Raw genomic sequence first — 57,671 nt, forward strand, 5'->3', positions numbered from 1 at the left:
AAAAGACAGCAAAACTCCCGTAGAAACATAAATTAAGCACAAAGTCAGAATCACGACTGACAATATCGTTGCTATTCGTCGCATAATCCTATCGAACTGGGTGCTTTGCATAGCTCACCCCTCCTGTTCTTAAGTAGGTATTTATTCTTTTCTAATTTTAACTACGAAATATTAATATATGTTGCACTTATCAAAGAAAAATAAATTTTTTTAATATTTCCGATAAGCTAACCAGCTCAATACCTTTCATGAATGCTGAGTGCTGAGTAAGGAGTGTGAAGGGATAAACCAATGCCCAATTCCCAATTCCCAATTCCCAATTCCCAATACCTAATGACTCAAATATTGCACCCAAGCTTTTAGGGGTTCTGGTGAGCCATACCAAATTCCAGGACTTCTCGGAGAATGTCTCACACCTTCAATTACCAGATTTTCTGCGCCTTCCAGGTGAGCAGCTTCAATTGGTGTGATGCCGTCTCCCCAAGTGTTGCCTTTACCACAGGTTAATTGGTAACTACTGTAAGCTAACCAGCTACCACGCCGCTTTTGGCCAAAGATAGTTTTACCAGCCACACAAACGTAACGAACGTTTTTATAAAAAGCTCCTGGGTAGTTATTGGTGACAAAATCTAGATTTGAGCGTGTCCAGCGTTCTTGGCTAATATGGGGTGTACCCAAGGTGATGAGAGTTGCAACCAAAGGATGCGCTTTCCAAAGCGAGGGTTTAGCGTTACTGCCTACCATATAAGGCTTTTCTCCCATGTAGATGCGGGATATCCAACCTCCGGCTGAGTGACCAATTAAGTTAACTTGGGTAGCATTATATTGCTGCAATGTATGCTTGATTGTCAGGTCGAGTTTTTGTAGAATCGGTATTACAGGTCTTCCGCCAATAGTTGTTAGCCAGTCGCGCCGTCGCAGTGGTACTGTAACCGTGGGAAAATCTAACTGTTGTAAGGATTGTTCTAGTTGGCGGTAAGCGATCGCGCTTTCTAGATATCCCGGTACAATAACTGTCGGTAACGGCATTTTAAATTTTTGAGGCAATGATTGAAGGTTTGAAACTTTTTTACAAAGAAGTAGTCAAAAATCAAAAGCTATAATTGCGATCGCACAGCTGAACTCCTTTTATAAAAACCCAAATAGCTTTGGTGGGGTTTAGGACTAGAATGTCAATAAAATTGTACAATTTACAACAGTTTTCGGGGCTGCTGATGTGGTAGTATTCTCACATAGGCACTAGTCTCGGACAAGCAAATGTGCCATCTGTTACAGAAGCCTAGTTGACTGGAAAAGCGTAAAAAAACAAGGCGACTTCAGCAGATGTTTTGATGTACTCAGACTTGTATCTTGACTTAAACTTTAATAAATATCCCAGATATTAATTTTAATTGTGTGCGTCATAAAAATAACAAATCAAAAGTAGTAATTTTTCAAATATCTCTTTAGCAAGCTCAAATTTGAAGATATGAACCAGCCTTATTAAACAATTACAAACCTGAATAAATGGCAATTTTGGCGTTTTCATTGCCATGAGAGGAAATTATTATTTCCTTAGAGGGATGCATATATTGCAATATTTTGCAATATAGTCGGGAAGAGAAAATCGTTAGTCAACTGCAACTGAGCCGAGTGAACGATAACAACTATGTCTTACGTCTCCTTGTTTAAAAATATACCAGAACTGTTAAGCCAGCCAATTGGGATAGCAGCTATAGCTTCTCTTGGTATTCACGGTGCGATCGCTATGATTGTGCCATTGATGCCTATGGATTCTACCAAACCCAAAGATACAGCATCATCAAAAAGCGTCGGGCTTTTGGAATTGAGCCAAGCGGATCAAAGTCGTTTGCCAGAAAGCACCCCCAAAATTGGTTTACAACAACTTCCTCCAATAGCGCCACTTTCTGCGTCCAACTTTAGCACCCAAGCTGGATTGCCCCCATTGGCAGCACCGCCATCCGGCAGCCAGCTAGTACTGCCTCCCCTACCCCCATCATCGAATAACTATCGAGTCTCCTCATTGCCTACAAGACAGTCTTTGCGGATGATTCCTAGTGATAATTTGCGATTTGATGCTTCTAAATTTGACAACTCTAAATTCAATAGCAGCCCCAAATTTACTCCATCAGTTCCTCGTGTAAATGTCAGTGATACCAAATACGAGGCATCTAAGCCGTTAGATGTAAATAGGTTGCCGATATTGCAGTCGCAGCAAATACCTAATGATATTCTGCAAAATGCTCAATCTCAGAATCTCTCTAACACTAACCCTATTACACCAGTACAAGGAAATATTGCTCCGCAAATAACGCAGCCGGTTAATAACGCGTCTAAGCCTATGGCTCAAAACCAGCTGATAAATTCTTTAAAACAAGCTCCAAGGGCTGGGGATAGCTTAACCCTAATTAGGGGAACCACATCACAAGCGCCTGATTTATCTCGAAAAGGGACTGAGTTGGCGATCGCACAGCTAGATTCCTACGCAAACCTGAGAAAAGAAGTTCAGCAACAATACCCCAACGCAGAACAAAAACCAGTCATTCGCCAAACATTACCCACAGATAAGCCAAATCTTCAAGGCTCTGTTTTGGGTGTATTAGTGGTAGATCCTGATGGTAAGGTTCTAGATATCAAGTTTCAAGACAAGCTAGTTTCCCCGGAATTGCAATTAAAAGCTAGGGAATACTTCAACAAGCAATCCCCCAAGGGAGATAAACGGATCAGTTCCTATCCCTTTAACCTAGATTTCCAAAACAGCACTAGCAACAGCACTGGGACTACTCCATTATCTACACCGGGAATCAATAACAATCAGCTTACCCCTTTACCAGCAGCTACTTCTAAACCATTTCCCGATCTGCGAATCAGAAATAACCAGATATCGCCTTCATCAACAGGTATTCTTAAACCATTAGCTGCACCGGGAGTAAATGGCAATCAGCCTGTGTTAACACCCGCAGCTACCCCCAAACCATTATCTGGATTGCAAATCAGAAATAACCTCACACCTTCATCGGCAGCTAATACTTCGAAACCCTTAGTGCTACCGAGAGTCAATAAGATTCAGGCTACACCCTCTACTGAATCCGATAAAAAACTAGTAGAACGGTTGCGTGAAGTCAAGGAAAACAGAGACAAGTATAATCCAGAAAAATAATCACTTGCTGGTGATTTGGGATTAAAAACTAGGTAAAAGGGCGGTTATAAACCGCATCTATACAAATAAAACCCACCTCCGTGGGTTTCAAATTTTCTTTAGTCTGCTTCTTGTAGCTAAGTTTGTGTAGCTGTGAGTTTTATTCACTTTGGCTCTAAGTTGACAGGTATGAGTATTGCTATGCCCCTAAGAGTAATCTAGATTCCATAAAATTGAGAGCTAGCTTACCAGCCTTGTTCTGCATTCTGAAAAACGTAAGCAGCTACCTCTAGGATCTCTTCAGCACTTAACTTTCCTTTAAAGGCAGGCATGGCATTTTTACCATTTTGGACTTGGTGGATAATCGCCTCGATTGAGTCGCTATCATAATTTTCTAGGTATTTTGACAATGCTTCTTTTTTCAAGGTTTTCTGGCTAATAAGGATATTACCGCCACCTATATGGCAAGAAGCGCAGTTAGCCTCGAAAATTTTAGCACCGTTGGATGTTTCGGCAGCTAGTGCTGGACTAATGAATGTCAATTTGAATAGAGCGATCGCTATCATTAAGATTAATAAAAGTATTCTCAAGAGAATTTCCTCGCAACAAGCCTCCAGCAAGAGTATAAACGTGATTAATCCCTGATTAAGTCAAATTTGATCAAAATTGGCGGTAACGAATTCATCCCTCAATCGCTACAGATTGTTTAGCGTTTTAGGGGACGATAAGATTCGTTACCGCCATTTATCCATTGTGTGCGTCACTCTAGGAGCGTGGCATGTTGCTATGAGGTAATTTCACACAAGAGAAATCATCTTGTGGCAATGAGGACGTTTCTAGCCTTGGACAGTTATTTTACCAACCATGCCAGCACCACGGTGAGGTTCACAATAGAAGGTGTAGTCACCAGCAGGTGCGTCTGCGGGGAAGGTAGTTTTTTCTGTTTTACCAGCACTCATCAGCAAATTCTTATGAGACAGAGATTTTGCTAAAGCGGCATCTTTAGCAGGGTTTTTGGCTGCATCAAACACAACGTTGTGGGGAGGAACTTTATTGTTTATCCATTCAATTGTGTCACCTGGTTTAATTGTCAACTTTTTGGGTTCAAATGCTAGCAGTCCTTTATCAGTACCTAATTTCACCTGGTAGGTTTCAGCCGAAGCGCTGGGAGTAAAAACAGCAAAGCTGCTAACAACTAAAAGGATTGTCAACACAGCTAAACTAAAGCGTCGCAAGCTTGCTGAAATCAATTTCATGGCTCTCTCCTAAACAAACAATTTTTTTTCCTTTCTCATTTTAAATAAAATCAACACCAAATATGACAGATTGTCATAGATACAATTTTTTTTTAATAAATAGGGAGAAATTTATTGCAAAAAGGGAATGGGGAATGGGGAATAGGGAATGGGGACAAGAGGTAAGAAATTGAAACAAGTCTTTCCCCTTGTCCCCAATTCTCCTTGTCCCCAAGTCCTCTTCCCGATACCCGATGCCCTATTCCCAATGACTCAGTTCCAGGATTTAGTAATAGATTTTTCCGCCTCCCCACTTAGTGCCAACGATTTTAGGTTGTATGAGAATATGACCAGCGATCGCTTCCAAGTCCTCATCTGTCAGATTTCGCATTGCTGTGAAAATATCTGCACTCTTGATACTGGGGTGGATTTCGGAAATCTCTTCTTCCCCGTCGTAAGTAGTGGGATTTTTCAGGTAATCCACCAAGCCTTCAATGTTATTACGGTTGGGTGTTGCCAGCGCCAGATCGTCTGGAGTAAGTCCAACGTTCTGATTTGTTTTGGTAACTCCCCCAGCATGACATTGGGCACAAGCGTAATTAAATAAGCGTTTGCCTTCTTTTACTTGTTTCAGGCTAAGTACGGTGGTCTCACCCTGAGCATTTAATGGCACTGTTCGGGTAGCTTTGTCTAGTTCCACTGCTGTCGCGCTACCGACAAGCAACTGAAACGAGAGTAAAACAGTGGCCACAACAACGCCAATTAGTCTTCTAAACATGTTTCCCCTTAAAAATTTTGACGCTCAACACAGCTAAGAAAGCGGTTCTCAATCTCCAAGCTGCTAATTGCTAATGACTCATTGTTTTTTGTCATTAGCTATCAATGATTAGCTAAAGCCCAAGATCCACCCGTTAGGTGTCCTCGTCATCACCCACCAAGTCGCTAGTACCTTTTGGGTGTGTTTCAAACGATATTTGGGAAATAATTGCCTTTGCATCTTCTAACGCCAAACGGGTCTTTTGGTGTTTGTAGGCGATTCCCAGTTGGTTGCACAGAGAAAACACTTTTTCTACAGGTATACTGTAGTCGGCTGCTATCTCTGCGATCGATAGGTCTGCAAAACCCATAATGCTTGTTAACTGATAGATAGAGATTGAGTCGCTGTAATACCAATATCACGTTAGGAGTGCAATTTGTTGCCCAAAATACTGTTTGGGGAATAGGGAATTGGGAATTGGGAATTGGGAATGGGGCATTGGGCATGGCTATTAACCTTTTCCCCCAGTGAAGGTAACGCTTTGAATAAAGTAACGATTAAAAAAGGCGTAAATACCTAAAGCTGGGAGGGTAAAAACCATAGAAGCTGCCATAATGTAGTTCCAATAGCTAATGTATTGGCCTTTGAAGGTATTCAGCCCCAAAGGGAGGGTAAACATTTCTGGGTCAAATAGGATAACTATCGGCAGTAAAAAATTATTCCAACTTCCCATGAATACAAAAACTGCCTGTGCTGCTAGTGCTGGTTTTGCTAGAGGTAAGACAATATGTCGGAAAATTCCAAAGGTATTTAAGCCATCGAGTTGAGCCGCTTCTTCTAGTTCTTTAGGAAAATTAACAAAAAATTGCCGCATCATAAAGATAAAAGTGGCATTCACCATGCTAGGCACAATCATGCCTTGGTAAGAATTCAACCAGCCGATCGCTTTCAAAATCAAAAATGTCGGAATTAGGGTGATTTGCGCTGGTACTGCCAGCACAGCCAAGATGAGAAAGAACCAAAAGCGCTTACCCACAAAACGCAGTCTTGCCAAGGCATAACCAGCCATTGAATTTAACAATAAGTTTAAAAGGGTAACGCTGACGGCAATTACCACACTGTTGAACAACCAGCGCCAAAATAGCGGTTCTTGGAGAAAGATTTGCTTGTAGTTGTCAAGAGTAAAATTCTTGGGGAGAAAGTTGGGTTCACCACCCACAATCTCTGTTAGCGGCTTAAATGATGCTGAAAGCGCCCAGAGAAAGGGTATTAGGGTAACGATCGCATAGAGGGTCAGCAAGACGTATAGCAAGACTTTTAAGCCAGAGATTTTAGTCAAATCCGTTCGCCTCCAAAAAGTCGCCGTTGAATCAAAGTGATGGCAACGATCGCAGCTGCTAACAAAAATGCGATCGCAGCTGCATATCCCATTTGTAAATTCCGAAATACAGCTTGGTAAATTAGCAGCACCACAGTTAAGGTAGCGTTATTTGGGCCGCCAGTACCCCCAGAAAAGATGTAAGACTGGTCAAAAAGTTGAAAAGTCCCAATCACCCCCACTGCTACCACAAAGAAGGTTACAGGCTTAAGCAAGGGAAGGGTAACGTGGATAAATTGCTGCCATCCATTTGCGCCATCGAGTTCCGCCGCCTCATAAAGTGTTTGGGGTATATCTTGCAAGGCGGCCAGATAAATCACCATGAAAAACGGCGCAGTTGACCAAATGTTCATGATCATAATGCCTTTGAGCGCAACAGCTGGATCGCCCAACCAGTTATAAGTAGGTAGCCCTACAAAAGCGAGAAAATCGTTTAGTAACCCATCAGTGTTATAAATCCACATAAAGATCAGCGTCAGCACTGCTGAAGAGGTGACTGTGGGCAAAAAGTAGAGGATGCGCCACCAGTTTTTACCGCGAATCCCAGAATTCAGAGTTACCGCCAGAATTAAAGCTAAGACTGTTTGAGTGGGCACAACAATAGCTACGTATTGTGATGTGTTTCTTAAAGCAATCCAAACCCTTTCATCTTCAGCTAATCGTGTGAAGTTCCGAAAACCGATGAACTCGTACTCAATACCGCCGAGAAGTTGGACTTTTTGCAAGGAAAGAAAAACGGCGTAGAGAATGGGTAAGACTACAAAAGTCCCCAAAACTAGAATGGTGGGCATCATGAACATATACCCAGCCAAGTCTTCTGTGATATTCCGCCTGGGGTTACTCCGCCGCCTGTTGATTGCAAACACTACAGAACCTCCGTTTAATCTCGCACTAACCCGGCTGTAGCGATGGGTTGTGCATGATTATTGATCCTACTCCTGTAAAAAAATATTTAACCTCATTAAATTAAGTTTCTATTTTTGGAAAGCCTAGACGCAAAACGGCGATTTACGAGATATCGGTTGTATTAGTTAGCTGCTTATGTAATTTAGGGAACTATATATCTAGCTTCCTTGGAGATGCTAATTAACCCGACTCAAGCAAGAGGACACAAAATGTCATATACAGCCTACTTACGTTCGATTAAAAGTGAACTCCAGAGAACTGATAAAACTCAAAAAAGCCTACGGGTAAAAACTATCATAGAACAGTTTGGCTACCAGCGTAGAAGTCAATCATTCATAGATAATTTTAATACTGCTCTTGATGAATTGGGACTTTGTGCAAATCCTTGCTTGGATTTGTATATTCCGCTAGACACAAAAATTGCTATTTCTATTAAAGGTGTAGAAGCAATCAATAAAGTAGCTGAATCTAAATCAATTTCAGTCAAACTACAAGAGGCAATCTCAGTCAAACATGATTTTTTCTACTACTTATTTGATTTTGGGTCTGAACAAGAATATGAACGATTTCAAGCATGTTTAGATTCTCACCAGCCAGTAGGTATTTTTTTGATTCCCCAAGTAGAAGATTTCTTCTCTGATATTGTTGTCAAAATCTTTAATTATGAATTAATTAGAAAATATCAATACGGAGGATATAGTAGTACTCCAAAATCTGCTACTAGAAAAATTCCTACAAGTCTTGCCTCAGATCAAGATTGTGATGATGAACAAGAAAATTCTATTTCTGATGCTAGCATTTTTCAGTTTTATCGCTCAACTATGACCAGTATTATACTTGGTAATACTGGTTTAGAGTTGCTTGATTCGGAAAAGTTCGATCAGCAGTTTGAACAGATATCTCTATCTGCCAATAAATATAATTCTGAACAGTTTTTTATATTATTTCATTGTCCATCAGTATTAGAAATCCAAGCTCATCAGCAAGAAGATGCTTTAGGATACTTGGTAGATAGAGTTGCCAGTAAAATTCCTTTTACTTTTACTCTCAGATGTAAATACCCAAATGAAGCCTCTCTTGAGCATAAAGAAGAAGTATATGCTCATTTTCGTCTCCTGCTGGAACTTCCATATTATCAAATAGAGGAAGATGATGCATCTTTGCGAGATTATTTTGTAGATTTGCAAAAAGCTCAAATCCAGGCTGAATCACAGTTATTATTGAAGATAAAACCAGAACATTTTTACAGTCTGAAGTGGCAACAGGAAAGTAAAGAATATATTTATCTCAAGTATTTTGCTATTAAAACCTTAGAAAGTCTAGGATATGAATTGTCTAATATTGGCTGTGAAGTTGAGTTGACTTCTAGGGATGAGGAAACACCAGATGAAGATACATCAGATGACGAAGAGTACCAAAGTGAAATCATAGAAGTCTATGTAAAAAATCAGGTGGTAGTTGAGATAGAAACTCTCAAATACCAAGAATTTCAGGATAATAATCTCTTCTTAGATCCCCTTAAAAGAGTTTTGAGAAAATCAAAAGTATGGCCAAATAAGCTAGAAAGTCTTTGGTTGGTAATTCCCGGTTTTGAGATTGCCCGCAACTATTACCAACTAAAAAAGGCTAAGGAAATATTAGAATATAAGTTATCTGGATATTATGGCGATCGCTTCCAGGTTGTAATCATGGCTCCTGATTATGAAAAACACCAATTAGTCCCAGTATCATTTGATTCTATTGAATATCCATCTTTTGAGTATGGGGTTAAAAAACCTAGTTTATTACAGGCATATCCAGTTACTAACCGCGTTAAAGAATTTAAGCTTGATTTTAGCCAAGTAAAAGGTTTAAACGAAGAAAAAGAAAAACTAAATAAACTTCTCAAGTTGCAATCTAAGGGACACAAGGGTTCAATTGGTGGAATTCTTTTCTATGGATTACCTGGATGCGGTAAAACTCTACTGGCAAATGCTTTTGCTAATGAGTCTGGCAGATATTTTTTCAAATTCTCTCCTGCTGATATTGTCAGTGTTTGGATAGGTCAAAGTCAAAAAAATATTCGAGATATCTTTGCTCAAGCTAAGAAAAAAGCTCCTTCAGTTTTATTTATTGATGAGTTAGACAGTATTGGGTTTAATCGTAACGAAGACAACGCCCACACAGACCAAAAAGCAACTATTAATCAATTACTCATCGAACTGAATAATCTTCAAAATAGTGACGTGATTGTAATAGCTGCTACTAATTATTTGAGTGGTATAGATAGTGCGTTGAAACGTTCTGGTAGATTGGATTGGAAGATTCCTATCTTTCCACCGTCTCAAACAGAAAGAATAGAGTTATTCATACACTACCTGTCAAAAATTGATATGAATCAGTTAGTTAACTTTGAAATTCTGGCAGAGAAAAGTATGAAGTTTACGTCATCAGATATCGAGTTAGTTTGTCGGGAAGTTAAAAATGCTATTCTTTTAGAAGAAATAAGTTCAGCTTTAACAACTTCAGATGTGATTACTTACATCAATAATTTACAAGATGGTGGTTTAAGTCTTAACCAAGAACAAGTCAAGGAGTTTATGGAAGAGTGTAAAAGAATGAGTGTGAAAAATCCTAAACTAGAAACTCTGAAATTAGAATGGGCTTTGTATTAGCAATAGCTCAATAAAAATGGCGTAGGCGTAGCCCGTCGTAGACATCGCTATTTTTTTAGTGCTGAAATAAATATACTCAATTATGCGATCGCTTCCCACTCTCCATTTAAACTCAGTTTCGTAATAGGCGATCGCATCTCATACGTGTCTACTTTTGCCTTGGCAAATGGAATAGAGCCTCCGGCACGCTACGCGTAGCTTACTTCTCCGTAGGAGTACGCGGCTACACAGGCTTTTGTCCGCCTGCGCGGACTAAGGTCAAATTAAGGTTTTGAAACCCAGGATCGGTAGCTTTTGTTTGTGTAGACGCGGTTTCTAACCGCCCATTACGCTTAGGGGATGGTATTTTTATTCATCAGTCTCAGGTATTACTTCTTTTGCTGTTGCTTCATTCTCAGAAATTTCAATGGCTTGTAGAACCTGTTTAACTATTTTTGGGTGCAATATTTTTCCTGAATGAAAAGGAATCACTACTCTCACTTCTTCTCGAAAATAAATTCTGTGACTTCCTTTGCTTCTAATTTGAATAAAGCCTACATCTAATAAAAGTTTTTCAGCTTCTGTTGCAGTCAAACGTGGCAGCTTAGGCAACTTTTACCTCCAAGGTTATTGTGAATGTTTCCTTGTTCTGAAGCGCCTGTTTTTCTGAATTTGACAAGGTTTCTATATAAAGCTCAACTGCTTCTTTAATATTTGCCTGTACTTCTTCTAGGGAATCACCTTGAGATTGACAACCAGGAAGTTCAGGACAATAAGCATAATATCCATATTCATCTTTTTCGATAACAATGCTAACTTTATACGACATATCAAAGTTACCTTTACTCGTTCAATAACTATTATCACCTCTCATCCCCTTCTTGTTAGGAAACATCAGGACGAGAAAATCAGCGTTTACCGATGAATTCGTTACAAAAACAGTAACCACAACTGCAACCCTTAAACCTCAACCGTAAAATCAACATAAAGTTTCAGCAATATTACTGGCGACAATTAAATAATTTACTAATAATCGGAATTGATGCCGACGGGATAGGGCTGTAAATAATCACTGATTGAGGTTGTGAGGCTAAAGAATGAAGAGAAGTGCAAAGTCTCAACGAGTTTGCTGGTGTTTTCTACCAAAATTGACCCGCTACAGTTTAACTTTATTGCTAAGTGCGATAATGCTTGCTGATGCTGTGGGGGCAACACCGAGAAACCAAGGGTTGCAGATAGCACAGCAGCCAGAAACCACTCAACAAAATGCCACTCGCGCTGCTGCGGAACGGGTTTATCAAGAGGGGATGCAGCTTTATCAACAAGGGACAGCAGAATCACTGCGAGAGGCGATCGGGAAATGGCAAGAAGCGCTGAAGCTTTGGCAACAAGTTGATGATAAACGCTCGGAAGCCATCACTCTCAACAATATTGGCGATGTCTACGACTCATTAGGAGAAAAGCAAGAAGCGCTAAAATACTACAACCAAGCTTTACCCATAAGCCGTGCAGTGGGGGACACGGGAGGAGAAGCCGCCATCCTCAACAATATTGGCAAAGTCTACAACTCATTAGGAGAAAATCAAGAAGCGCTAAAATACCACAATCAAGCTTTACCCATAAGTCGTGCAGTCGGGGACAGAGGGAGAGAAGCCAGAATCCTCAACGATATTGGTGTTGTCTACGACTCATTAGGAGAAAAGCAAGAAGCGCTAAAATACTACAACCAAGCTTTGCCCATAAGCCGTGCAGTCGGGGACAGAGGAGGAGAAGCCACCACCCTCAACAATATTGGTGGTGTCTACTCTGATTTAGGAGAAAAGCAAGAAGCGCTAAAATACTACAACCAAGCTTTACCCCTAAGCGGTGCAGCTGGGGACAGGAGAGGAGAAGCCAGTACCCTCAGCAATATTGGTAGTGTCTACAACTCATTAGGAGAAAAGCAAGAAGCGCTCAAATACTATAGCCAAGCTTTACCCATAAGTCGTGCAGTCGGGGACAGGGTAAATGAAGCCAGTACCCTCAGCAGGATTGGTAGTGTCTACAACTCATTAGGAGAAAAGCAAGAAGCGCTAAAATACTATAGCCAAGCTTTACCCATAAGTCGTGCAGTCGGGGACAGGGTAAATGAAGCTGACACCCTCCTTGGTATTGGTAGTGTCTACAACTCATTAGGAGAAAAGCAAGAAGCGCTCAAATACTACAACCAAGCTTTACCCATAAGTCGTTCAGTGGGAGACAGAGGAAGGGAAGCTATCACCCTCAACAATATTGGTAGTGTCTACTCTGATTTAGGAGAAAAGCAAGAAGCGCTAAAATACTACAACCAAGCTTTACTCATAAGTCGTGCAGTGGGGAACAGGGGAGGGGAAGCCGCCACCCTCAACAATATTGGCCTAGTCTACGATTCATTAGGAGAAAAGCAAGAAGCGCTCAAATATTACAACCAAGCTTTACCCATATACCGTGCAGTGGGGGACAGGGGAGGGGAAGCCAACACTCTTTTTAATATGGCTTTCCTAGAACGCAGTCAGGGTAATTTACAACAAGCCCAAACACAGATTCAAGCAGCTATTGAAATCATTGAAGATTTACGCACCAAAATAGCTGACAAAGAACTACGCGCTTCTTACTTTGCCTCAGTCCAAGACTACTACAAGTTCTACACCGACCTGCTGATGGAACTGCACAAAAAAGACCCATCAAAAGGATACGATGCTTTGGCACTGGAAGTTAGCGATCGCTCCCGCGCACGTGGTCTAATTGAACTACTAACCGAAGCAAATATAGATATCAAAAAAGGCATTGACCCAACACTTTTAGCAGAAGAACGCCGTCTACAATGGCAAATCAATGCTAAGGAAAAATTATTATCAGAACTATCATCTAAAAAAGAAACCCCAGAACAACTTTTAACCAACACCAAACAACAAATCGAAGACATACTCCAACAACAGCGAGAACTTCAGATACAAATCCGCGCCAAAAACCCAGAGTATGCCGATTTAATATATCCCCAACCTCTGACTCTCAAAGAAATTCAGCAACAACTAGATAAAGACACACTGCTATTGCAATATTCTTTAGGTGAAGAACGTAGCTATCTTTGGGCTGTCACACCCGACTCACTCTCTAGCTATGAACTCCCAGGACGTGAAAAGATAGACAAAGCAGCCAAGAATTTATACAACAATTACTTAAAAAATCCGGGGATGCAGGGAGTTTCCCCAGAAGAAACGGCTAAAGCTGCTAATGAACTGAGTCAACTTATCCTCGTACCTGTTGCTGATAAGTTGGGGAAAAAACGCCTAGTAATTGTTGGTGATGATGCTTTACAATACATTCCCTTTGCGGCATTAACTACATCAACCAAATCGGCGGATGGGTCAGATTATCAACCATTGGTAGTCAACCATGAAATTATCAGTCTACCTTCCGCTTCCACCATTGCCATTCTCAGGAAACAAATCAAAGGGCGCACAAAAGCACCGAAAACCCTCGCCATCCTTGCAGACCCAGTGTTTAGCGCTAACGATGAGCGAGTAACTGGTAAATCTTCCAAGGTTGCTAATAATAACATTGACCAGGAACTAGAAAACTCTGCCCTGAAGCGGTCTATGAGAAATATCAACCGCAGCGAAATTCAAAGACTCGAAGGCACAGAAGAAGAAGCGCGAGAGATTCTCAAACTTGTCTCACCCTCAGAGAACATCCAAGCCTTTGGTTTTGATGCTAACTACAACTGGGCTACCAATAAGCAACTGAGTCAATACAAGATGCTGCATTTTGCTACCCACGGTTTTCTAGACAGCACTGACCCAGAGTTATCAGGAATTGTCCTTTCTCTGATAGATAAACAAGGTAAGTCCCAAAGAGGCTTTTTGCGCCTTACCGATATCTTTAACCTCAACTTGCCGGCGGAGTTGGTGGTGCTGAGTGCCTGCGAAACTGGGCTGGGTAAAGAAGTTAAAGGAGAAGGGCTAGTGGGGTTGACAAGAGGATTAATGTATGCAGGTGCAGCGCGGGTGGTCGTGTCTTTATGGAGTGTTGATGATGAAGCAACATCTTTATTGATGAGCCAATTTTACAGCCAAATGTTGCAACAAGGGAAAACTCCGGCTGCTGCCCTCAGAGCCGCACAACTCAAAATGTGGGAACAAGAAAAGTGGCGTAACCCCTATTCTTGGTCGGCTTTTACCCTGCTGGGTGAGTGGCGGTGAAATAATTCGTAATTCGTAATTCGTAATTCGTAATTCGTAATTAAGCATCGTATACTCCGCGTACCTTTGCGCTTCCCTTTGCGCCCCTTTGCGTTTAAATTTCCATCTCAAAATTTATCAGGAGTGATTTCTCATGAAAAATATATTTACATCCAGACAATTTATTTTTCTGGCAACAATTGGGGTAGGAACTTTGGGGATTTGGGCTTCAGTTTCAGCCGAACCACAAACCCCACCCAAGTTTACCAAAGTTGAAAATCCCGGAGAATTTAAACTAGAAGGAAAAGGGGAGCCTTCGGTGCTAAATCAGAAAGAAAAACTCCCCGGAGAACGAGCAATTATTGGTTCAAAGGATGACCGTATTCCCATGACTAGCAGAGACTACCCTTGGTCAGCCATTGGTAAAATCGAGGGGATAGGTGCTGATGGTGGCAGTTACAGTTGCACGGGAACCTTGATTGCTGAAGATGTGGTTTTGACAAATGCTCACTGTGTCGTTAACCCGGAAACCAGAAAAGTTAGTCAAGCGATCGCCTTTGAGCCAAACTTAGTTAATGGTGTCGTCAAAAGTAAAAATGATGTAGCTTACGCCACTAATGTTCATTACGGCACAGACTTTAAAAATGGCAATTTAGCTGATTATGCAAATGATTGGGCGATTTTGAAACTTAACAAGCCTATCGGTAAAAAATATGGTTATTTAGGCTGGAAATCTCTACCATCTTCTCGTTTGGTTGGCGATACGAAAAAGTTCGCTTTGGTAGGTTATTCTGGTGATTTTCCCAACCCTAAGAAAAAAGGTTATGAAAATCTAACTGCCGGTGAAAGTATGACTGCTGGCGTTCACCTGAAATGCAGCATCCTCCGCCGTCAGGATAATTTGTTGTACCACAACTGTGATACTAATCACGGTGCTTCTGGAGGTGCAATTATCAGTAATATAAACGGCAAATATTATATTTTCGCCCTCCACTCCGGCTCAAACGAAGTGAATGGATTGCTGTTGAACCGTGCGGTGGAAATGTCTCACTTGGATGAGTGGTTGCAAGGGAATTAAGGAAATAAGCTGTTCCACATTTAACTTGCATAATTAGAGCGGGGAAGACTTCGCCGTGAGCGCTCAGTCGAATGCTACCCACCTTGCAACAGTTATATAAACTGTAAATATGCTAACCAGATGTGGTTTAGCTTACCAAGCCTAATAAATAGTCAATTTTTTTAATTTATTTTTAGAAATGATCTTAGAACTGCTGTATGTCCGATTAAAATATGACTATAGTCATGACTATGGTTATTATGAAATCAATTTCCAAAAGTAAACTCAAATCTCAACTTCTTGAGTTCTTACGACTTGTAGAGTCAGAGGGAGAAGAAATTGTAGTTACCGATCGCGGTAAGCCAGTCGTGAAAATTTCCAAATACGCGCAAACACCTTCAACAGAGGAGTTATTTGGAGAAATGCGCGGTAAAGTGAAGTACTTTGAGGATTTAACTACACCAACAACTGAGGAATGGCCACAATTGTGAAGATAGTCCTTGACACTTGTGCCTTAATCTGGTGGAGTTTAGATCCAGCCAAACTTTCTGAACAAGCTAAAGAAGCGTGCAACCAGATGGAAAGGGATAAAAATGGTCTTGTTCCGTCTATAGCTATATGGGAAATTGCTTTAAAAATCAAAAATAAAAAACTAGATTTAGGAGTCAATCTTAACGAGTACGTAGTAACGCTGAAAAAGTCTAGTACTGTTCAGATTGTACCCATTGATGAAAATATTTGGATGGAAAGTGCCAATTTAGAATGGGGTCATCGAGATCCAGTAGATCGAGTTGTCGTCGCACTAGCCAGAAGTAATCAAGCTGCAATAATTACATCTGATCAAGAGATAGCAAACTTCTACCCAGAAGTGATTTGGTGAAGGTAAGAAAGATTGTTTAATCCATCGCTTTAATTTGCTGATTAGCTTCATTCTGTGCCTTCATCATCGCTTGCTTTAATGGTTGTTGCCCCAACAAGGCGCTGATAAACTGGTTCTCAAAGTTATTCACGATCGCACCTGGATATTTACCCACCTGCCACGGTGTAGCATAATCTACTCCCGCCACTAATGGCGATCGCAGTGCATCTTGGTCGTAGCCCAAATTCTTTGCCACTGATTTACGTGTTGGCAAAGCAAACCCTGTTCCTGTCCACTTTTGCATTCCTTCTTTGCCCGTGAGATAAGAAATCAACTCCCAGGCTTCGGCTTTGTGCTGTGCAAGATTATTCATCACGTAAGCAACTGTAAAGACCATCGTGCCTTTTTTGTCATTAATGGTAGGCACTGGTGCAGTAGCAAACTCTACTTGAGGAAAGGTTTCAGTTAAATAAGGAATTGCCCAATTACCCTCAATTACCATTGCCACTTTACTCTGACCAAACATTTCACTACCTGAGTTTGTCCCGACATCAGATTTTTGGGCAGAGGAGCGGTCTTTTTGATACTGGTCTACTACTAACTCTAAACCCTTTAAACCTGCTTCACTCGCAAAGGTAGCATAACCATTTTGATCGATGAGTTGCCCACCAAAGGCTTTAATTTTGTAAGCCTGACGCGCCAATTCGGGAATTTCCCCAAAGCCGTATTTGTTAAGTTTGCCTGTCAATTGTTTCGAGTAGTTACGTAATTCATCCCAAGTAGTCGGTGGATTGCTCAACCCTGCGGCGGCGAATGCTTTTTTGTTATAAAACAGGGCAAGGGTAGAATAGTCTTTGGGAAGACCATAAATATGATTCTGATATTTGAAACTATCGAGTAGAGTATCTTCAAAATCCGTTAGTTCAAATTCGGGGGTAATGTAACTTTCTAATGGTTCTAGGACATTCTGACTCATCAAGAAAGGAGCTTCTAGCGCATCAAGATAAAAGACATCGGGTGCAGCTTCCCCAACTAAACGAGTTTTGATTACATCCATGTATTGGTCGGAAATTACCTCATATTTGACCTTAATAGTTGGATGTTGTATCTCAAACTCTCGCAATACCTGTCTCAAGAGTTTTTGCTCAACAGGAGAACCTCCCCAGCCACTAAGTTTGATACTAACTGCGGTAGATGCTAAGGGTTTGCTTGGTAATTGTAGACTTTGACAAGCAATAATGGCGATCGCGATCGCCATTACCAATCCCAAAAAACTAAACAATCTTTGTTTGATCACTTGTACCTTCTGTTACTAAGGAGTGATATTTACTTATCCAAAATTTTTGTTGAAAATTGCAAGCTAGAATAACGAAAACTTATTAAAAATGCTAATAAAAGCATACTGAGTTCTTCGACAACCGGATTTATATCAGGATGCTTTACTCATAAACATACATTATGGATTCCGTTCAGGTTGAAACAACTACGCCACTGACTCTGGAAATTCCCCAGATTTCTTTACCACCAACAGCACTTTCTCCAACCTCTCGAATTCCCAAGGATGCCATTCGCACAAGTTTAAAAGCCTCCACTGCGGATTCTGTCTTAGCGGCGGTTTACTCTCTTGGAACTGGCGGGATTTTACTCAGCAATTTCTTGGTGGAATTGGGTGCTAGTCCAGTAGTCTTTGGGATGCTTTGCTCTATCCCCATGTTGGTCAATCTGATTCAACCGTTGGGTGCTTACTTGTCTGAACGTAGCACCAGCCGCTTTCAATATTCTCTTTGGACACACGGAATTGGTCGGCTGCTATGGCTGGCTCTAGTAATCGGTATTGTAGGCGTAAGCTTGGGAGTGATTAATACTCACGAATTGGTAATATTAACACTTTTGATTGTCCTATTCAGCAATCTTTTGGGAGGACTAGGAACCGCATCGTGGCTAAGTTGGGTTGCAATGATAGTTCCCCGACGATTGCGAGGCAGGTATTTTGGGACACGCAATAGTGCCGCTAATCTCACCAATTTAGTTTGCGTACCAATGGCTGGTTTAGCTGTATCACATTGGTATGGTGGAACTATACAAGGCTATGGGGTGGTTCTGCTGATAAGCATTGTGCTTGGAATTGCGGGATTGGGGTGTCAGTATTTCCAAGTGGATATGAATCCCCGATCGCAAAATAGTTATTATGGCAATTCAATTCAAACAAGTGAGATTCAGCCAGAGGTTGCAAAAGATGAATCTTCTGAAGTCGCTCAATCAATTCATCCACTACAAAACCAATTAACTAATAGTGTTTGGAAAAACTCTAACTTTTTAAGATTTTTGCTGTATTTCAGCTTCTGGAATCTTGCTGTGAACCTCAGCGCTCCTTTTTTTAACCTCTATATGCTGGACACGCTGGATTTGGATGTCAGTTACGTGACTATCTACAACAGCCTTCAGGCGGGGGCGACTTTGCTAATGCTGATTTTATGGGGAAAATTAGCAGATAAAATAGGCAATCGTCCCATCCTCATCTGTATTGGAATTTTGGTTGCAGCTACACCACTACTATGGCTGGGGATTGGTGCTAATCGCTTTGATATTTGGTTGTGGCTACCTCTGTTACACATCTTGGCTGGAGGTACATGGGCGGCAATTGATTTGTGTAGTAACAATATACAATTGGCGATCGCACCAATTAAAAATCAGTCTATCTATTTTGCGATCGCAGCTGCCGTTGCTGGCGGAAGTGGTGCTTTAGGCGCAACTATAGGCAGCTTCATCGTCCAATTTGCTCAGTTTGGAGGCTTGGTAGGGTTGTTTGCCCTCTCTAGTCTATTTCGACTAGCAGCACTTCTTCCACTCGTTTTTGTCAAAGAGCCGGAGAGAGGATGAGGGAGGGGAAAAGAGGCAGGGGGGCAGGGGGCAGGGGGACAAGGGGACAAGGGGACAAGAGGTGAGAACTTGAAACAAGTCTTTCCCCTTGTCCCCAATTCTCCTTGTCCCCTTGTCCTCTTCCCAATTCCCCATTCCCCATTCCCCATGTTCTATTCTGCGGCGGTAGAAGTTAAGGACATTGTTTCCCACAACACCATGTGAGGTGGTGTTAGTACAGGCTGGTGTAGAGCAATCAGCTGGGCTAGGGTGGTCTTTAATTGAGTGCGGGGTACGATATCGTCAACAAAACCATGCTGGAGCAAATCTTCAGCAGTCTGAAAATTTTCGGGGAGTTTTTCTCGTAGGGTTTGCTCAATCACTCGCCGACCGGCAAAACCAATGGTTGCTTTGGGTTCTGCCAAAATGATATCGCCCAACATTGCAAAACTTGCGGTAACGCCGCCCGTTGTGGGATTGGTCAAAACGGGAATATATAATAGTCGCGCGTCTTTATGACGCTGTAGGGCTGCGGAGATTTTCGCCATCTGCATCAGGGAAAGCATTCCTTCTTGCATTCTCGCGCCGCCGGAGGTGCAGATAATCACTACAGGATACCGCCGTTGAGTGGCTTGCTCAATCATCCGGGTGAGTTTTTCTCCCACAACCGAACCCATACTACCACCCATGAAGCGGAAATCCATAACCCCAAGGGCAATGGGCAAACCATTGATTTGACCTAAACCAGTGTTAACTGCGTCTATTAAGCCAATTTTATCTTGTGTTTCCCGCAGGCGATCGCTGTAGAGTTTGCGATCGCGAAATTCTAGCGGATCGGTTGGACGCAAATGCTCGTCTAGAGGTTTCCAGGTATTGTTATCTATCAATTGGCGAATGCGCTCATCGCTATCTACACGATTATGATGACCACATTCGATACAAACCATTTGATTGGCTTTCAGGTCTTTTGTGTATGCCAATACGCCACACTTAGAGCATTTGTGCCACAATCCATCAGCAATTTCACGTTCTTGGCGTTCCAGGCTGGTAGATCCTGATTTCCGTCGATTTGCAAACCAATCAAATAGAGACTTTAAACCACGTGATTCTTCGTTGTTAGCCATTTTTTATTTTATTTTAAGTGGGTATGAGGTCGAAAACATGTCAAACCGTATTGGGTTGTCCTTAGTCATGAGTCATTTTTTTTTACTAATGACTAATTACTACATCGTCAAACTACGCTTTTAAGCAATTCAGACCTTAATTTTCATCTTTGGTTGCCAGCTTAACGAAAATACTTATACCAATACAAGTCTCCTGCTCTTTATTTTCAGCAGACTTAATTATATTGACGTACTGACAAAGCCATGAGAATACCAACCTCCAAATAAGATGCTCTCCCTCTCCCACCCAAATCAATGATTCGTATTGCTAGGTTATGAACGATCAGCATCTGCTGCAATAGTTGTGCTTGCTAACGGTTAATCGTCATCAAGAGGGTAATACAAGTCACAAGCAGAATCTTATCAAAACATGAAGGGGCGATGGGGTAATGTTGGTTACAGTCACGAATTATAAATTTTTCTTATGAAAGGGCATTCGATATAGGTTACTCCTCTTATCCCCCTTCTCTCCATACTCGCGACTGCAATTCAAGATGCTGGAAAAAATAACCGCAGATAGGTAGACAAAATTGCTTCGCCGCTAAACAGGGTAATCAGAGATCCTAAAGCGAGAAAAGGGCCAAAAGGCATCTTTTGTCCTAACCTGTGTGTCGATGTCTCTTCATTAGGGGCTTCTCTACCAGACGCTGCGCGTAGCTTGCTTCGACCTAGGAGTATCCGTTTATGCATAATAACACTACTGCCAATTAAGGCTCCCAGCGCACAGGCAATAAAACTAGCTAAGAGCAAATATTTCCAGCCTAACCAGGCTCCCATCATGGCTGCTAACTTGGCATCACCTGCACCCATTGCAGTTTTCCCAAAGGCAATTGAACCCAATAGGGCGATCGCATCAAATAGCCATAAGCCCAAGACTGCACCTACTATGGCCATCATAAGGTGATTTACCAACGCCACAGAACTTCCTTCTGGTAGATAACCAATCACCATTTGGAATAAAATTCCTACCACTAAACCCGACTGAGTAAGTGGATTAGGTAAGGTCATTGTATCTAGGTCAATCAGCGATAGTGCCAATAACCAACTACAAAAAGCCCAATAGCCTATTGTGAAAGTCGAAACTTGAAATACTGAAAAAACCAGCAAAAAAATTATGCCCGTCACCCCTTCTACCACGGGATAACGGACAGAAATTTTGCTTTTGCAATATCGACACCGCCCTCTTAATGAAATCCAGCCAAATACTGGTACATTGTCGTAAGCTTTTAGCTGGTTTAAGCATTTAGGACAACGAGAAGGCGGCCAAAGAATTGACAACCCAGCAGGTAGCCGATAAACAATAACGTTGAGAAAACTGCCAATAGATGCACCCAAAGCAAAGACCATTACACTCGCTAAAATAGCGAACAAAATGTCCATACAGTCATTAGTCCTTTGTCATTAGTTCTGTGTCATTTGTCGTTTATCTTTTGTCTTTTGTCATTAGTCATTTGTCCTTTGTCCTTTGTCGAGAACTAATGACTAATGACTAATGACCACTGACCAATACTTCGACTACGCTCAGTACAAGTGACTAATGACTAATAACTAATAACTAATGACTAATGACTAATAGATATGTGATTCAATTTGACTTAAGGGTACAAAACACTCTTGAGGTAAAAGAACTGGTTGGTTAGTAAAAATAACCTTACCTCGATGATTAACACGATTAATTGCTACACCGGAAGGTTGCCCAGCGATTTCGGGATGAACTTCACAGTGAGTATAGTATATCTGCCCAGCAGCTCTGATTACAGCAGGATCAATCAAAGGCGATTGGTTCTTTGGGGCGGTGAAATTTACTGGATTCTGTCGTAATGCGTACACTATCGACTGTTATTTGATTGCTAGATTTCCCTTTAGTCTACCCGAAACTTATAGCAAAGGTTGCCAAATTGGCCAGGTTGCACTTTAAAATTATTTTTGTTCGAGAGCCTTAATGAGTGAGTCTCCCATAGCGCGGCAACCAAGGAGGTTTTTTCCTGGAGAAATTATATCCCCAGTGCGATCGCCTTGTTCTAAAACTTGCAATACAGCTTGTTCGATATGATCTGCCGCTTTTGGTTGATCTAAGGCGTAGCGTAGCATCATCGCCGCACTCAAAACCTGTGCTAGAGGATTGGCCTTATCCTGTCCAGCAATATCTGGGGCTGAACCATGAACGGGTTCAAACACACCAGGCCCAGAAGCACCCAAACTCGCTGAGGGTAACATCCCAATACTACCGGTAAGCATGGCAGCAGCATCAGAGAGAATATCGCCAAACAAATTGCCTGTAACTATGGTGTCGAACTGCTTGGGAGCGCGTACTAACTGCATAGCAGCATTATCTACATATAAATGAGAGAGTTCGATATCTGGATACTCCTCAGAAAGTTGGGTGATGCGATCGCGCCACAACTGAGATACTTCTAGTACGTTCGCCTTATCTACCGAACAAAGTTTTCCGCCGCGTTTTCTAGCCGCATCAAAGGCTACTCGCCCAATGCGCTCAATTTCTGATTCGGTGTAAACCATTGTATTGACACCGCGTTTTTCACCAGTTTCTGTGGCAAAAATCCCTTTAGGTTTACCGAAGTAAATCCCACCAGTGAGTTCGCGCACCACCATAATATCCACGCCTTCCACAACTTCGCGTTTCAAAGTCGAGGCATCGATTAGCTGGGGCAAAATTTTCGCTGGGCGCAAATTGGCAAATAATCCCAAACCTGCGCGTAGCCCTAACAAACCTGCTTCTGGGCGTAAATTTGATGGCAGAGAATCCCACTTGTAACCACCAATTGCTGCAAGTAATACAGCATCACTATTACGGCAAGTTTCTAGAGTGGCAGATGGTAGAGGTTCGCCTGTAGCATCAATTGCTGCACCACCGATAAGTGCTTCTTGGAATTCAAACTTCAGATCAAATTGCTTCCCTACGACTTTCAGCACATCTACCGCCACTGCCATAATTTCAGGGCCAATGCCATCGCCGGGGAGTAGAGTAATGCGGTAGTTCTGGGTCATAGCTGATTATTACTAGGTAAATGCTTACAGATTAAATATCATACCGAGCAAGTGTACCAATGGAGTTGTTAATTTATTTGTGAGTCGGGGAAGTAATCTGGCAAATATTTCGATACTCAGCAAGTATGAGAACTTCTCGCAAAAACTCGGCTATATAAGCTATATATTCATCTAAAAATTAAAAAAAACTATCTATAGGAATTTTTTGTTGAAATTAGTTGTATGTTTTTATGTTAATAAACGCAAACACAATAATGCTTTATGAATTTTAATCAAATAGGTCAAGTTGCCCTTCAACTGTTAACTCTGTTTGGACTTAAAGTTTTAGGCGCAATTCTTATATGGCTGATTGCTCAACGCTTGATTGATTTTGCATTGAAGCTAGTACGACGTGCTTTCCGAAGCCAACAAATTGACCCGACACTAATTAACTATCTTCTGAATATCATTGGTGTAACGCTGAAAATTGTTCTAATTGTGGCAATTCTCGGCTTCTTTGGGGTTGAAACAACTTCCTTTGCCGCATTGTTAGCAGCAGCTGGCATTGCAATTGGTGCAGCATGGGGAGGACTACTAGCAAACTTTGCAGCAGGCGCATTTTTAATTGTTTTTCGACCCTTCAAAGTTGGTGATTTCATTACAGCTGGAGGTGTCACAGGCACAGTTACAGAACTTGGGCTGTTCACAACTAGTATTAATACACCTGATAATGTATTGACAATTGTTGCCAATAATAAAATCTTTTCTGACAATATCCAGAATTATTCTGCCAATCCTTACCGTCGGGTTGATCTAGTAGCTCAAATCCATCATGATGTGAAACATAACGAAGCGATCGCACTTTTAAAAGCGAAAATTAGTCAAATTCCTAATGTCCTCGAAAATCCAGCGCCGGATGTAGAAATTCAGGATTTCAACTTTGCAGGGCCTGTACTAGCAGTACGTCCTTATTGCAACAATGATCATTACTGGCAGGTTTATTTCGACACTAATAAAGCTATCCGTGAAACCTTTAACGAAGCTGGATATCCAGTTCCCGAATACCGTTATACAGTTAACGGTTCATCTGCTCATGCAATTAATAACGTCATCCCACCACTATCAGAAATAACTTGATAGTAGAGCAAAAAGTCAAGCTTTCATTTGCAAAGTTTTCTAAATAGCAGAATAAGAATTAATAAGTAGGTAGGGCATAAGCCTTACCTACTTTTGCTAAATTATGACCTATTCCAAACCCTGATAAAGGCAATCACTCCATGTCCGCAAGCATTCATCATTATCCCGTTAACCGTACCACCGATCGCAGACCCAATAAAAGGCATCATTGTTGCTACGTTGACTAAAGTTTTCTCGCCTGCTTTGGAAATTAACTTAATTCCCAAAGCTTTGTTTATCTCAGCAAAAGTTTTCCCAGGGATGGACATTAAAGTTTTTTGAATAGCTTGTGATCCTACTTGAGTTCCTAATTGATTAGCCAGTTCAGATACACTCACTCCAGCCGCAGCAGCTAAAATTGGTAGTCGTGCAGATTCGCTTCTTGTATCAATGCCATAAAGAGCAAAAAGAGCTGATGCTAGTTTGACATTGGAATACAATGTAATCGTAATATCAGTGGGTATTCCGGCTAGTCCTATGAATCCACTGAAAATGCCATTGCCTACCGACCAAGCGGTTGACTCTACTATCATCAGGTTTGCAATATTATCTCTATTACCTACCCAATAAAAATTGTTGGCAAAAGATAGTCCCCATTGCCTACCATCTTCAATAGCATAAGCAATAGCTTGCCCGATAGCAGGCATATTGATAATCGATTCAAAATCCATGCAGCTTTTACCTGATTAACTGAAAAGACCTAGAGATTTCTAGCTTTAGTATTCCCAGTAGCAAAACTTAATAATTAGTATTGTTTAAAACTTTAGTGAAAATAGCGGTAAATAATGTCCATGACTCAAAACAGCTTTATATAAAGCCAGTTTCAATTTCCGAAACAAGGCTGACATAAGTTGTAGAAAGAGGTTACGTTAAGTGTTAATCACAAGCCGCACCCCAGCAGCGATGGTAAAAGAATTAGCAATTTGCACCCGTGGACTAACTAAGCAATTTGACAGGCACGTTGCTGTTAATGATGTGGATTTAGAAATCCAGACGGGGGAGGTATATGGACTGATTGGGCCCAATGGCGCGGGTAAAACAACTCTCATCCGAATGTTGGCAACTGCTGAAGAACCAACTACGGGTGAGATTTATATTAATGGCGATCGCCTACTCCGTGACAAGAGTAATCCCAAACTGAAGCGTCGTCTAGGCTACTTACCCGATGACTACCCACTATATGAAGATTTGACAGTCTGGGATTACCTAGATTATTTTGCGCGTCTCTACCGTTTACGAGAACCACGCCGCACTCAACGTCTACATGAAGTTTTAGAACTTATCCAACTTGGAAATAAACGCCACAGCCAGATTTCTACCCTGTCGCGGGGGATGAAACAGCGCTTAAGTTTAGCGCGAACCATTATCCACGAACCGATTTTACTACTACTAGATGAGCCTGTTTCTGGGCTTGACCCCATCGCCAGGATGCACTTCCGCGAAATCATCAAGGCTTTGCAAGAAGCTGGGATGACTGTAATTATTTCTTCCCATGTTCTCAGTGATTTAGCGGAACTGTGTACATCTGTGGGAATTATGGAACTTGGCTTCTTGGTAGAAAGTACTTCCCTACAGCAACTTTATCAACGTCTTTCCCACCAGCAAATTGTGATATCAACTCTGGGAAACCTAGAGGCACTTTTAAGGGAATTGAAACATCATCATTTAGTAGAAGAGTGGGAGGTGATATCAGGAAAAAATAGCGTGCGGGTGAATTTTTCGGGTAAAGAAGAGGATAGTGCCGAGTTGTTGCGATCGCTCATTAAAGCAGGCATTCCTCTGACTGATTTTCACTGTACCCAAGAAGACTTAGAAACTATTTTCTTAAAATTAGGTCACAAACAAGCATCTTAAATTTGCCAACAAATATAACTCCCCATTTTTGGAGAATTTTTTCTTATGATGCCCAATTTTATAGACAAAATCGGCGATTGGAATCCGCAACTATTGCGGGAACTCAAAGGAAGGCTGAAATTTTTTAATGTTGCGATCGCAGTTGCAACATCGTTACTGCTGCAACTGGTAGTGTTTTTATATCAATTACGTGAGTTTCCTGACGATCAATACTCACTAACAAACACATATTGTCGTTTAAGACAAATATATCAACGGCAACAAAATCAGATTTACCAGCAATCAGATCAATATCAAATTACTGAATTAAAAGATTTAATCGCAAAGAATATTTGTCCCCAAAATCAAATTGATTGGCAGTTGTGGTGGCGAGATCATTGGGAATATATATTCCTGACTTTGAGTGTAATTTTTATATTTACACTATTAGTTGCAGGAACTTATTTATTAATCAACGATTTAGCCAAAGAAGAAAGTCGCGGTACATTGAATTTCATCCGTCTTAGCCCTCAATCTGAAACTAGTATATTAACTGGTAAATTACTAGGAGTTCCGAGTTTAGTTTATCTCGTCATCTTAGTTGCAGTTCCTTTACATCTGTTGGCTGGACGTTCTGCCAAAATTGCCTTTAGTTACATTTTGAGTTACTACGCAATTCTTGCTGCTAGCTGTATTTTCTTCTACAGTGCCGCATTGCTATTTGGTTTAATTAGTCGCTTGTTTAGCGGTTTTCAGCCTTGGTTAGGTAGCGGTGCAATATTGCTTTTCTTGTTCACAGTCATGGGGTTTGCATCATCGTCTTCTAGCAACATTTTAAATAACTCAACTGCTTGGATCAGGCTTTTCGCTCCTTGGGATACAATAAATTATCTGTTTCCTAACTTGTTACGTGTATACAATAGTTCTCAACTGAAAAACCTAGAGTTTTTCTATTTACCATTAGGTACTAATGTTGTTAGTATTGTTGGTTTTCATTTATTAAATTTGGGATTGTGCAGTTACGGAATATTACAAGCTCTGAAACGTTCTTTCCGTAACCCTCAAGCCTCAATTATTAACAAGGGACAAAGTTATGTATTAGTAGCTTTTTGCCAAATAATGATGTGGGGCTTTACCTTACAATCTTGGAACACTAATTCCGACTTTGATGAACAGGTTGGGCAAAATTTAGTTTTTTTGGCAACATACAACTTGGGCTTACTTTTGAGTTTGATTGCCATTCTTTCCCCTCATCGTCAAGATGTACAAGATTGGGCAAGATATCGACATCAAGAAGCTTCTAGCCGCAAGAGTGTTTGGCGGGATCTAATTTGGGCAGAAAAAAGCCCTGCACTTGTAGCGATCGCTATTAATCTGGCAATTGTTACTATCCCTTTGCTAGTCTGGATTTCAATTACATCTGTTTTTGATACGGACTATAGCCATAATGGGGCAGGTAACGATTTTAACAGCTTAAAAGTACTTTCATCTGTAGCTTTGTCTATCAGCATAATCATGATTTACGCTACCATTGCCCAATTAATACTTTTGCTGAAAACTCCCAAACGTTCTTTCTGGGCAATAGGTACTATAGGTACGGTAACGTTCTTACCACCGATGATTCTAGAATTTCTTGGCATCTCCTCGTGGAAACATCCTACTGTATGGCTGTTTTCAACCTTTCCTTGGTCAGCGATCCAATATTCTGGGGTGACAACAATTTTTATGGCATTCCTGGCTCAGTTGAGTGTTTTAGCATTGTTAAATTTCCAGTTGACAAAGCAGGTAAGATTAGCGGGTGAATCTGCTACGAAAGCATTGTTAGCCGGACGCTAGGTAAAACTTTATACATGATAACCCCGATTTCTGTGAGAAGTCGGGGTTCTTGTATTAAGGTTAAACTTTTAATTAGCACAAGTATCGTAATAACCTGACAATCATGCTAAATCTGCCAACTCAAGACCTACGCCATACAGCCATCCAGTTTTTAGAACAAAGTCCCCTACAGCGTCTACAAATTCTTAAGCAACTGGGAATTGGTCGTTATGAGTTTTTAACTAAAATCCGCCTAAATGAAGCAAATATCATCTGTATGATGCGGTTTTTTAAATATCCAAGTCAGCTAAAATTTCCAAATCTAATAGGAGCAGATTTATCTGGCTTAATTTTAGATGATGTAAACTTCATCCGAGGAAATTTGTCTGGAGCAAATCTACAAGGTAGTAGTTTAGTCAATGCAGACCTGTTATTTGCAAATTTAATGAAAGCCGATTTGAGAAATGCAGATTTGCGAGGTGCAACTTTGGATGAGACTATTTGGTTAGAGACTCTAGTAGATAAGTGTCACCTGGGTCTAGGTACTGGTTTAACTCTGCTACAACGTCAAGATTTACAACTGCGCGGGGCTAGATTTAACTCTTGAAAAGACGTTAATTGAAACACAAAAAATTATAAGATTATTGGATCGAGATTGGTCTGGATAAGTCGATGAATATTAAGTTGCCCCAAAAATTGATGCTGCTAGGTTCAGGAGAACTAGGGAAGGAATTTGCGATCGCGGCTCAACGTCTTGGTAATTATGTGATTGCCGTTGACCGCTATGCCAATGCTCCCGCCATGCAAGTTGCTGATGCATCTGAAGTGATTTCTATGCTCAGTGCTGATGATTTAGAAGCTGTAGTGACAAAATATCAGCCAAATATTATTATACCAGAAATTGAAGCTATTAGAACAGAAAAACTGATCGAATTTGAGCAGCGAGGGATTACAGTTATACCAACTGCGGCTGCCACTAACTATACAATGAACCGCGATAGAATTAGGGAACTGGCGCATCAACAATTGGGCATCAGAACGGCTAAATATGGTTATGCAACAACCCTAGAAGAATTGATTACAGTTTCTGATGAAATTGGGTTTAGTAATGTTGTTAAACCTGTGATGTCATCCTCTGGTAAAGGCCAGTCGGTAGTGCAGGATAAGAGTGAAGTTGAGAAAGCTTGGAATTATGCGATCGCAAATTCTAGAGGAGACAGTCAAAAGGTAATCGTAGAAGAATTTATTAATTTTGAAATTGAGATAACATTATTAACAATTAAACAGTGGAATGCATCGACTATTTTCTGTCCTCCTATTGGTCATCGTCAAGAACGAGGAGATTATCAAGAATCGTGGCAACCCGCACTAATTTCTGAAGATAAGATATTAAAATCTCAAGAAATAGCACGAAAAGTTACTGATGCTTTAGGAGGAGCCGGAATTTTTGGCGTTGAATTTTTCATTACTAAAGATGAAGTGATTTTTTCCGAACTTTCTCCCAGACCGCACGATACGGGAATGGTGACATTAATCTCACAAAATCTCAATGAATTTGAACTACATCTAAGAGCAATTTTAGGCTTGCCAATTCCTCATATAGAACAGCTAGGAGCCTCAGCTAGTGCGGTAATTTTAGCTTCAGAAAAATCTGATTCTATTGGTTTTACAGGCGTAGCCGATGCTTTGTCAGAAAAAGATGTCGATATTAGATTATTTGGTAAACCGAATGCTCATCCATATCGACGAATGGGAGTAGCTTTAGCCAAGGGTCTGAATATCGAAGAGGCTAGAGAAAAAGCTACTAAAGCTGCAAGTAAAATCACAATTATTTAATCAAAAGCTGATGAGTGCCTAAATCAAAGGTAAGGTGATGCTCTGCTTCCGAAGCTAGTTCCGATGCAATAAAAAATGACGAATGACAAATGACTAAGGACTATAATTATGCGAATTGCTCGTAACATTACAGAACTTGTTGGTCGTACACCCCTAGTGCAGTTGAACCGCATTCCTCAAACAGAAGGATGTGTTGCGGAAATTTTGGTGAAACTGGAAAGTCTCAACCCATCGGCATCAGTCAAAGACCGGATTGGGGTGAGTATGATTAACGCCGCCGAAGAGGAGGGACTGATTACTCCTGAGAAGACAATATTAGTAGAACCCACCTCTGGAAATACAGGAATTGCCCTAGCAATGACAGCAGCAGCTAAGGGTTATCGATTAATTTTGACAATGCCAGAGACCATGAGTGGTGAGCGTCGGGCAATGTTGCGGGCTTATGGAGCAGAACTGGAACTAACGCCAGGTATGGAAGGCATGAGTGGGGCAATTAGACGAGCGCAGCAAATAGTTAATAGTACGCCAAATACCTATATGTTGCAGCAGTTCCGCAATCCAGCTAATGCAAAAGTACATCGGGAAACTACAGCTCTTGAAATTTGGGAAGATACTGATGGACAAGTAGATATAGTTGTGGCAGGTGTGGGCACTGGTGGTACGATCACTGGGGTAGCAGAAGTGATTAAAGCACGCAAACCTAGTTCGAAAGCGATCGCAGTTGAACCAGCCAATAGCCCAGTTTTATCTGGGGGACAGCCAGGGCCACACAAAATCCAAGGAATTGGCGCTGGGTTTATTCCCCAAGTTCTCAAGATAAAATTGATAGATGAAGTGATTACCATCACCGATGACGAAGCGATCGCTTATAGTCGGCGTTTGGCGAAAGAAGAAGGGCTACTATCTGGCATTTCCAGTGGAGCCGCTTTATGTGCAGCAATTCGCGTCGCTCAACGTGAAGAAAACAAAGGGCGTTTAATTGTGATGATTCAGCCCAGCTTTGGTGAGAGGTATTTGAGTACACCGTTGTTCCAAGACCTGGAGGCAAGGTTAGCCGCTAGCATCAGCTAACGATACATTGAATTAATGGTCAATTCTAAGCACGTTTCTAACCATTACGAAACTCTCAAAGTTAGTCCAAGTGCAAGCCTTGCGGAGATTAAGCAAGCTTATCGCCGCTTGGTTAAGTTATTTCATCCTGACACTAATCAGGACACAGCCGATCGCGATCAGATTATTCTCATCAATGCAGCTTATGAAATCTTAGGTGACAACCATAATCGCCGCAATTACGACCAACAACTGCAAAATGATTCTCAAAAATTAAATAGCGATCGCCAACAGCGTACAGCATCGGCGCAAAAGCATTACCAGACAAAACGAAAAACCGGACGGCAAGCTGACGAGCAAGTTGAAGAATGGCTGCGTCGAGTTTATCAACCAGTTAATCATCTACTTGATGGTATTCTCTATTCTCTAGAGGAGCAAATAGAGCAATTAGCTGCCGATCCTTTTGATGATGAGTTGTTAGATGAATTTCAGGAATACTTACAAACCTGTCGAAATGACCTCAAACAGGCACAAATTACTTTTCGATCTCTGCCCAATCCTCCTAGTTTAGCAGGAACTGCGGCTAACCTCTATTACAGCCTCAATCAATTAGCAGATGGACTTGAAGAGTTGGCTTATTTTCCTTTGAGCTACGATGAGCGTTATTTACACACAGGCCAAGAACTATTCCGCATAGCTACGAGATTACACTGTGAAGCGCAAGCGTCTGTTATGTAGTTATTTGTCATTGGTCATTTGTCATTGGTAATTGGTCAAATAACAAATGACTAATAACAACTGACAAACAAATTAGTTTATGCTGGAAACAGAAAAAGATTAAGAAATTTTAAATTCTGCTCATAGTGTACTCATGCAATGTATTGTGAATCGCCGCGACCAGTTTTCGGCAAGTCATCGCTATTGGTTGCCAGAACTGAGTGAAGCCGAGAATATTGAAAAATTTGGTGCTTGCTCTAAATTTCCTGGACACGGACATAACTATGTCTTATTTATCTCCCTTGCCGGGGAATTGGATGAGTATGGCATGGTGCTGAACTTGTCTGATGTCAAACACGTAATCAAACGAGAAGTTACCAGTCAACTGGATTTCTCTTATATCAACGATGCGTGGACAGAATTTCAACAAACTCTGCCCACCACTGAGAATATTGCCCGGATTATCTGGCAGAGGTTAGCACCGCATTTGCCTTTAGTGCGTGTGCAGTTATTTGAACATCCTGAACTTTGGGCAGATTATATAGGAAACGCAATGGAAGCATACCTCACTATCAGCACTCACTTTAGCGCCGCCCATCGGCTAGCTCATCCTCATCTCAGTAACGAAGAAAACACTGAGATTTATGGTAAGTGTGCCCGTCCCCACGGTCATGGACACAACTATCATCTAGAAGTCACCGTCAAAGGGGAAATTGACCCACGCACCGGCATGATTGTCGATTTAGGGGGTTTGAATCAAGTCATAGAAGATTATGTGGTTGAACCATTCGATCACACTTTTTTAAATAAAGACATCCCCTACTTTGCCGAAATTGTGCCCACTGCTGAGAATATCGCACTTTACATTAGTAATTTATTGCGATCGCCCATTCAAGAATTGGGAGCTAAACTTCACAAAGTGAAACTGATTGAAAGTCCTAATAACTCCTGCGAAATCTACTGCACGGAGTCAGAATCAGATTCAGTCAGCGCAGATGTGAATCAGCCAGTATTAGCACGGGTTTAGCTAATTGTAAATTTAGGCATAGGACATTTCTAATAATTCGTAATTCGTAATTATTAAAAATTGCCCTTTCAAAGTGATTCTTAAAATTTATTTGATTCTCTTCGTTTCTCTGCGGTTTAAAAGTTATTTATTTAACCGCAGAGGCACAGAGAACACAGAGTAAAGAGGATAATCGAAAAAAATCCAAGCCTAGAAAAGTTTATTGACTAAGCAGGTGAAACCAGGTAGCAAAGGACTTGTCAGTTCATCTTGACTAAATAGAGTAGCTACTAACTTTAATGCAGCCTGTTCACGTCGATAAACTTCAACTTTCCTCTGTATAGAATCGCAAATCCAATATTCTTGAACCCCTTGTACTGAGTACAGTTTTAGCTTTGTTTCCCTGTCACGTTTCTCGTTTTTTTCACCGGGAGATAAAACTTCTATTACTAACTCTGGTGCGCCCGTGAGGTGTCCAGCTTCATCTAGTAAGTATTTTAACCGTTCATGACTTGCCCATACCACATCAGGGATCACATTGTCAGAATCTGAGAAAATGATTCCAGGTGCGATCGCAGCTTTACCTAGACCAGTTTCATCTGACCAATTGTTAAGAACTGTAACAATATTGCCACAACTTGATTGATGATCCCAACTAGGTGATTTAGTCACAAATAGTTCTCCATCAATAATCTCATAACGATTTCTGCGATCGCCAGCGAATAACTCTAGGTCATCTGTCGTCCAACGCACTGGAGTTGTTTGCATAGAAACCCCCTAGCATTTTCTTAAATCATATTTTAAAAATACCGACGGCGGGCGGAATGTCGCAAATAGCGATAAATGCCCCAAGCTAAAACTCCAAAAAAGAGATTTAGCAAAAAGCGACTAAATATAAACCACAAAATATAACTGTCAAAAAGCTTGGACGGACTCAAAGGAATAATTTTATTGGCTAAGAGAAACAGCCCAAAAATAGCATTTCCACCCAGCACGAGGGCAAAAAGCACTAAACCCCTCTGCCAGTAATGGCGTTGGGGTGTACGTTCTGAAATCAGGGTAATTACAGGTTTACCTTGAACTTTTCGCAGTAATTGTTCTAGTCGCCAAAACATCCACAATAAAAACGGAAATAAACCATAATTAAGGAAACATAGCGCTCGTGAGTAACTGCAAGCACTAGATAGAATATTAACTAGGGCATGACAGATTACAGAATTCAGCCAAGCCCAAAGAATGAACTTCCTGTCTTGATGTAACCGATTCTTAGACGAAATATACATTGCCAAGGCATATCCCCAAGGTGCAGAGAACATGGCGTGGACTGGCGTGCTAATAGTACGCCCAAGAATTGATCCTGTATTGTGAAAAAGATAAATCCAGTTCTCTTCGGCGGTAAATCCAAGGGCAACGGCTATGGTGAAGAGGAAAACAGTTGAGGGAAGTAATCGATACGTGCGTTGCAAATAGTAGGTTGGCACAACAACCCCTGCTAACTTGCAGCCTTCTTCAATTGAACCTACTTCCACAAGCTGCCGCAAGATTGCACCAGGAAGCGATCGCTTAATCCGTTCCCAGTCTACAACCCAATTGGCTACAGTTTCAAAATTCCATTCAAGTCTAAGGGCTAAAAGACCAGATATTGCCCCGATGCCAAAGAACATCAGTAACTTTAACAGAGGTGGGGCAAATGGTACTCGATAGTAGTAGTAGCCTAGCAGCAGCAAGGGTGGTATTGCTGACCACAGCAGTAGAGAAAAATCAACCACTCACCTGAGCAATTACTGTGCGGTGACGGTGGGTATTGTTGGTAATAGTGGGAGTTTGGAAACCTGCCTCAACAAAAGCTTGCTCAATATCCAAAGCAAAATATTCATCTAAATACGGTTCAGTACTTTTGAGCAACGTCAAAATATAGGCTGGCATTTTCTGGTAAACTTCAGACTTGGGATTCATATCCATGATTGCCAAGTAGCCACCTGGACGCAGCACGCGCCGCATTTCAGCTAAAATCTGTCGGGTTGCTGACTGGGGTAATTCGTGACACATCAAGAAAATTGAGACTAAATCAAATGAGGCATCTGGTAGCCCAGTAGATTCTGCTTGGGCATGAAGCCAGTTAATTTTAGCTTGGCGTTGTTGGGCGCGGTAATTGGCAATAGCTAAGAAGTAGGGAGATAAATCCAAGCCTGTAATTTTGGCATGGGGATAAATTTCTTGCATGGTAAATGTACTCAAACCCACACCACAGGCCAAATCTAGAATTTCTTGGGGTTGATTGGGGATTTGCGCTTTGAGGATATCGTGGTAACTTTGGCGCAGTCTAGCATCTCCTTCTGCTCCAGCATCCTGCCAAATTCCAGCATGGACAGTACGAGCAGCAACTTCTAACTCGCAAGCAGCTTTCCAACTGAGGTTTCCACCTTCGTAGGCATGGAATGACCGCAAATAGTATTCTGGGTAGGAAAGCTCAGGATTTTGTACTTGAGCTAGATCAGCCTTCCAATCATGCGCTTGTAGTGTTTCGACTTCTTGTGTCCAAGGCACACCAATTCTCTCGGCACGTTTAATCATCATTTGACGGGCTTGATGTTTGGCTAGGTTGGCTAAAGGCTTGATTGCCAGTACGCCATTTACCAAGCGGGAAGCGAAGCCAGGAGTCGTTTTTACAGTAGCAGTCATAAATTAATTTGCGTTCACAGCTTTTTTACTTATGACATAATTGCTGGACGGCAGTCTAGAAATGAATTGAATTATATAATGATGTCATGGAATTTTGATATGGAAAATTTTGGTGTGATTTGTTTTTCCAGAGAATCACACTGTTCTCTAATTTATACACTTCATTGAAGATTGACAAAATCTATCTCAACAGAGAGGGAAAAAAGTTGAGCGCCATATAAAAAAAGACTACAACTAACTTATTGAGTCTCAAGTATGGCAAGAGCAAGAAGAGCAAGTGGCTTTTTAAGGGATTTTCAAGAATTTGCTTTCAAAGGCAATGTAATTGACTTAGCGATCGCAGTCATCATCGGTACTGCCTTCAGCCGGGTTATCACCTCCTTTGTTGAGGATGTGATTATGCCATTGATTAACCCTTTGATTGGCGTGACTGGCAAAGAATGGAGAACTATCACCATAGGCCCAGGAATTGCGATCGGTCAATTTCTTGGCGCAATCATTGACTTTTTAATCATTGCCTTGATGTTATTTGTAGCAATTCGCACCTTACAAACATTCAAAAGGCAAGAGGATGTTTCCGTAGAATCCCCGCCATCAGACGCTAATGTTATAGCTCAGGAAAGGCTGACTGCGGCGTTGGATAGACTGAGCCAGACATTGGAATCTCGGAATCATGAAGTGTTGTAAGTGGGAGCAGGGGGAAGGGGAGCAGGGAGCAGGGAGACAGGGGGACAAGGGGGAATTATTGAACAAGTCTCTCCTGTCTCCCCCCCTCTTCGTTGTCTCTTCTTCATGCACCTGCTCCCCGCTCCCTGCTCCCCTGCCCCTCTAGCTCTTCTGTCCAATCCCCTATTTTGCAGAAGGCTTGAGAGCTAACAACATCTCTAATTCACTGGTGGATTTATCAGGGCTATTAGCGGTAAAACCAAGACCACGAATGGAATTAAGGATGGTGATGGTATTGGCATCAGATGAAATTAAACTATTAACCACGGGTACATTTTTAGTTTTATCCATATCCAGGTAGAAATAGCCGCCGTTGGGCTTTTGCAAAGAACCAGTAACGGCTTTGAAAGCGTCGCTCTTATCGAGAGATTGATTCTTGCGATCGCTGATTGCGTCAGCAATTGGGCCACCAAGAGCCACAAATACAGTATCTTGATCTAGCCATCCATGCGCCAATAAAGCTCCCTGCTTGGGGATTTGCCATTCAGTTACGTCTTTACCACCGATATTTCTATTGGCGATGTTGATTTGTTGTACTTTGGCCAAATTATCCAATTTTGTCAAGGTGGCTTCGGCTGTTTTGCGATCGCTAGTGTCAAATACTAAAGCACCCCCAAAACCAACACTCGCTAACACTCCTTGATTGGATGGAATAGCACCAAAGGCAAATTCCCCATTCATCCAACCAAAAATATCCTTATCCAGGTCAAGATTGGCAATTTTCACTTGCCCTCGCGCTTGCTCCAGGGCTTGCTTCATTTCGGGATAATCTTTTGACTGTTCTACTAAGGTTTCCCAGCCACGGCTGATGCCATTTCCGCTAATCAGAGCAAAGGTATCAGTAGGAAATTGCCCGACTATATTTCCCGGACTTGATTGATACTGGAATTTATTCAGCTGTGGATCTAAATTAGCGATCGCTTTTACCCGCACTCCCGCATCATCAACACCAACACCCGCTACCACAGATTTTATCTGCTTCAGTTGCGCCAAGGCTTGTGGAGGTAACTGTTTTGCCTGCTGACTTCCGGCAGTTAACTGCTGTACCATGCCTGCATAGTCTGGTACATAAATTTGGGCGAGGCTATTTTTAACATCCACTCCTTTACTAAGAATGCTGCTTGCACCTTCTTTACTGGCAAAAGAAGACTGTCCCTTAAAGGTGTCAATTGCTTTTTCTACAGCTTGCTTTTCGGGGGCTAATATCAAGTGACTATTATTTAAAACTACGCTATATGTCGGTTTGCCATTTTCTATAGTTTCAAGAATTTTTTGACCTTGGTAGTCAGATTCCTGGGATTTCACACCTTTTTGTGACTTCAATTTATTAGCAAAATTCAAGGCACTGATTTTATCCTTGATTCCCACTACTATCAGGATATTTGATTCCTGCTGTAAATTTGTTGGTGCATTAGGTGTCCCGGAGGGCACTTTTAACTGTGCAGGTTTTACAGAATTTGGTGGTAGTACAGCAATCATCACACCACCAACCCAAGGCTTTATGTCTTTTTCATAAGAAACGTTACCGTCACTGAACATTTGCTTATTGAAATCTTCCAGACCTTTTGCCACTAACTTTTGTGCTTCTGGAGTGCCAAATTGCTGTAACTTTGCCCAAGCTTGAGGGTCAGTAGTAATATAAGTTGCCATCAATGCTGTTGAAGGTACTAATTTAGCGCTGCCGAGAGCGTCTGAGCTACTTCCTGATGGGCCTTTCAAATACATATAAGCCGCGATACTTCCTGCTACAACAAGAGCAGCACCAACGGCAGGAATGAAAAACTTTGATTTACTTTCGGGCATTTTATTATCCTCTTTTGCTCAGATTGTCACCGAGATTTATACAAGTGTCACTGTAGAGTTTTCGGATTTATTAATAATTTCCGCTCATCGATCGGTATTTACTGATAAAATTAGTAGTCCTATAAGCTAGCAGTCTCAAATAATTACCCTAAAAAAGACTCCAAGGGAATGAGGAGCGAATCCGCAAATGATATGCTGTTCATCTCAAATAAAATAGCCTGCTCAACAGCAGCAAGTTATCCTAAGTTATAAGAACAATTAGGAGTATTTGTACTTAATGAGAATCTATCGAGGTGCAAGAGACACTTGACTCGATGACAAAAAAGTGCAAAACATCAGTAAAAGGAAATGCGGGAGGGATATGGAAAAAAGTCCCAGGATCGACAATCGATCTTCGGAAATTTGGGTGAGATTAATTTCAATCCTCCAATCCCCAATGGGAATCTTAACCCCCATACTGCCCTATTGATTTGGGAAATACAGATACCGCTATTTTGCTTAATTACATCTAGCCAAGCCAGACTTTTCAGGATTACAAGGTCAGTAAGGATCAATGTCGAAGTCTTATTTTGATACAGATAATAACGGACACAAACCTTTTGAGTTACCGGGAGCAAGACCACACTACAATCCCGATCGCCCCGGACAGGTGGAGCATATTTTTCTCGATCTCAGCTTAGATATTCCTAAGAAAAGCTATCAGGGCATTTGTAGCATTCGCCTCTTGCCAATCCGTAATGGCATTGACCGTTTGACTTTGGATGCTGTCAACCTGAATATCGAGTCTGTGCAGGTGGACGATGTGCCACAAAATTTTGACTACGACGGGGAACAGCTTTCTATCAAACTTTCTGAGACGACTCAGATTGGTAAACGCTTGCTGATTGCGATCGCCTACTCGGTGGAAAAACCGCAACGCGGCATTTATTTTATCCAACCAGATAAGCACTATCCAAACAAGCCCACTCAGGTTTGGACCCAGGGAGAAGACGAAGACTCTCGCTTTTGGTTCCCCTGCTTTGATTATCCCGGACAATTGTCTACTTCCGAAATTCGCGTTCGTGTCCCCAACCCCCTCGTAGCGATTTCCAATGGCGAACTGATTGACACCACAGAAGATGGTGATTGTAAAATCTACCATTGGTTACAGCAACAAGTTCATCCTACTTACTTGATGACTTTGGCAGTAGGTGACTTTGCCGAAATTCAGGATGAGTGGAAGGGTAAACCAGTCACCTACTACGTAGAAAAGGGGCGGGAAGAAGATGCTAAACGCAGCATGGGCAAAACTCCCCGGATGATCGAATTTTTGAGCCAAAAGTATGGTTATCCATATCCTTTCCCGAAATATGCCCAGGTTTGTGTAGATGACTTCATCTTTGGCGGGATGGAAAACACCTCCACAACCTTGTTAACAGATAGATGTTTGCTGGATGAACGCGCCGCTTTAGATAACCGCAACACCGAAAGTTTAGTCGTCCACGAACTCGCCCACCAGTGGTTTGGTGATTTGGTGGTGATTAAGCATTGGTCTCATGCTTGGATTAAGGAAGGAATGGCTTCCTATTCTGAGGTGATGTGGACAGAGCAGGAATATAGTCTAGAAGAAGCAGCTTACTATCGGTTTTTAGAAGCTCGTCGTTACATTAGTGAAGATAGCAGCCGCTACCGTCGCCCAATGGTAACACATGTTTACCGCGAAGCTATTGAACTTTACGATCGCCACATCTACGAAAAAGGGTCTTGTGTTTATCACATGATTCGGGCCCAATTGGGAGATGAATTATTTTGGCAGGCTATTCAAACATTTGTTCAAGATAATGCCCACAAAACTGTAGAAACGATAGATTTACTCAGGGCAATTGAAAAGGCTACTGGACATAATCTTTTATTTCTCTTTGACCAATACGTTTATCGTGGTGGCCATCCCGATTTTAAAGTAGCTTACTCTTGGGATGGGGATGCTAAGTTGGCAAAAATTACGGTAACTCAAACCCAAGCTGCTGAAGATAAAAATGGCAGTAAGGATTTGTTTGATTTAAAAATACCTATTGGTTTTGGCTATACCCAACAAGAAGTAACAAGTGAGGAGTTAGGAGTTAAAAATAATTCCAAACTCACAACTCCAAACTCACAACTCAAAGTTTTTGTAGTACGGATAAATGAACGAGAACAAAGTTTCTATTTTCCCTTAGAAAATAAGCCCCAATATATCAGCTTTGATGTTGAGAATAATTACCTAAAAACAGTAGCTTTAGAGTATCCAATAGCAGAGTTAAAAGCACAATTAGAATCTGACCCCAACCCAATTTCGCGCATCTATGCAGCAGAAGCTTTAGCGAAAAAAGGCGGGTTAGAAGCGATAAAAGTCCTATCTGCGGCGCTCAAAAATGACCCATTGTGGGGTGTGCGGGTGGAAGTGGCAAAACAACTAGCCAAAATTAATTTAGACCAAGCTTTTGATGGCTTAGTTTTGGGATTAAAAGATAAAAATGCTTACGTGCGACGCTCTGTAGTGGAAGCACTTGCTCAAATCAAAACTGCTGAAAGCTATAAAGTTGTAAGAGGGTTGTTGCAAAAGGGCGATCCTAGCTACTACGTGGAAGCAGCAGCATCTCGTGTGATTGGGGCAATTGCATCTGCAAACTTAGAAGAAAAACCCAAGGAAGATAAGGTACTAAAGCAACTCAAGGGCATTTTAGAAGAAAAGGCGGGTTGGAATGAAGTTGTGCGGAGTGGGGCGATCGCTGGTTTAGCTGAATTCAAAACCTCGGAAGCAGCTTTAAATCTACTACTCGAATACACCAAAATTGGTGTACCACAGCCTCTACGTTTAGCCACAATTCGCGCTTTAGGCAAGATTTCTGTCGGTCAAAGTCCGGTTAATTTGGAACGGATTCTAGAAAAACTAGCAGAACTAGCCAAAGAAACTTTCTTTTTAACGCAAGTGGCGGTAGCAGCAGCATTGGGACAAATGGAAACACCCAAAGCAGTCGGAATTTTGCGATCGCTAGCTGAACAAACAGCTGATGGGCGTGTCCGTCGCAATGCTGAAGAAGAAATTTCCAGGGTGCAAAAGAACATCGGTTCAGAAAAAACCCTCCGTCAATTGCGTGAAGATTTTGACCAACTCAAACAACAAAACCAGGAATTGAGAAGCCGTTTAGAAAACTTGGAGGCCAAATCTAAATAGCAGCAAATGATAGTTAAAAGTTGGTAATTGGTAATTGTGGTAAAACCACTACCAATTACCAAAGTTGTATTTAACGCTCTAATTTTTATTATTCAAAAAGCTTCTTAATATACACTCTCTTACAAAAGTTGATTTTCCTTAAATAGTTATTTTTTACACATAGAGTATTACAATTTTCACTTAATAGAGTAAGTATAAATAAATATAGTATCAAGATTCATGATTTCCCGCAGAAGTCGTGAATCCTTCTCCTGAGCGTTTTCTGCTTAATTTAAGTTTATCTACTTACTACTGTGATATGTAGCTGAAAGTAAACATAGTTACGGATTTTTCATATCCTGCCCAAATTTACAGATACAGGTAGATATTTATATTTATATAAAATAAGGTTAAGAAAAGATAAAATCACCGAAAACATGGATAAGTAGTTGTAGTTTTATAAAGTATAATTAAGAAAAAGATAAACAAATCTAGGAAGTAATTTAGGCTAAAACTGCCTCGAACAGTACCCCAGAAAGGCAGGGTTCGAGTTGTTTCAGATAAAAAACTACCGCTATCTTTTGCCTACAACTAACTTGTGGGTTTAGTAGAGAAACAATCATTGTAAATTTTTCAGTTGAAGAGGCAAATAAAGGCGTGGGTCAGTATCAACCTACTCAGCTAAAGCTCTATAATCCAGATGCGATCGCTCGCTATTATAGTTACCGTCCTTGGCTAGCCTGGGGGCGACTGCTGAGAATTATCTCCTCTTTTGCAGTATTTATAATCAGTCTCAAGTGGGACGAATGGCAAGACAAAGTTGAGCAGAACAAGGGTAAACGAGCTATCCAGTTGCGAGAACTGCTCACCCGTCTCGGCCCGACTTTTATTAAAGTTGGTCAAGCCCTCTCCACCAGACCTGACTTAATACGTAAAGATTTTCTAGAAGAACTGATCAAGTTACAAGATCAGTTACCACCTTTCGATAATGCGATCGCTTACAAAATTATCGAAACCGAGCTAGATCGTCCAATTGATGAATGTTTTAGCGAACTCTCACCTCACCCAGTCGCAGCAGCTAGCTTGGGTCAAGTATACCGTGGTCGTCTAATCAGCGGCGAAGAAGTCGCAGTGAAGGTGCAACGCCCCAACTTACGCCCAACTCTTACCCGCGACCTCTATTTATTGCGCTGGGGTGCGAGTTGGGTAGCTCCTTGGTTGCCCCTGAATCTCGGTCACGACCTCACTTTAATCGTGGACGAGTTTGGCACGAAGCTATTTGAAGAAATCGACTATATAAATGAAGGGCGCAACGCCGAAAAATTTGCTACCAACTTCCGCAACGACCCACAAGTTAAAGTTCCAGGAATTTACTGGCGTTATACCAACACCCACGTTTTAACCCTGGAATGGATTAACGGCTTCAAGTTGACGGATACCAAAAGTATCCGCGAAGCAGGTTTAGACCCAGAAGCTATTATCCAAATTGGCGTTACTTCAGGATTGCAACAGCTCCTAGAACATGGCTTCTTTCATGCTGACCCCCATCCCGGTAATTTATTTGCTGTAACCGATGGCCGGATGGCTTATATCGACTTCGGTATGATGGATCAGTTGGAAGAAAACACCAAAGAAACCCTGGTGGATGCGCTAGTCCATTTGGTGAATAAAGACTATACCGACTTAGCCGAAGACTTTGTAAAATTAGGATTTCTGACTCCAGACACGAATATTTGCCCGATAGTGCCAGCATTAGAAGCGGTGCTAGGAAACGCCATTGGCAAAAATGTCAAGGATTTTAACTTCAAAACGATTACCGATGAATTCTCGGAACTGATGTACGAATATCCTTTCCGAGTTCCGGCGAAGTTTGCTTTGATTATTCGTTCCTTGGTGACTCAAGAAGGTATTGCCCTGAGCCTCAACCCAGATTTCAAAATTGTGGAAGTGGGTTATCCCTACATAGCACGGCGGTTACTGACAGGGGAATCGCCTGAGTTACGGCGGCGATTATTGAATGTGTTATTCAAAGATGGTAAATTTCAGTGGCAGCGTTTAGAGAATTTAATTGCGATCGCTCGTAGCGATAACAACTTTGATGTATTGCCCACAGCCCAGATGGGTTTCCAATTTTTAATATCGGAAGAAGGCAAGTTTCTGCGGCGACAGCTGGTGCTAGCTCTCACCGAAGATGACCGCCTCCACACCGAAGATGTCCAACGCCTGTGGAATCTGGTTAAAGATGACTTAAAACCGGATCGTTTATTAAATGCTGCGATCGGCATCTTAACTAATTTATCTAGAGAAGGCGCGGCGGCTATTCTGCCAAAAGCTACATTTCTAGTGCCTTTTACTGAAAACGAGTCAGCAATTAAAAACTAAAAACTTATAAATCAGGAGTTTTAATAATGTACTATTTTCCTCTACAACCACCCTATTTCCTCTTACTGGTTGGCTTTTTGACAGCGTTAACATCTGGTTTGGCATTATCTGGCACTTTGAAAGTAATTGTGCAGAATTGGCCCAGTGAACGAGCAGAAAAGACTCAACCACGTTCCTCTCTAAAACAATTACTTGTGCCATTTATCGGTATCACTGGTGGGACTTGTCTATTTCTGTCTTCAGGCTTAGAGATATTTGGCTTTCCCTCCATGTTGGCTTTAGGAGTCGGTCTACCAATTAGTTTGTTTACTTGTTTATTAGTTTGGTTGCAGTTGGGAAGTATGATGACCTTTATAGAACGTGAAGGGATGCAATCTTTAGATTTAGATTCTTTTTCTTAGATTGATTACAATATGTTTAAGTGATTGTTTGAACTGTCTTTAGATTTAGGATACGTCAATAATATAGGAATAAACTTAAATGCTCACCAACTACGGTGAGCATTTATAATTTTCTAATAAGATTTTTTTAAGACTTTGTAGAGATGCAATTAAATTATGTCTTAATATCTTTTAGGAATTACATAAAATTTCAGCAATTAGATGAAAATAGGTAATATTACAGTAGTCAGTACCTACATTACATATGTGAACATAGTGTTTGATTTAAATCAAAGCAATTTGCATAATTTTTATGTATCTAAACATATTTTTAATATAAGTCTTAGCTAAATTTTATTTATTTCACCAATAAAATCTTATGAACCAAGAGAAATCAGACATTTGTTTTTGTACTTTAGCTTTAGGTAAAAGATATCGCTCTCATGCTTTCCTATTAGCTCAAGATATCGAAAAACATTCACCAGGAATATATTTAATTGTCCTAACAGATAAGCCAGAAGAATTTAAAATATATCCTAACATTTTAGCATTTCACCATGAACAACAGAGCATTGGTTGTTACCATGATAAAAGGTTTGTAATTGCCAAAGCAATATCACTGTTTAATACTTGTATATTTGTCGATGCAGATATCAGAATATTAGATAAGTTACAACCAGATATAAAATGGCTTCCTGGCATAACAGCAAGAAGTTGTACCAGTATTGTCAAACACAATCAAGAATATATTAATTCAGCAAATGATAATTTCAAGGCAAATAGAGTTAGAGATTTGACCATTCTGAGCAAACTAGCACAAAAACTAGACCTGGATTTAGAAGATACTAATATTCAGTTTGTCATGGAAATGTTATTTGTAGTTACAAGGCAAGATGGGCGGGAAATCGAATTTATTAAGCAATGGGAAACTATTGCACTTTACTGTGAGTTAAATGGTTTTTATAGTGCTGAGGGTTATGCAATAGGATTAGCTGCTGCTAAGGCTGGATTACCAGTTCGATGGGATGCTATGGACGGTATTGTTTATTTCAAGGATTGGGTAGAACGGCAGAAAATCAAAAAGGGACAAGCAAATCCAGATGAAACGCTGATATATTTTCAACAGCACGAAGCGATTGAATACCACAAAAATTCACTTTTCCAAAAGCTATTGCATAAGCTAAATAAATTTATTGGTTATTACTATCGGTACTTACGTTTAAGACTTGCGGCATTGAGTGATTTTAATTTTTATCACCGATGAAAAAAACAACAAGCTGATTTAATTGGCATATCTTTGCTGAGTTATTAATAACCACTAATTCTATCCTTGAAGTTACGATACTTTAATTTAAAATTGTTTACTCTTTGCTGAATAAAACTACTAGTAGATTTTTGCAAAAGCGTTATCTGGCTTGGGCGGGTAAAACTTTGAGGCCGTTTTTCAGGCGACTTTAAATAGCGATAATATAAGAAAATATCACGGTAAGGAATATCTACATCTTCACCCCCACAAAGCCGCACAAAAGATGAAGAAGATACACTCATATAGTGTAAGTATGTCAATCTCCGCCCTTGGTCATAGAGGATATTATCTACCACATCAAATTTAGAACTCCAGTGATTACCAGTTGCCTGCTCGCAGTCATAAAAAGCAAAGTTATAATAGGAAATTCCACTTCTCAACACCATGTAGTTAAACAAAGATTGGTCAGGTGCTAAAAAAGCCATAACATCTGCCTCACCCGATATTAATTTGCCCATTAAATCGGCTCTTATCGCTGGAGAAAAAATATTTTTCTTGGTCGCAAACCAACCAGCACAAAATACTTTATTTTGCAAGTTTTCTGAATTAAAAATTTGCTGCATAAGCTCTGGTGAACCATCAAAAATAAATTTTAAGTCAGACTTATATTGAAAATCATTGACTACCCAATCAGATGTATCCAATTTTTCATATACATAATCTACTGGTCCCATTAACAAGGTATCTGCATCAAAATAAATAAATCTATCAAAGGGGCCATCCACAGCACAAAATTTGCGGTGCATTGGTAACTCATAGAGTTCTGAAAAACCCCACTCTCGCCAAGTTCTTTGCGCTCTAGGATAATTTTTCCATATCTGAGTCGCAAAGTTATCCCAATAAGCTATGGAATCAGAATCTTCAAATAAGCTGATATTATCTCTAGATGCAATCTCTGCCTTCACCTTATCTAAGCGCTGATTATATGGAAGTATACAAATAGGAATTTTCCTACCAGCATTAGCTTCTATACTATTGAGCAATGCTACTAGTTGGTCAAAGACAACATCATTGGCTAGGATGTAGATACCATCAATCATTGGGATACTCCTAATATTAAGTGCGGGCAGCGACAAAAGGAAATAAACGGCGAGTCAGTTTAGAGATGAAAGCAAATTTACCCTCATGGAGATAGCGATAGTGTTCCCACAATTGCCAATAGGGACTACCAGTTTTCATCCGTGTACCAGCCCAGTGGAGATATTTTAGTCGTTGTCCTCGGTCATAGAGGGCATAATCTTGCTGTTGGAAACTTTGTGAACCCGCCCAACTACCAGGCCCACCACCAGGAATTTTGACGAGATTTCCTCGTTTGGCAATCAGTTTGAGAACAAGATAATTTAAAATTGGTTGGTCTGTAACTCCTTCAGAAAAATCGAAATATTCACGATGCGCGGCACACTCGCGCAAAGCTTCATCCATTTGTTCTTCAGTAATAACTCCTTTTCTCGAAGCCCAAAAGCCACTATTAAAAACATCTTGAAGTTGAGCATCAGAAAAAATTTGCTGCTCTTTCACAAATGGGGAAAAGATATTTCGCAGTTTGTCATTGGCATGATGATAATCACAACAGAAGAAATCGACTTCTGAAAGTTTGTCTAAATTGTCGGCGATTTTTTCAAAAACGACAATATCTGTATCAATATAAATAAATTTATCTAAAGGGCCAAACCACGCCACCAGTTTACGCATTTTGTTTGGTAAGGCGAGGAAATCTCGATCAAAAATTTCTCCGATGCGTTTGGTAAATTTATCAATAAGTTCCAAATCGGGGAAAATTTGCACTTTGTGTAAGGTAGAAAGCTGTTCTGCTACCTTGTGATAATTTTCGTTAAATGGTATGAGATAAATGGTTACTTCTGGATCATAGTAACGAATACTATTTAGTAAAGCGATCGCATTATCGATAACCCGGTCATTGGCAACTATATAAATGCCCCTAGTCATAAATTATCCTTGGTTAATTAACTTAAGTTTTCGCAAAGCTCTTGTAAGTAAATTTGGTACTGGAGCGTCATTATAACTTTTGGGAGGATTGTTAAAAACTGGACGCTTTTCGGGTTCGTGTAAGTAACGATAATAGAGAAATAAATCTCGATAGGGAAACTCAATATTTTCCCCAGCACAGACTGCTTTATTGATATTAGGAGGAATACCAATATAATGAAGGTAGGTTAGCCGATTTCCTTTGTCATAAAGAAGGTGTTCTCGTTCCTCGAAGTGCTTAGATGTGGCAGAACATCCTGTCTTTTCATTATCTGGAAGTTGACGAGCAAAGTTATAAATAGAAAGATTAGACCTCATTACCATGTAGTTTATCAGTGGTTGTTCTCCAGCACCGCCATACAAAATTTCCGCCTCACCATTTTGTAAATGCGATATTAGTAAATCTCTTTGTTCTAAGTTAAATATTCCTCGTTTTGCACCATAGAAACCGGAGCAAAAAATTTCAGAATCAATCCGCTTTTGATCGAAAAGTTCTAGTAATTTTGGCGAATTAACGTTATATATCTTACTAACGTCTTTAAATTGGAAATCGTAGACAACAAAATCATAAGTATCTAGCTTTTCAAACACCGATGCTAGAGAATTCATCACCAAGGTATCTGCATCTAAATAGATAAATTTATCAAATGGCCCATCAAAGGCGCAAAAACGGCGGTGAGCGCCATACAACCGTGATTTACTCCGATTCAATCGCTCTGGTGCTGCTGAGAGCATAAATTGATCCCAACGATTGATTGATTCTTGATTATCGTAAAGAAATACATTAGGGCGTTTAGCTATTTCATCAGCAATTTGTTGTGTCTGATCGTCGAAAGGATAGATACAAACAGGAGTTTCGGGGCCCAAAATAACATCAATACTGTTGAGCAAAGCCACCAGTTGATCGAAAACATAATCATTGCCAAGGGTACAAATACCATTCATAATTTATGAGTGTTGATCAACAAAGTTTGATAACCAGTTAAGTAAGTTTAATTTATGTAAAATGATTTGACGTGCTTCTGCGATCGCATCTTTGGCAGCATACCAAGCATCAGGTGTAGCTGTCACTTCTTTGATGTAAGCAATACCTTTTTCATCTAAACTGGGCAACCGCAAAAAGCTACCAGGTGGTAATAATTTATCAGCAGCCGGGCCACCATAGTAAATTGGTAGACACCAGGCAAGTAAACTATCCCAAAGTTTCTCACTTACATACCAATTATTATCAGCATAATTTTCAATTGCCAAATTGTAATAATATGGTGCCATCCCATACCATTTGTTACCTAGTTCTCCCGATTTTTTAGCCGATTCTGGTAAGTTACGTCCATATAAATCAAATTTCACACCACTAGATTGTAGGGACTGCAAAAAGTCTAAACGCTGGCGATGTTTGGCTGTACGGCTAATTCCCGAAGTAATCCAACTACATGGGGCAACCTTTTGAGGTGGTGGCATTTCATTTAAATCTTGAAATGAATTTGAGTGATACCAAATAGCAGGCATATAGTCAGGAGTCGGGGCAAAATCATCGGGGCCAGAAATGTAGCCGCAATACTTCTGGGCTTGTTGATAATTATGATTAGTTATTTCGACAATTTCGTCTAAAGGTGGTTCTCTTAGCAAATAAATAATCCGCTCTTTGTTGACACCACGTAATAGAGAATCAACATTTACTACTGATTTTTGCTGCCGTTTGCGAAAGCTATCTAACCAAGATTTTTGTGGCGCTGCTTGGGGAAAATCAAATTGATACATCAGTAGAAAATCTGGTTTGGTTGCTAGTGCCTGCATTTGCATATTGCCCCAAACTCCAAATTGATGCGGGGTTTGTTGCCACAGCCAATCGGCTCTAGTTTCTAAACCTCGATAGCTGCTAATCATCCCTACAGTTTTTATAGTCATTTTAGTTATTAGTCATTTGTCATTTGTCATTAGTTATTTTTCCTTATACGATAAGTTGAGGAAGTAAAGATTCATCAACATAACTAAGGATTTTTGCGGCTCGATTTTCCCAAGAAAACTGCTGGACAAATTCGATACTATCTGGATAACCTTCTATTTTTCTAGGATAAGTTTCTAAAACCTGCTTCAGACTTTCGGCAAATTTGCTCGGGTTATCTGGTTCACACCAAGCAGCGATCGCTTTTGTATCTTGAAACTCAACTAATGAAGGAATTTCCGTCGAGACAATGGGAGTTCCAGAGGCGAAGTAGTCAAACAGCTTTAAAGGAGATGTGAAAGTTGCGGCTTTTCCGGAACAATGAGGGTGAGCTAAAACATCTGCTGCTTGCAGCAAAGATGCTAGCTCATTATGCAAGACATAGCCCAAAAACTGAATATTATTAACCTGTTTTTCTTTTACCAATTGCTGATAATATTCTACTTCTGCTGGCTTGCCACCTGCACAGGCAAATTGCACATTAGGCATTTCATTAGCCACATCAATTAGTACATCAATACCTTTAAATTGCTGTAACGCTCCCGCATAAACTACTAATTTTTGGTTTTCATCTTGCAATAGTTTTTGTCGCCATTCTGCGGCTTTTTCTGGTTGTCTCTGCATAAACAAGCGATTGAAACCATTGTGCAGCTTAATTACTTTTTCTGGCGGCATTCCATTTTTAATCATGCTTTCACGGATTGTTTCTACAACGGTGACAGCTATTTGTAACAGTGGATTTCTAACAATTTCTTGCTCAAATGGTTTCTCTTCATGGTGGTGGTGTTCATAAATTGCCGGAATGCCATTTTTGATGGCAGCTTTGACAAAATTCCAGTTGCGACTATGGACAAGTTTAGTAGTTGGAAGTATATGAAATGGTAAATAGTACTTGCTTGCAATAGTGTTGGAGTCAGTAAATTTGCTCGAAAAATGGTCAATCGGCCAAGGCATCGGTAATGGAGCGACTTTTAATTTGTCATGAAGATTGTAATATTCAATAAGTTCTGTTGGTGTTTTTCTCGGTTGAAAAGGACGGAATAAATTAATTAAATTATTAGTTTTCGCTCCTTTTTCAGGGTATACCAAAACTGTTGAGTATCCCAAGTTAGCGGCAGCATTAGCTGCATTTGTAGACTGTACTAGGTGAGCCTCCGGCTGGGGTAATTCTTCACCAATGAAAAAAATGTAGTGTTTTTTTAAAGTATTATTTTCCATGCTTTTAGACATTAATACTATCCTCAAATTTTTCTAAATTATTCAGAAGACATATAGCAGATTCATAAGTTTCACTAACTAATTCGTTTGGCTCTTGAGGAGTATCTATCAAATTATCTGCTAGAGAGCGGAGAGAGCTAAGTATGAGATTAAGAGAAGTCCTAAATTCAACGGAGAGATGATTAAAGCTTTGATAATAGTCGCTTATGATATTTTGATTTTGGTCAGAAATTGAGAGAATCTGCCCCCTTATTTGTAAGTTCATCACATCCTCAAAAATATCAATGGTGTTGAGAATTCTCCAGGCTGATTTGTAAGAGTCTTCAATTAATTTGTGCCGTTCTTGAGAATCGTCTCCCAGTTCATCAAGCAATAAGCGCAGTAATCCAATCATTGAGTTCAACTGTGTCCGAATTTCGTGAGAGATACGGAGCAAGCTTTGATTGTGTTTAGTAGCGGCTTCGGGACGATCAACAAATTTCTTTGAGTTTAGGCGCATTGCCTTAATAATTTTTGTCTGAATCAAATTTTTATTAGGGCGATCGCTAAATTGCATAGAGTACAAGCGTGAATAATAAGCACCTTTTTGCAAAAGTTCTTCATGGGTTCCTATTTCTACCACCTGTCCTTGATCTAACACAGCTATTTGATCGGCTTTTTGGACTGTAGAAAGGCGGTGAGCAATTACTAGGGTGGTGCGATCGCGACTAAGATCGTCAAGTGCAGCTTGCACTAATCGTTCGGAAACCGTATCTAAAGCGCTGGTGGCCTCATCTAAAATCAGAATTTCGGGATTTTGGAGGAGGGCGCGGGCGATCGCTAATCTTTGCCTTTGTCCACCAGACAACATTACGCCGCGATCGCCAATTAGGGTGTCAAATCCTTGAGGCAATTTGCTAATAAACTCGTAAGCATTTGCCCGCTTTGCTGCTGTCAAAATCTCATCGTCAGTAGCCTCTGCTCGCCCATAAGCGATGTTATTTCGCACCGAGTCATTAAAAAGAAAGGTATCTTGACTGACAATCCCCATCCGCTTCCGTAGGGATACTAGCTCGAACTCCCGCAAATCGGTGCCATCAATGGTAATACTGCCAGCGATCGGGTCATAAAATCTGGGTAAAAGGTCTGCCAAAGTAGATTTACCAGCCCCAGAACCGCCTACCAATGCTAAGGTCGTACCACGCGGTAAATATAAATTTACATCTTTGAGTACCAACTTTTCATGACCAGGGTAGGCAAAGCAAAGAGAATTAAAAGATACTCCCTCTTCTAATTTTGTGTAGGGAATCTTACCTTTCTCCATGAACGGCTTATCGTGCAAGCTTAAAAACTCATTCGTCACATCCACACTAGCTGCGGTACTAGCAAAGTTGCTACGAATAGTATTTAACTGAGAAATCAATGGCAGCACTCGCAGCAGCACTAATAAATATGTCAGGAGTACAGTAGAAAGAGAAGAAACCTGTTGAGCAAAGAAGGTTTTGCTCAAAAGTACAATCAGCAGTAAAGCTGTAATACCCATTACCTCACTTAGAGGTGTAATGGCTTCCGAATTAACTTGAGATTGGAAATCTGCTAACTCGCGATCGCGAATTAGTTTTTTAATCCGTTGATATTCTTTTTCTTCATTTCCCGTCGATTTTACCAATCGAATTCCGTTCAGAGTTTCCAGTACAGAGACTGAATATGCTCTAGACATCTCACTTAGCTGCTTCCCAAAGTTTCTCGACCGGGAAATGGCATACTGATTTACTAACGTCACCAACGATAACAAAAGTGTAGCAGCAATTGTCAACTGCCAAGAAATTGACAGCAACAAACTAACAAAAACTAAAACTGTGATTGCCAGGATAACTATCCTGACGATACTACCTATAGAACTTGCAGACCGACCAATTTCTCCACCAAGACGGTTGATTAAATCACCAACCTTAGTTTTGGCATAATAATCTATATCAATTTCTAGTAATAGCTTTAACCCAGTTTCGCGCATATCTGATGTTAGCTTTCGGGTTAAAGAACTCGATGCTAAGGAACTGGCATAAGTAGCTAAATTCTTTAAAATAATTGTGAAGATAATCGCCCCAGCCATTACTCCTATCCGGTAAGGTTCTGGAGTATTATCAAATGGAGATATCATCGTTTTTAGAATAGGAGGAGCAGTACTTAAATCTACTTCTTGCCCCACGATTTTTAAAACTACTGGCACAATTAAAGCGGTGCTAATCCCATTAAATAAAGCTCCAGAAAATCCTAACAATATTGTCAGCAGAATCAAACCTGGATAGGGTCTAGCGAATCGTAATAGCAGTTTTCTGGTAGACATTGGGTATTTCTATGCAATTTTCAATTATTAATATTATTCAAGAATTAGTTGCCAAACTTGCTAATATCAAATAGACAAACTAAATAATTTTCAATATTCAAATAAAAGAGGCAGTTATTGCTGGAAGAATATTGCCCTATCACAAGGGAAGATTACAAAAGCGATTTTTTCCTGCCGCCATCAAAATGAGCTTGTGGTTTGAGTCCTCACAACTTTTGCGTGATCTCAATTTATCCCAGATTGAACCCCCAACTGAAAAGTTCCTCTACCTCCCACTTTCTTCAATTTACGCTTCCTTCCATATTAATATTTACAACCGTGAAATTACCGACTTTAACACCGAAGCCATAGCCTCTATACTATATTGTTCTACACATCTTTTTCTTGCATTGATACCTTGCTGGTTTGCTGACTCTAAATTCTGAAAAATCCATTGAATCTGTTCAGCAATCTGTTCAGGACAAGCAGGCTCGACTAAATAACCAGTATCACCTAATATTTTGGGAATATCTCCAACACGCGTTGATAATACAGGTTTAGCCATTGCCATTCCATCTGTCAACTTCAGGGGAAATTGAGCGCGAGTTTCTGGGGTATCTCGTTGGGGAACAACTACAATGTGAGCTGCTGCTACTAAGTCAGGCATCACATCCGCTGGATACTTTGGTAATTTGATAATCCAGCGTCCCCACTTTTGTTGAAGTTGCTGATCGTAATCATCATAAGGACTGCCACCTACAATCACTAGTCTTAAGTCTGGTTGATTGATTTTATCGAGCGCTATAAGAACATCTTCTAGACCTTTGTAGGGTCTTGGCGCACCAGGAAACATTAAAATACGATATTCAGATAAACCATAACGATTTCTGCTGGACTCAGCATCATATCGAGCAGGATCAAATAAAGCAGTATCCTTACCATTGGGAACAAATGTACCCCCAAAACGCTGCTGCAAAAATTGAGTATGCACCGTCACCGCATCAGCGCTACTTACCAAACCTTCCATCCATTTCACGTACAAAGGATGATAAGGATTCCTGAGTGCGCCGTCTGATTTCAACAAGTCTCTGGCTAATTGTTTGGGTGTGAAATGATAATGCCAGTCATCGCCACCATACCAACTCAGTTCCCAATCATCTATGTCTAAAATTAATGCTTTTTGGCTAAATATTTTCTTTAATAAGGCAACTCCAAAACTCGCTATTTGTGGTTTGATTGCATAAATTATATCCCCATTAATTTTTGGTAAAAATTTGTTAATTTCTCCGAAAAAATCGGGAAAATTTTTACCCGGCAAATTATAAACGTTTAATTCTGATGGCAAATTTCGATATAAGTTATTTCCAAATAAAAACCCCATGATTTCAACTTCATATTCTAAGTTTCTTAGGGCTGTTGCGATCAAGTATGCACGCAAAATAGCTGCACTTGATAAATCTGAAACCAACAGCGATATCTTGGAAAAATTTTTCACTGTTTTTATACTTAATTTTTATTTAATACGCCAAGGATTTGTAACTTGATTCGGTAAAAATACTTTAGCGAATCTGTCAAAAACCCTTGTATATAAGGAACGACTAATATCTTTAGCATATTGAGGCCGATAAGGATAAGTACAGTGAAGAACTTTAATTGTATCCTGAATATCATAAGCATCCTGCCACTTGCTGAGATAATTATAGGTTGGTGGTAAGATTTTCTTATGAGGTTGTACAGATGCGATCGCAGAAGCAAAAGCCCCTTGGTCTTTTAAAAGTAATTTATCTTGATTATTTTTGACAATCTCAAAATAACGTTTAAATTCGTCAAAAAATATCTTGGTTACTTCTGTTTTTCGAAAAGCCATAAAACCGCCATTATACTGCACACTATCTGCTTTTAATGGCAATCCTACCGATTGCAAAATTGGCAAAACGTTTGGCAAAAGGTCTTCTTGTTTACCACGTAATAAGTTTGTAGCCTTAAGAATAGAAGGTTGTACATCTTCGGTTAGTAAAAACTCATATTCATCTAAATAGTCAAATACGTCATTGATATTTGTAAGTAAACAAATATCGGAATCTAGATAAATCGTTTTATCAAACTCAGAAGCTTCATAGAGAGCCAATTTTGCTTGCCGCGATGCTAAAACAGTATTTTCGTTTGCAGGTGCTGGTTTTAAAATTATATTTTTGAATGCTTTTAGCAAGGGATAAAGAACTATTGGAACTTGGTCAATTAAAATAATAATTGGCTCTTGATGAAACTTTCTGACTGCTGCTAAAAAATGAATACAATCTTGAAACGAATAAAGCCCAGTTAGAATTGTAATAAAACCTTTAGTTGGTGTTGACATAAATCAAATGAATAATTTTTGTTGACTTTGAAAATTAGATAGGTATTTATTGTCATAAAATCTTACTCTAGTTTGAGTTATAGTCAAAATTCGATAGAGTAGAGATCAGCAAAATATGAATTTGAATATTGATTATGTTTAAGTAAAAAATATTAAAATAAATTTAACTTTATATTTATAACTATTCCCAGAGAAAATTCACTGATAAATTCATCTAAATTTTACTTTATTTAAGTAAAATTACTGTGTAAACACAGAAGTATAATATCATAGGTAATATTGCACTACAGCTATAATAAACAAAGTATAAACACTTGATATAGCTTGTGAATGTAGCACTATTATTCACTGGAATCTAGGATTGCTACTCAATACCAAACATTTATGTTGTAAGGGAGCAGAGGTAATGCAGGTAATCCGTCTGGAAGCACTCTCAGACAACTACATATTCTTGTTACATGACGACAAACACAATATCGCGGCTGTTGTCGATCCAGCAGAGGCTCAACCAGTATTAAAGAAACTGGCAGAGTTAAAAGCTGAGTTGGTAGCAATTTTTAATACGCACCACCATAACGATCATGTGGGTGGTAATAAGCAATTAATCGAAAAATTTCCCCAACTGATAGTTTATGGAGGAGCCGAGGATCGTGGTAGAATTCCGGGACAACAGGTATTTTTGCAACAAGGCGATCGCGTCGAGTTTTCAGACCGCATAGCTGAAGTTATCTTCGTTCCTGGACATACCCGCGCTCACATCGCTTACTACTTTCCACCCCAAGAAGCTAGTGAGACAGGCGATTTATTTTGTGGTGATACCCTATTTTCCGGCGGTTGCGGTCGTTTATTTGAAGGAACACCGACCCAAATGGTAGATTCTTTAAGCAAACTGCGTTCTCTACCTGATAATACACATATCTGGTGTGCCCACGAATACACCTTAAAAAATCTGCAATTTGCCTTAACTGTGGATGGCGACAACGCTGACTTACAAAGACGCTTCAACGAAGTAAAAGCTTACCGTAGTCGAGGAGAAGCTACCATCCCGTCACTGCTGGGAGTGGAGAAGCACACCAATCCATTTTTACGTTGGGATCAGCCATCATTACAATCAACTGTTAAGAGTAGCGATGGAGTGCAAACCTTTGCGCTGATACGGGAAATGAAAAATAACTTTTAAGGATTGGGAATGGGGAATTGAGAATTGGGAATTGGGAATTGGGAATTGTTATTTTCATTTTCCTTGTCCCCCTTGTCTCCCCCTGCCCCCTGCTCCCCTGCTCCCTGCCCCCTGTTCCCTTGCTTCTTCCCCATTCTCCATTCCCAATCCCTTCAACTTTTTAGTGGGAATAGTTGCGATCGCACCCTTCCTTTCGCTACGATCTGTAAGCTTTAGGGTGTAGGCAAAGAAGCTTGGAATACAGCAGTGACATTGTGAGCTATCAAGCCTTACCCAAATTAATCAGATTTTACAGGAAAAACGATGGCGAAACGCGTACAGTTAGTTTTAAATCAAGATATCAGCAAGCTGGGGAAATCTGGCGACTTAGTGGAAGTAGCTCCCGGCTACGCTCGTAATTATCTGATTCCCCAGAAATTGGCAACTAATGCCACTCCTGGTATTCTCAAGCAAGTAGAACGCCGTCGTGAGCAAGAGCGTCAACGGCAATTAGAACTCAGACAACAAGCTCTTGAGCAAAAAGAATCTCTTGAAAAAGTTGGTAGCTTGACAATTGCCAAGCAAGTTGGTGAAAACGAAGCAATTTTCGGTACTATCACCACCCAAGATGTTGCAGATGCAATTAAGGCAGCCACCGGTCAAGAAGTGGATCGGCGTGGAATTACCATCCCTGATATTAACCACCTTGGTACTTACCAAGCTGAAATCAAGCTGTATTCTGATGTAGCGGCACAAGTCGATATTCAAGTCGTCGCTAGTTAACTCAGAAAGGGGACGAGGGAGCAGGGGTAATAATTCCTAACTCTGCCAATTTTAGATTTGGAATTTTGGATTTTTGATTGAAGAAAAAATCTAAAATCTAAAATCTAAAATTGCATGACTCCCATACTCCCGGCTAGCAAAATCGTCAAAACTAAAATCGTTTATGGCTGAAGAACTGAATTTTAAAGGTGATGGTAGCGATCGCCTCCCCCCACAAAATATTGAGGCCGAAGAAGCGATTTTGGGGGGTATTTTGCTAGATCCAGAAGCGATTAGTCGAGTTAGCGATCGCCTCCTTCCCGAAGCTTTTTACATTAGCGCCCATAAAGATATTTATCAGGCAGCTGTGAGGCTCCACACCCAAGGTAAACCCACAGATTTGCTTTCAGTCACAAGTTGGCTGACTGACCATGAGATGCTTACCCGCATAGGCGGCAGAAATAAATTAGCAACTCTGGTAGACCGCACAGTGTCAGCCGTGAACATCGATGCCCTCGCAGGGTTGGTGATGGAAAAATACCTGCGGCGACAGTTAATTAAAGCTGGCAATGAAATTGTACATCTTGGTTACGAGACAGAAACTGAGTTACCAACTGTTTTAGATCAGGCAGAACAGAAAGTATTCGGCGTAACTCAAGAACGTCCCCAATCGGGTTTAGTTCACATTTCTGATACTCTAATTAATAATTTCCAGGATATTGAGGATCGAAATCAAGGCATCGCCTTACCTGGTGTTCCCTGCGGATTTTACGATTTAGATGCCATGACCAGTGGCTTTCAGCGTTCTGATTTGATTATTGTCGCGGGCCGCCCATCAATGGGAAAATGCCTTAGCTATGATTCAGAAATAGTTTTGGCAGAT

At 40.6% G+C, this 57,671-nt stretch carries 51 protein-coding genes (2 of these 51 cut by a window edge); 23 read left to right on the forward strand and 28 right to left on the reverse strand.

What is annotated here, in order from left to right:
• On the reverse strand, nucleotides 1-111 hold the 5' end (the start) of the coding sequence (locus tag H6G86_RS16335; RefSeq protein ID WP_190935185.1) for a cytochrome b N-terminal domain-containing protein. Its footprint begins 549 nt before the window's first position; 111 of the gene's 660 nt are visible here — the first part of the coding sequence; the start codon lies at nucleotides 109-111; the stop codon falls past the left edge of the window.
• Between the two features lie 219 nt (nucleotides 112-330).
• On the reverse strand, nucleotides 331-1,029 hold the full coding sequence (locus tag H6G86_RS16340; RefSeq protein WP_190935186.1) for an esterase/lipase family protein: 699 nt from the start codon (nucleotides 1,027-1,029) through the stop codon (nucleotides 331-333).
• A 619-nt stretch (nucleotides 1,030-1,648) separates the two neighbouring features.
• Between H6G86_RS16340 and H6G86_RS16345 the strand changes: the two genes are divergently transcribed.
• Nucleotides 1,649-3,160, forward strand: a complete 1,512-nt coding sequence (locus H6G86_RS16345; protein WP_190935187.1) for a hypothetical protein — start codon at nucleotides 1,649-1,651, stop codon at nucleotides 3,158-3,160.
• A 224-nt stretch (nucleotides 3,161-3,384) separates the two neighbouring features.
• On the opposite strand, the gene petJ is transcribed toward H6G86_RS16345, so the two are convergent.
• The 6 genes from petJ to H6G86_RS16375 all read right to left on the reverse strand — a co-directional run bounded on the left by petJ (nucleotide 3,385) and on the right by H6G86_RS16375 (nucleotide 7,375).
• Nucleotides 3,385-3,729 carry a cytochrome c6 PetJ gene (gene petJ, locus H6G86_RS16350; RefSeq protein ID WP_179074842.1) on the reverse strand — a complete coding sequence of 115 codons (345 nt, stop codon included), beginning with the start codon at nucleotides 3,727-3,729 and terminating at the stop codon, nucleotides 3,385-3,387.
• Nucleotides 3,730-3,975: 246 nt separating this feature from the next.
• The gene (gene petE / locus H6G86_RS16355; protein ID WP_190935188.1) at nucleotides 3,976-4,395 is read right to left on the reverse strand and encodes a plastocyanin; all 420 of its coding nucleotides are present in this window, start codon (nucleotides 4,393-4,395) and stop codon (nucleotides 3,976-3,978) included.
• A gap of 265 nt (nucleotides 4,396-4,660) precedes the next feature.
• Nucleotides 4,661-5,152: a photosystem II cytochrome c-550 gene (psbV, locus tag H6G86_RS16360; RefSeq protein ID WP_114083743.1), complete on the reverse strand. Its 492-nt coding sequence runs from the start codon at nucleotides 5,150-5,152 to the stop codon at nucleotides 4,661-4,663.
• A gap of 133 nt (nucleotides 5,153-5,285) precedes the next feature.
• Entirely contained in the window at nucleotides 5,286-5,501 is a 216-nt protein-coding gene (locus H6G86_RS16365) for a hypothetical protein (RefSeq protein ID WP_012409317.1), read from the reverse strand.
• 141 nt (nucleotides 5,502-5,642) lie between these two features.
• On the reverse strand, nucleotides 5,643-6,470 hold the full coding sequence (locus tag H6G86_RS16370; protein WP_190935189.1) for a carbohydrate ABC transporter permease: 828 nt from the start codon (nucleotides 6,468-6,470) through the stop codon (nucleotides 5,643-5,645).
• Entirely contained in the window at nucleotides 6,467-7,375 is a 909-nt protein-coding gene (locus H6G86_RS16375) for a carbohydrate ABC transporter permease (RefSeq protein WP_190935190.1), read from the reverse strand. The genes H6G86_RS16370 and H6G86_RS16375 overlap by 4 nt, the downstream gene beginning before the upstream one ends.
• Nucleotides 7,376-7,624: 249 nt before the next feature.
• Between H6G86_RS16375 and H6G86_RS16380 the strand changes: the two genes are divergently transcribed.
• Entirely contained in the window at nucleotides 7,625-10,069 is a 2,445-nt protein-coding gene (locus tag H6G86_RS16380) for an ATP-binding protein (protein WP_190935191.1), read from the forward strand.
• A gap of 348 nt (nucleotides 10,070-10,417) precedes the next feature.
• Here H6G86_RS16380 and H6G86_RS16385 read toward each other — a convergent pair whose 3' ends face one another.
• Both H6G86_RS16385 and H6G86_RS16390 read right to left on the reverse strand, forming a co-directional pair.
• On the reverse strand, nucleotides 10,418-10,660 hold the full coding sequence (locus H6G86_RS16385) for a type II toxin-antitoxin system HicA family toxin (RefSeq protein ID WP_190935192.1): 243 nt from the start codon (nucleotides 10,658-10,660) through the stop codon (nucleotides 10,418-10,420).
• On the reverse strand, nucleotides 10,653-10,877 hold the full coding sequence (locus H6G86_RS16390) for a type II toxin-antitoxin system HicB family antitoxin (RefSeq protein ID WP_190935193.1): 225 nt from the start codon (nucleotides 10,875-10,877) through the stop codon (nucleotides 10,653-10,655). Before H6G86_RS16390 ends, H6G86_RS16385 begins: the two co-directional genes overlap by 8 nt.
• A 268-nt stretch (nucleotides 10,878-11,145) precedes the next feature.
• On the opposite strand from H6G86_RS16390, the gene H6G86_RS16395 reads away from it, so the two are divergent.
• The 4 genes from H6G86_RS16395 (at nucleotide 11,146) to H6G86_RS16410 (ending at nucleotide 16,184) form a co-directional block, all read left to right on the forward strand.
• Complete coding sequence (locus H6G86_RS16395; RefSeq protein ID WP_190935194.1) at nucleotides 11,146-14,268, forward strand: CHAT domain-containing protein; 3,123 nt, start codon at nucleotides 11,146-11,148, stop codon at nucleotides 14,266-14,268.
• Nucleotides 14,269-14,401: 133 nt separating this feature from the next.
• A complete protein-coding gene (locus tag H6G86_RS16400; protein WP_190935195.1) occupies nucleotides 14,402-15,325 on the forward strand; it encodes a trypsin-like serine peptidase in 924 nt (307 codons plus the stop codon).
• 224 nt (nucleotides 15,326-15,549) lie between these two features.
• Nucleotides 15,550-15,795, forward strand: coding sequence for a type II toxin-antitoxin system Phd/YefM family antitoxin (locus H6G86_RS16405; protein ID WP_242064838.1), 246 nt, complete (start codon nucleotides 15,550-15,552; stop codon nucleotides 15,793-15,795).
• Complete coding sequence (locus H6G86_RS16410; RefSeq protein WP_199338300.1) at nucleotides 15,780-16,184, forward strand: type II toxin-antitoxin system VapC family toxin; 405 nt, start codon at nucleotides 15,780-15,782, stop codon at nucleotides 16,182-16,184. The genes H6G86_RS16405 and H6G86_RS16410 overlap by 16 nt, the downstream gene beginning before the upstream one ends.
• Nucleotides 16,185-16,200: 16 nt before the next feature.
• On the opposite strand, the gene H6G86_RS16415 is transcribed toward H6G86_RS16410, so the two are convergent.
• Entirely contained in the window at nucleotides 16,201-17,421 is a 1,221-nt protein-coding gene (locus H6G86_RS16415; protein ID WP_190935255.1) for an ABC transporter substrate-binding protein, read from the reverse strand.
• Nucleotides 17,422-17,621: 200 nt separating this feature from the next.
• Here H6G86_RS16415 and H6G86_RS16420 point away from each other — a divergent pair, with 200 nt between their 5' ends.
• Complete coding sequence (locus H6G86_RS16420) at nucleotides 17,622-19,043, forward strand: MFS transporter (RefSeq protein WP_190935197.1); 1,422 nt, start codon at nucleotides 17,622-17,624, stop codon at nucleotides 19,041-19,043.
• Nucleotides 19,044-19,195: 152 nt separating this feature from the next.
• Here H6G86_RS16420 and accD read toward each other — a convergent pair whose 3' ends face one another.
• The 4 genes from accD to leuB all read right to left on the reverse strand — a co-directional run bounded on the left by accD (nucleotide 19,196) and on the right by leuB (nucleotide 23,194).
• Nucleotides 19,196-20,146 (reverse strand): acetyl-CoA carboxylase, carboxyltransferase subunit beta, encoded by a 951-nt coding sequence (accD, locus tag H6G86_RS16425; RefSeq protein WP_163935465.1) that lies wholly within the window; start codon nucleotides 20,144-20,146, stop codon nucleotides 19,196-19,198.
• A 528-nt stretch (nucleotides 20,147-20,674) separates the two neighbouring features.
• Nucleotides 20,675-21,565: a prepilin peptidase gene (locus tag H6G86_RS16430; RefSeq protein WP_190935198.1), complete on the reverse strand. Its 891-nt coding sequence runs from the start codon at nucleotides 21,563-21,565 to the stop codon at nucleotides 20,675-20,677.
• A 189-nt stretch (nucleotides 21,566-21,754) separates the two neighbouring features.
• Nucleotides 21,755-22,015 (reverse strand): hypothetical protein, encoded by a 261-nt coding sequence (locus tag H6G86_RS16435; RefSeq protein ID WP_012409327.1) that lies wholly within the window; start codon nucleotides 22,013-22,015, stop codon nucleotides 21,755-21,757.
• 90 nt (nucleotides 22,016-22,105) lie between these two features.
• On the reverse strand, nucleotides 22,106-23,194 hold the full coding sequence (gene leuB, locus H6G86_RS16440; protein ID WP_190935199.1) for a 3-isopropylmalate dehydrogenase: 1,089 nt from the start codon (nucleotides 23,192-23,194) through the stop codon (nucleotides 22,106-22,108).
• A gap of 261 nt (nucleotides 23,195-23,455) precedes the next feature.
• Between leuB and H6G86_RS16445 the strand changes: the two genes are divergently transcribed.
• Nucleotides 23,456-24,310 (forward strand): mechanosensitive ion channel family protein, encoded by an 855-nt coding sequence (locus tag H6G86_RS16445; protein ID WP_190935200.1) that lies wholly within the window; start codon nucleotides 23,456-23,458, stop codon nucleotides 24,308-24,310.
• Nucleotides 24,311-24,411: 101 nt separating this feature from the next.
• On the opposite strand, the gene H6G86_RS16450 is transcribed toward H6G86_RS16445, so the two are convergent.
• Nucleotides 24,412-25,020: a hypothetical protein gene (locus tag H6G86_RS16450; RefSeq protein WP_190935201.1), complete on the reverse strand. Its 609-nt coding sequence runs from the start codon at nucleotides 25,018-25,020 to the stop codon at nucleotides 24,412-24,414.
• 232 nt (nucleotides 25,021-25,252) lie between these two features.
• On the opposite strand from H6G86_RS16450, the gene H6G86_RS16455 reads away from it, so the two are divergent.
• From H6G86_RS16455 to H6G86_RS16485, 7 genes are all read left to right on the forward strand, one after another.
• Nucleotides 25,253-26,203 carry an ABC transporter ATP-binding protein gene (locus H6G86_RS16455; RefSeq protein ID WP_190935256.1) on the forward strand — a complete coding sequence of 317 codons (951 nt, stop codon included), beginning with the start codon at nucleotides 25,253-25,255 and terminating at the stop codon, nucleotides 26,201-26,203.
• Nucleotides 26,204-26,248: 45 nt separating this feature from the next.
• Nucleotides 26,249-28,018, forward strand: coding sequence for an ABC transporter permease subunit (locus H6G86_RS16460; RefSeq protein WP_190935202.1), 1,770 nt, complete (start codon nucleotides 26,249-26,251; stop codon nucleotides 28,016-28,018).
• A 103-nt stretch (nucleotides 28,019-28,121) separates the two neighbouring features.
• Nucleotides 28,122-28,604, forward strand: coding sequence for a pentapeptide repeat-containing protein (locus H6G86_RS16465; protein WP_190935203.1), 483 nt, complete (start codon nucleotides 28,122-28,124; stop codon nucleotides 28,602-28,604).
• A gap of 65 nt (nucleotides 28,605-28,669) precedes the next feature.
• Complete coding sequence (gene purT / locus H6G86_RS16470) at nucleotides 28,670-29,833, forward strand: formate-dependent phosphoribosylglycinamide formyltransferase (RefSeq protein WP_190935204.1); 1,164 nt, start codon at nucleotides 28,670-28,672, stop codon at nucleotides 29,831-29,833.
• Between the two features lie 108 nt (nucleotides 29,834-29,941).
• Nucleotides 29,942-30,904 carry a cysteine synthase A gene (gene cysK / locus H6G86_RS16475; RefSeq protein WP_190935205.1) on the forward strand — a complete coding sequence of 321 codons (963 nt, stop codon included), beginning with the start codon at nucleotides 29,942-29,944 and terminating at the stop codon, nucleotides 30,902-30,904.
• Between the two features lie 15 nt (nucleotides 30,905-30,919).
• The gene (locus H6G86_RS16480) at nucleotides 30,920-31,621 is read left to right on the forward strand and encodes a J domain-containing protein (RefSeq protein WP_190935206.1); all 702 of its coding nucleotides are present in this window, start codon (nucleotides 30,920-30,922) and stop codon (nucleotides 31,619-31,621) included.
• A gap of 133 nt (nucleotides 31,622-31,754) precedes the next feature.
• Nucleotides 31,755-32,627: a 6-carboxytetrahydropterin synthase gene (locus H6G86_RS16485; protein WP_190935207.1), complete on the forward strand. Its 873-nt coding sequence runs from the start codon at nucleotides 31,755-31,757 to the stop codon at nucleotides 32,625-32,627.
• A 189-nt stretch (nucleotides 32,628-32,816) separates the two neighbouring features.
• On the opposite strand, the gene H6G86_RS16490 is transcribed toward H6G86_RS16485, so the two are convergent.
• Genes H6G86_RS16490 through H6G86_RS16500 form a run of 3 tightly spaced genes read right to left on the reverse strand, consistent with a single transcriptional unit; the run spans nucleotide 32,817 to nucleotide 35,288 of the window.
• Nucleotides 32,817-33,374, reverse strand: coding sequence for a Uma2 family endonuclease (locus H6G86_RS16490; protein WP_190935208.1), 558 nt, complete (start codon nucleotides 33,372-33,374; stop codon nucleotides 32,817-32,819).
• A gap of 32 nt (nucleotides 33,375-33,406) precedes the next feature.
• Nucleotides 33,407-34,375, reverse strand: coding sequence for a PrsW family intramembrane metalloprotease (locus H6G86_RS16495; protein WP_190935209.1), 969 nt, complete (start codon nucleotides 34,373-34,375; stop codon nucleotides 33,407-33,409).
• Entirely contained in the window at nucleotides 34,368-35,288 is a 921-nt protein-coding gene (locus H6G86_RS16500) for a class I SAM-dependent methyltransferase (RefSeq protein WP_190935210.1), read from the reverse strand. Before H6G86_RS16500 ends, H6G86_RS16495 begins: the two co-directional genes overlap by 8 nt.
• A 255-nt stretch (nucleotides 35,289-35,543) precedes the next feature.
• Between H6G86_RS16500 and mscL the strand changes: the two genes are divergently transcribed.
• On the forward strand, nucleotides 35,544-35,975 hold the full coding sequence (mscL, locus tag H6G86_RS16505) for a large conductance mechanosensitive channel protein MscL (protein WP_190935211.1): 432 nt from the start codon (nucleotides 35,544-35,546) through the stop codon (nucleotides 35,973-35,975).
• Nucleotides 35,976-36,137: 162 nt separating this feature from the next.
• Here mscL and H6G86_RS16510 read toward each other — a convergent pair whose 3' ends face one another.
• A complete protein-coding gene (locus tag H6G86_RS16510; protein WP_190935212.1) occupies nucleotides 36,138-37,817 on the reverse strand; it encodes a DUF3352 domain-containing protein in 1,680 nt (559 codons plus the stop codon).
• 553 nt (nucleotides 37,818-38,370) lie between these two features.
• On the opposite strand from H6G86_RS16510, the gene H6G86_RS16515 reads away from it, so the two are divergent.
• From H6G86_RS16515 to H6G86_RS16530, 4 genes are all read left to right on the forward strand, one after another.
• Complete coding sequence (locus tag H6G86_RS16515; RefSeq protein WP_190935213.1) at nucleotides 38,371-41,010, forward strand: M1 family metallopeptidase; 2,640 nt, start codon at nucleotides 38,371-38,373, stop codon at nucleotides 41,008-41,010.
• A 636-nt stretch (nucleotides 41,011-41,646) separates the two neighbouring features.
• The gene (locus H6G86_RS16520; RefSeq protein WP_190935214.1) at nucleotides 41,647-43,371 is read left to right on the forward strand and encodes an ABC1 kinase family protein; all 1,725 of its coding nucleotides are present in this window, start codon (nucleotides 41,647-41,649) and stop codon (nucleotides 43,369-43,371) included.
• 26 nt (nucleotides 43,372-43,397) lie between these two features.
• Complete coding sequence (locus H6G86_RS16525; RefSeq protein WP_190935215.1) at nucleotides 43,398-43,772, forward strand: hypothetical protein; 375 nt, start codon at nucleotides 43,398-43,400, stop codon at nucleotides 43,770-43,772.
• A gap of 358 nt (nucleotides 43,773-44,130) precedes the next feature.
• A complete protein-coding gene (locus tag H6G86_RS16530) occupies nucleotides 44,131-45,015 on the forward strand; it encodes a hypothetical protein (RefSeq protein WP_190935216.1) in 885 nt (294 codons plus the stop codon).
• Nucleotides 45,016-45,059: 44 nt separating this feature from the next.
• Here the strand turns inward: H6G86_RS16530 and H6G86_RS16535 are convergent, their stop codons facing one another.
• From H6G86_RS16535 to H6G86_RS16570, 8 genes are all read right to left on the reverse strand, one after another.
• The gene (locus H6G86_RS16535; protein WP_190935217.1) at nucleotides 45,060-46,097 is read right to left on the reverse strand and encodes an Npun_R2821/Npun_R2822 family protein; all 1,038 of its coding nucleotides are present in this window, start codon (nucleotides 46,095-46,097) and stop codon (nucleotides 45,060-45,062) included.
• 16 nt (nucleotides 46,098-46,113) lie between these two features.
• The gene (locus H6G86_RS16540; RefSeq protein ID WP_190935218.1) at nucleotides 46,114-47,004 is read right to left on the reverse strand and encodes an Npun_R2821/Npun_R2822 family protein; all 891 of its coding nucleotides are present in this window, start codon (nucleotides 47,002-47,004) and stop codon (nucleotides 46,114-46,116) included.
• A gap of 3 nt (nucleotides 47,005-47,007) precedes the next feature.
• Complete coding sequence (locus H6G86_RS16545) at nucleotides 47,008-47,988, reverse strand: Npun_R2821/Npun_R2822 family protein (protein WP_190935219.1); 981 nt, start codon at nucleotides 47,986-47,988, stop codon at nucleotides 47,008-47,010.
• A 3-nt stretch (nucleotides 47,989-47,991) separates the two neighbouring features.
• Complete coding sequence (locus H6G86_RS16550; RefSeq protein ID WP_190935220.1) at nucleotides 47,992-48,951, reverse strand: glycosyltransferase family 10 domain-containing protein; 960 nt, start codon at nucleotides 48,949-48,951, stop codon at nucleotides 47,992-47,994.
• Nucleotides 48,952-48,994: 43 nt separating this feature from the next.
• Complete coding sequence (locus H6G86_RS16555) at nucleotides 48,995-50,218, reverse strand: glycosyltransferase (RefSeq protein WP_520449494.1); 1,224 nt, start codon at nucleotides 50,216-50,218, stop codon at nucleotides 48,995-48,997.
• Complete coding sequence (locus tag H6G86_RS16560) at nucleotides 50,211-52,532, reverse strand: ABC transporter ATP-binding protein (RefSeq protein ID WP_190935221.1); 2,322 nt, start codon at nucleotides 52,530-52,532, stop codon at nucleotides 50,211-50,213. The genes H6G86_RS16555 and H6G86_RS16560 overlap by 8 nt, the downstream gene beginning before the upstream one ends.
• A gap of 310 nt (nucleotides 52,533-52,842) precedes the next feature.
• Nucleotides 52,843-54,006, reverse strand: a complete 1,164-nt coding sequence (locus H6G86_RS16565; protein ID WP_190935222.1) for a glycosyltransferase family 4 protein — start codon at nucleotides 54,004-54,006, stop codon at nucleotides 52,843-52,845.
• An 18-nt stretch (nucleotides 54,007-54,024) separates the two neighbouring features.
• On the reverse strand, nucleotides 54,025-54,867 hold the full coding sequence (locus H6G86_RS16570; protein WP_190935223.1) for a hypothetical protein: 843 nt from the start codon (nucleotides 54,865-54,867) through the stop codon (nucleotides 54,025-54,027).
• A gap of 406 nt (nucleotides 54,868-55,273) precedes the next feature.
• Here H6G86_RS16570 and gloB point away from each other — a divergent pair, with 406 nt between their 5' ends.
• The 3 genes from gloB to dnaB all read left to right on the forward strand — a co-directional run.
• On the forward strand, nucleotides 55,274-56,047 hold the full coding sequence (gloB, locus tag H6G86_RS16575) for a hydroxyacylglutathione hydrolase (protein WP_190935224.1): 774 nt from the start codon (nucleotides 55,274-55,276) through the stop codon (nucleotides 56,045-56,047).
• A gap of 303 nt (nucleotides 56,048-56,350) precedes the next feature.
• Entirely contained in the window at nucleotides 56,351-56,809 is a 459-nt protein-coding gene (gene rplI / locus H6G86_RS16580; protein ID WP_012409356.1) for a 50S ribosomal protein L9, read from the forward strand.
• A gap of 163 nt (nucleotides 56,810-56,972) precedes the next feature.
• Nucleotides 56,973-57,671, forward strand: the start of a protein-coding gene (dnaB, locus tag H6G86_RS16585) for a replicative DNA helicase (RefSeq protein ID WP_190935225.1). The gene runs 2,133 nt beyond the window's last position; the window shows 699 of its 2,832 coding nt (coding positions 1-699); the start codon lies at nucleotides 56,973-56,975; its stop codon lies off the right edge, out of view.

It is taken from the genome of Nostoc sp. FACHB-133, assembly GCF_014698055.1.
Classification (GTDB): Bacteria; Cyanobacteriota; Cyanobacteriia; order Cyanobacteriales; family Nostocaceae; genus Nostoc.

Coding starts and splice junctions, on each gene's coding strand:
- H6G86_RS16340 (WP_190935186.1), bottom strand. CDS start 1,029: ATGCCGTTACCGACAGTTATTGTACCGGGATATCTAGAAAGCGCGATC.
- H6G86_RS16345 (WP_190935187.1), top strand. CDS start 1,649: ATGTCTTACGTCTCCTTGTTTAAAAATATACCAGAACTGTTAAGCCAG.
- petE (WP_190935188.1), bottom strand. CDS start 4,395: ATGAAATTGATTTCAGCAAGCTTGCGACGCTTTAGTTTAGCTGTGTTG.
- psbV (WP_114083743.1), bottom strand. CDS start 5,152: ATGTTTAGAAGACTAATTGGCGTTGTTGTGGCCACTGTTTTACTCTCG.
- H6G86_RS16365 (WP_012409317.1), bottom strand. CDS start 5,501: ATGGGTTTTGCAGACCTATCGATCGCAGAGATAGCAGCCGACTACAGT.
- H6G86_RS16380 (WP_190935191.1), top strand. CDS start 7,625: ATGTCATATACAGCCTACTTACGTTCGATTAAAAGTGAACTCCAGAGA.
- H6G86_RS16390 (WP_190935193.1), bottom strand. CDS start 10,877: ATGTCGTATAAAGTTAGCATTGTTATCGAAAAAGATGAATATGGATAT.
- H6G86_RS16395 (WP_190935194.1), top strand. CDS start 11,146: ATGAAGAGAAGTGCAAAGTCTCAACGAGTTTGCTGGTGTTTTCTACCA.
- H6G86_RS16400 (WP_190935195.1), top strand. CDS start 14,402: ATGAAAAATATATTTACATCCAGACAATTTATTTTTCTGGCAACAATT.
- H6G86_RS16405 (WP_242064838.1), top strand. CDS start 15,550: ATGACTATGGTTATTATGAAATCAATTTCCAAAAGTAAACTCAAATCT.
- H6G86_RS16410 (WP_199338300.1), top strand. CDS start 15,780: ATGGCCACAATTGTGAAGATAGTCCTTGACACTTGTGCCTTAATCTGG.
- H6G86_RS16415 (WP_190935255.1), bottom strand. CDS start 17,421: ATGGCGATCGCGATCGCCATTATTGCTTGTCAAAGTCTACAATTACCA.
- H6G86_RS16420 (WP_190935197.1), top strand. CDS start 17,622: ATGGATTCCGTTCAGGTTGAAACAACTACGCCACTGACTCTGGAAATT.
- accD (WP_163935465.1), bottom strand. CDS start 20,146: ATGGCTAACAACGAAGAATCACGTGGTTTAAAGTCTCTATTTGATTGG.
- H6G86_RS16430 (WP_190935198.1), bottom strand. CDS start 21,565: ATGGACATTTTGTTCGCTATTTTAGCGAGTGTAATGGTCTTTGCTTTG.
- leuB (WP_190935199.1), bottom strand. CDS start 23,194: ATGACCCAGAACTACCGCATTACTCTACTCCCCGGCGATGGCATTGGC.
- H6G86_RS16445 (WP_190935200.1), top strand. CDS start 23,456: ATGAATTTTAATCAAATAGGTCAAGTTGCCCTTCAACTGTTAACTCTG.
- H6G86_RS16450 (WP_190935201.1), bottom strand. CDS start 25,020: ATGGATTTTGAATCGATTATCAATATGCCTGCTATCGGGCAAGCTATT.
- H6G86_RS16455 (WP_190935256.1), top strand. CDS start 25,253: ATGGTAAAAGAATTAGCAATTTGCACCCGTGGACTAACTAAGCAATTT.
- H6G86_RS16460 (WP_190935202.1), top strand. CDS start 26,249: ATGATGCCCAATTTTATAGACAAAATCGGCGATTGGAATCCGCAACTA.
- H6G86_RS16465 (WP_190935203.1), top strand. CDS start 28,122: ATGCTAAATCTGCCAACTCAAGACCTACGCCATACAGCCATCCAGTTT.
- purT (WP_190935204.1), top strand. CDS start 28,670: ATGAATATTAAGTTGCCCCAAAAATTGATGCTGCTAGGTTCAGGAGAA.
- cysK (WP_190935205.1), top strand. CDS start 29,942: ATGCGAATTGCTCGTAACATTACAGAACTTGTTGGTCGTACACCCCTA.
- H6G86_RS16480 (WP_190935206.1), top strand. CDS start 30,920: ATGGTCAATTCTAAGCACGTTTCTAACCATTACGAAACTCTCAAAGTT.
- H6G86_RS16485 (WP_190935207.1), top strand. CDS start 31,755: ATGCAATGTATTGTGAATCGCCGCGACCAGTTTTCGGCAAGTCATCGC.
- H6G86_RS16490 (WP_190935208.1), bottom strand. CDS start 33,374: ATGCAAACAACTCCAGTGCGTTGGACGACAGATGACCTAGAGTTATTC.
- H6G86_RS16500 (WP_190935210.1), bottom strand. CDS start 35,288: ATGACTGCTACTGTAAAAACGACTCCTGGCTTCGCTTCCCGCTTGGTA.
- mscL (WP_190935211.1), top strand. CDS start 35,544: ATGGCAAGAGCAAGAAGAGCAAGTGGCTTTTTAAGGGATTTTCAAGAA.
- H6G86_RS16510 (WP_190935212.1), bottom strand. CDS start 37,817: ATGCCCGAAAGTAAATCAAAGTTTTTCATTCCTGCCGTTGGTGCTGCT.
- H6G86_RS16515 (WP_190935213.1), top strand. CDS start 38,371: ATGTCGAAGTCTTATTTTGATACAGATAATAACGGACACAAACCTTTT.
- H6G86_RS16525 (WP_190935215.1), top strand. CDS start 43,398: ATGTACTATTTTCCTCTACAACCACCCTATTTCCTCTTACTGGTTGGC.
- H6G86_RS16530 (WP_190935216.1), top strand. CDS start 44,131: ATGAACCAAGAGAAATCAGACATTTGTTTTTGTACTTTAGCTTTAGGT.
- H6G86_RS16535 (WP_190935217.1), bottom strand. CDS start 46,097: ATGATTGATGGTATCTACATCCTAGCCAATGATGTTGTCTTTGACCAA.
- H6G86_RS16540 (WP_190935218.1), bottom strand. CDS start 47,004: ATGACTAGGGGCATTTATATAGTTGCCAATGACCGGGTTATCGATAAT.
- H6G86_RS16545 (WP_190935219.1), bottom strand. CDS start 47,988: ATGAATGGTATTTGTACCCTTGGCAATGATTATGTTTTCGATCAACTG.
- H6G86_RS16550 (WP_190935220.1), bottom strand. CDS start 48,951: ATGACTATAAAAACTGTAGGGATGATTAGCAGCTATCGAGGTTTAGAA.
- H6G86_RS16555 (WP_520449494.1), bottom strand. CDS start 50,218: ATGTCTAAAAGCATGGAAAATAATACTTTAAAAAAACACTACATTTTT.
- H6G86_RS16560 (WP_190935221.1), bottom strand. CDS start 52,532: ATGTCTACCAGAAAACTGCTATTACGATTCGCTAGACCCTATCCAGGT.
- H6G86_RS16570 (WP_190935223.1), bottom strand. CDS start 54,867: ATGTCAACACCAACTAAAGGTTTTATTACAATTCTAACTGGGCTTTAT.
- gloB (WP_190935224.1), top strand. CDS start 55,274: ATGCAGGTAATCCGTCTGGAAGCACTCTCAGACAACTACATATTCTTG.
- rplI (WP_012409356.1), top strand. CDS start 56,351: ATGGCGAAACGCGTACAGTTAGTTTTAAATCAAGATATCAGCAAGCTG.